General features: G+C 69.3%; 48 protein-coding genes and 1 pseudogene (2 of these 49 only partly in view). 17 read left to right on the top strand and 32 right to left on the bottom strand.

Annotated features, from left to right (window positions below):
• From BP68_RS03785 to BP68_RS03740, 10 genes are all read right to left on the bottom strand, one after another.
• Window positions 1-319: the beginning of a cellulose biosynthesis protein BcsC gene (locus BP68_RS03785; protein ID WP_496369278.1), read on the bottom strand. Its footprint begins 3,965 nt before the window's first position; 319 of the gene's 4,284 nt are visible here — the first part of the coding sequence; the start codon lies at window positions 317-319; its stop codon lies beyond the left edge, outside the window.
• Window positions 286-1,521 carry a cellulose synthase complex periplasmic endoglucanase BcsZ gene (gene bcsZ / locus BP68_RS03780; protein WP_496369276.1) on the bottom strand — a complete coding sequence of 412 codons (1,236 nt, stop codon included), beginning with the start codon at window positions 1,519-1,521 and terminating at the stop codon, window positions 286-288. Before bcsZ ends, BP68_RS03785 begins: the two co-directional genes overlap by 34 nt.
• Window positions 1,522-1,636: 115 nt before the next feature.
• A complete protein-coding gene (bcsB, locus tag BP68_RS03775) occupies window positions 1,637-3,931 on the bottom strand; it encodes a cellulose biosynthesis cyclic di-GMP-binding regulatory protein BcsB (protein ID WP_496369274.1) in 2,295 nt (764 codons plus the stop codon).
• 19 nt (window positions 3,932-3,950) lie between these two features.
• Complete coding sequence (gene bcsA, locus BP68_RS03770) at window positions 3,951-6,161, bottom strand: UDP-forming cellulose synthase catalytic subunit (protein WP_496369273.1); 2,211 nt, start codon at window positions 6,159-6,161, stop codon at window positions 3,951-3,953.
• A 2-nt stretch (window positions 6,162-6,163) separates the two neighbouring features.
• Window positions 6,164-6,955 carry a cellulose biosynthesis protein BcsQ gene (bcsQ, locus tag BP68_RS03765; RefSeq protein ID WP_496369272.1) on the bottom strand — a complete coding sequence of 264 codons (792 nt, stop codon included), beginning with the start codon at window positions 6,953-6,955 and terminating at the stop codon, window positions 6,164-6,166.
• Window positions 6,952-7,542 carry a cellulose biosynthesis protein BcsP gene (gene bcsP, locus BP68_RS03760; protein WP_496369270.1) on the bottom strand — a complete coding sequence of 197 codons (591 nt, stop codon included), beginning with the start codon at window positions 7,540-7,542 and terminating at the stop codon, window positions 6,952-6,954. Before bcsP ends, bcsQ begins: the two co-directional genes overlap by 4 nt.
• A 38-nt stretch (window positions 7,543-7,580) precedes the next feature.
• Window positions 7,581-8,069: a cellulose biosynthesis protein BcsD gene (gene bcsD, locus BP68_RS03755; RefSeq protein WP_496369269.1), complete on the bottom strand. Its 489-nt coding sequence runs from the start codon at window positions 8,067-8,069 to the stop codon at window positions 7,581-7,583.
• Between the two features lie 360 nt (window positions 8,070-8,429).
• Window positions 8,430-10,091 (bottom strand): L-lactate permease, encoded by a 1,662-nt coding sequence (locus tag BP68_RS03750; protein ID WP_496369268.1) that lies wholly within the window; start codon window positions 10,089-10,091, stop codon window positions 8,430-8,432.
• A 245-nt stretch (window positions 10,092-10,336) separates the two neighbouring features.
• Window positions 10,337-11,449, bottom strand: a complete 1,113-nt coding sequence (mnmA, locus tag BP68_RS03745) for a tRNA 2-thiouridine(34) synthase MnmA (RefSeq protein WP_496369267.1) — start codon at window positions 11,447-11,449, stop codon at window positions 10,337-10,339.
• 64 nt (window positions 11,450-11,513) lie between these two features.
• A complete protein-coding gene (locus tag BP68_RS03740) occupies window positions 11,514-11,999 on the bottom strand; it encodes an NUDIX hydrolase (protein ID WP_496369266.1) in 486 nt (161 codons plus the stop codon).
• 103 nt (window positions 12,000-12,102) lie between these two features.
• Between BP68_RS03740 and BP68_RS03735 the strand changes: the two genes are divergently transcribed.
• Complete coding sequence (locus BP68_RS03735) at window positions 12,103-12,498, top strand: hypothetical protein (protein ID WP_496369264.1); 396 nt, start codon at window positions 12,103-12,105, stop codon at window positions 12,496-12,498.
• 109 nt (window positions 12,499-12,607) lie between these two features.
• The gene (locus BP68_RS03730) at window positions 12,608-14,686 is read left to right on the top strand and encodes a TonB-dependent copper receptor (protein WP_496369263.1); all 2,079 of its coding nucleotides are present in this window, start codon (window positions 12,608-12,610) and stop codon (window positions 14,684-14,686) included.
• Window positions 14,687-14,790: 104 nt separating this feature from the next.
• Here BP68_RS03730 and BP68_RS03725 read toward each other — a convergent pair whose 3' ends face one another.
• From BP68_RS03725 to BP68_RS03705, 5 genes are read right to left on the bottom strand one after another with little or no spacing between them, the layout of a single operon-like run.
• On the bottom strand, window positions 14,791-15,291 hold the full coding sequence (locus BP68_RS03725; protein ID WP_496369262.1) for a GNAT family N-acetyltransferase: 501 nt from the start codon (window positions 15,289-15,291) through the stop codon (window positions 14,791-14,793).
• 11 nt (window positions 15,292-15,302) lie between these two features.
• Window positions 15,303-16,007 carry a riboflavin synthase subunit alpha gene (locus BP68_RS03720; RefSeq protein WP_496369260.1) on the bottom strand — a complete coding sequence of 235 codons (705 nt, stop codon included), beginning with the start codon at window positions 16,005-16,007 and terminating at the stop codon, window positions 15,303-15,305.
• A 47-nt stretch (window positions 16,008-16,054) separates the two neighbouring features.
• Window positions 16,055-17,452 carry an ATP-binding protein gene (locus tag BP68_RS03715; RefSeq protein ID WP_496369258.1) on the bottom strand — a complete coding sequence of 466 codons (1,398 nt, stop codon included), beginning with the start codon at window positions 17,450-17,452 and terminating at the stop codon, window positions 16,055-16,057.
• Window positions 17,449-18,120 (bottom strand): response regulator transcription factor, encoded by a 672-nt coding sequence (locus BP68_RS03710; protein WP_496369256.1) that lies wholly within the window; start codon window positions 18,118-18,120, stop codon window positions 17,449-17,451. Before BP68_RS03710 ends, BP68_RS03715 begins: the two co-directional genes overlap by 4 nt.
• Complete coding sequence (locus BP68_RS03705) at window positions 18,120-18,449, bottom strand: PepSY domain-containing protein (protein ID WP_496369254.1); 330 nt, start codon at window positions 18,447-18,449, stop codon at window positions 18,120-18,122. Before BP68_RS03705 ends, BP68_RS03710 begins: the two co-directional genes overlap by 1 nt.
• 147 nt (window positions 18,450-18,596) lie before the next feature.
• Between BP68_RS03705 and BP68_RS03700 the strand changes: the two genes are divergently transcribed.
• The 7 genes from BP68_RS03700 to BP68_RS03670 all read left to right on the top strand — a co-directional run bounded on the left by BP68_RS03700 (window position 18,597) and on the right by BP68_RS03670 (window position 27,653).
• Window positions 18,597-19,979 (top strand): ferredoxin reductase family protein, encoded by a 1,383-nt coding sequence (locus tag BP68_RS03700; RefSeq protein ID WP_496369252.1) that lies wholly within the window; start codon window positions 18,597-18,599, stop codon window positions 19,977-19,979.
• 20 nt (window positions 19,980-19,999) lie between these two features.
• Window positions 20,000-20,419 carry a PepSY domain-containing protein gene (locus BP68_RS03695; RefSeq protein ID WP_496369250.1) on the top strand — a complete coding sequence of 140 codons (420 nt, stop codon included), beginning with the start codon at window positions 20,000-20,002 and terminating at the stop codon, window positions 20,417-20,419.
• Window positions 20,420-20,458: 39 nt separating this feature from the next.
• Complete coding sequence (locus BP68_RS03690) at window positions 20,459-20,941, top strand: DUF2271 domain-containing protein (protein WP_496369248.1); 483 nt, start codon at window positions 20,459-20,461, stop codon at window positions 20,939-20,941.
• A gap of 15 nt (window positions 20,942-20,956) precedes the next feature.
• Window positions 20,957-23,143 carry a PepSY domain-containing protein gene (locus BP68_RS03685; RefSeq protein WP_496369246.1) on the top strand — a complete coding sequence of 729 codons (2,187 nt, stop codon included), beginning with the start codon at window positions 20,957-20,959 and terminating at the stop codon, window positions 23,141-23,143.
• Window positions 23,124-24,107, top strand: coding sequence for an FAD:protein FMN transferase (locus BP68_RS03680; protein ID WP_496369244.1), 984 nt, complete (start codon window positions 23,124-23,126; stop codon window positions 24,105-24,107). Before BP68_RS03685 ends, BP68_RS03680 begins: the two co-directional genes overlap by 20 nt.
• Window positions 24,108-24,209: 102 nt before the next feature.
• Window positions 24,210-24,530, top strand: a complete 321-nt coding sequence (locus BP68_RS03675; protein ID WP_496369242.1) for a hypothetical protein — start codon at window positions 24,210-24,212, stop codon at window positions 24,528-24,530.
• Window positions 24,531-25,028: 498 nt separating this feature from the next.
• Window positions 25,029-27,653: a cation-translocating P-type ATPase gene (locus BP68_RS03670; RefSeq protein ID WP_496369240.1), complete on the top strand. Its 2,625-nt coding sequence runs from the start codon at window positions 25,029-25,031 to the stop codon at window positions 27,651-27,653.
• 113 nt (window positions 27,654-27,766) lie between these two features.
• Here BP68_RS03670 and BP68_RS03665 read toward each other — a convergent pair whose 3' ends face one another.
• Window positions 27,767-28,732: a LysR family transcriptional regulator gene (locus BP68_RS03665; protein ID WP_496369238.1), complete on the bottom strand. Its 966-nt coding sequence runs from the start codon at window positions 28,730-28,732 to the stop codon at window positions 27,767-27,769.
• A gap of 103 nt (window positions 28,733-28,835) precedes the next feature.
• Between BP68_RS03665 and BP68_RS03660 the strand changes: the two genes are divergently transcribed.
• From BP68_RS03660 to BP68_RS03650, 3 genes and pseudogenes are all read left to right on the top strand, one after another.
• Window positions 28,836-29,822, top strand: coding sequence for a Bug family tripartite tricarboxylate transporter substrate binding protein (locus BP68_RS03660; protein WP_496369236.1), 987 nt, complete (start codon window positions 28,836-28,838; stop codon window positions 29,820-29,822).
• Window positions 29,823-29,892: 70 nt separating this feature from the next.
• The gene (gene ggt, locus BP68_RS03655; protein WP_496369234.1) at window positions 29,893-31,524 is read left to right on the top strand and encodes a gamma-glutamyltransferase; all 1,632 of its coding nucleotides are present in this window, start codon (window positions 29,893-29,895) and stop codon (window positions 31,522-31,524) included.
• Window positions 31,430-32,419, top strand: a pseudogene (locus BP68_RS03650) (alpha/beta hydrolase fold domain-containing protein); the annotation flags it as partial. The gene ggt and the pseudogene BP68_RS03650, both read left to right, overlap by 95 nt.
• Window positions 32,420-32,497: 78 nt before the next feature.
• Here the strand turns inward: BP68_RS03650 and BP68_RS03645 are convergent.
• From BP68_RS03645 to BP68_RS03620, 6 genes are all read right to left on the bottom strand, one after another.
• Window positions 32,498-34,204 (bottom strand): NAD(P)-binding protein, encoded by a 1,707-nt coding sequence (locus tag BP68_RS03645; protein ID WP_496369232.1) that lies wholly within the window; start codon window positions 34,202-34,204, stop codon window positions 32,498-32,500.
• Window positions 34,205-34,375: 171 nt separating this feature from the next.
• On the bottom strand, window positions 34,376-35,911 hold the full coding sequence (locus tag BP68_RS03640; protein ID WP_496369230.1) for a polyamine aminopropyltransferase: 1,536 nt from the start codon (window positions 35,909-35,911) through the stop codon (window positions 34,376-34,378).
• A gap of 93 nt (window positions 35,912-36,004) precedes the next feature.
• Window positions 36,005-36,277 carry a VF530 family protein gene (locus BP68_RS03635; protein WP_496369228.1) on the bottom strand — a complete coding sequence of 91 codons (273 nt, stop codon included), beginning with the start codon at window positions 36,275-36,277 and terminating at the stop codon, window positions 36,005-36,007.
• Between the two features lie 111 nt (window positions 36,278-36,388).
• The gene (locus BP68_RS03630) at window positions 36,389-36,610 is read right to left on the bottom strand and encodes a DUF350 domain-containing protein (RefSeq protein ID WP_496369226.1); all 222 of its coding nucleotides are present in this window, start codon (window positions 36,608-36,610) and stop codon (window positions 36,389-36,391) included.
• A 37-nt stretch (window positions 36,611-36,647) separates the two neighbouring features.
• Window positions 36,648-38,144 carry a DUF4178 domain-containing protein gene (locus BP68_RS03625; RefSeq protein WP_496369224.1) on the bottom strand — a complete coding sequence of 499 codons (1,497 nt, stop codon included), beginning with the start codon at window positions 38,142-38,144 and terminating at the stop codon, window positions 36,648-36,650.
• A 79-nt stretch (window positions 38,145-38,223) separates the two neighbouring features.
• Window positions 38,224-39,267 (bottom strand): SPFH domain-containing protein, encoded by a 1,044-nt coding sequence (locus BP68_RS03620; protein ID WP_496369222.1) that lies wholly within the window; start codon window positions 39,265-39,267, stop codon window positions 38,224-38,226.
• A 188-nt stretch (window positions 39,268-39,455) separates the two neighbouring features.
• On the opposite strand from BP68_RS03620, the gene BP68_RS03615 reads away from it, so the two are divergent.
• Window positions 39,456-39,716, top strand: a complete 261-nt coding sequence (locus tag BP68_RS03615) for a DUF2061 domain-containing protein (protein WP_496369220.1) — start codon at window positions 39,456-39,458, stop codon at window positions 39,714-39,716.
• Between the two features lie 90 nt (window positions 39,717-39,806).
• Here BP68_RS03615 and BP68_RS03610 read toward each other — a convergent pair whose 3' ends face one another.
• Window positions 39,807-40,112, bottom strand: coding sequence for a flagellar basal body protein (locus BP68_RS03610; protein ID WP_496369218.1), 306 nt, complete (start codon window positions 40,110-40,112; stop codon window positions 39,807-39,809).
• 110 nt (window positions 40,113-40,222) lie between these two features.
• Window positions 40,223-41,164, bottom strand: coding sequence for a LysR family transcriptional regulator (locus BP68_RS03605; protein ID WP_496369215.1), 942 nt, complete (start codon window positions 41,162-41,164; stop codon window positions 40,223-40,225).
• A 99-nt stretch (window positions 41,165-41,263) separates the two neighbouring features.
• On the opposite strand from BP68_RS03605, the gene aptA reads away from it, so the two are divergent.
• On the top strand, window positions 41,264-42,619 hold the full coding sequence (aptA, locus tag BP68_RS03600) for an omega-aminotransferase AptA (protein ID WP_496369213.1): 1,356 nt from the start codon (window positions 41,264-41,266) through the stop codon (window positions 42,617-42,619).
• A gap of 70 nt (window positions 42,620-42,689) precedes the next feature.
• Complete coding sequence (locus BP68_RS03595; RefSeq protein WP_496369211.1) at window positions 42,690-44,207, top strand: CoA-acylating methylmalonate-semialdehyde dehydrogenase; 1,518 nt, start codon at window positions 42,690-42,692, stop codon at window positions 44,205-44,207.
• 121 nt (window positions 44,208-44,328) lie between these two features.
• Here the strand turns inward: BP68_RS03595 and BP68_RS03590 are convergent, their stop codons facing one another.
• The 6 genes from BP68_RS03590 to BP68_RS03565 all read right to left on the bottom strand — a co-directional run bounded on the left by BP68_RS03590 (window position 44,329) and on the right by BP68_RS03565 (window position 50,897).
• Window positions 44,329-45,771, bottom strand: coding sequence for a M81 family metallopeptidase (locus BP68_RS03590; protein WP_496369209.1), 1,443 nt, complete (start codon window positions 45,769-45,771; stop codon window positions 44,329-44,331).
• 46 nt (window positions 45,772-45,817) lie between these two features.
• Window positions 45,818-46,186 carry a RidA family protein gene (locus BP68_RS03585; RefSeq protein ID WP_496369207.1) on the bottom strand — a complete coding sequence of 123 codons (369 nt, stop codon included), beginning with the start codon at window positions 46,184-46,186 and terminating at the stop codon, window positions 45,818-45,820.
• A 21-nt stretch (window positions 46,187-46,207) separates the two neighbouring features.
• On the bottom strand, window positions 46,208-47,476 hold the full coding sequence (locus BP68_RS03580) for a D-amino acid dehydrogenase (protein WP_496369205.1): 1,269 nt from the start codon (window positions 47,474-47,476) through the stop codon (window positions 46,208-46,210).
• A gap of 46 nt (window positions 47,477-47,522) precedes the next feature.
• Complete coding sequence (locus tag BP68_RS03575; protein ID WP_496369203.1) at window positions 47,523-48,491, bottom strand: Bug family tripartite tricarboxylate transporter substrate binding protein; 969 nt, start codon at window positions 48,489-48,491, stop codon at window positions 47,523-47,525.
• A gap of 144 nt (window positions 48,492-48,635) precedes the next feature.
• Window positions 48,636-49,574 carry a LysR family transcriptional regulator gene (locus BP68_RS03570; protein WP_496369201.1) on the bottom strand — a complete coding sequence of 313 codons (939 nt, stop codon included), beginning with the start codon at window positions 49,572-49,574 and terminating at the stop codon, window positions 48,636-48,638.
• Between the two features lie 318 nt (window positions 49,575-49,892).
• Entirely contained in the window at window positions 49,893-50,897 is a 1,005-nt protein-coding gene (locus BP68_RS03565; protein WP_496369199.1) for a Bug family tripartite tricarboxylate transporter substrate binding protein, read from the bottom strand.
• A 158-nt stretch (window positions 50,898-51,055) separates the two neighbouring features.
• On the opposite strand from BP68_RS03565, the gene BP68_RS03560 reads away from it, so the two are divergent.
• Complete coding sequence (locus BP68_RS03560; RefSeq protein ID WP_496369197.1) at window positions 51,056-52,183, top strand: sensor domain-containing diguanylate cyclase; 1,128 nt, start codon at window positions 51,056-51,058, stop codon at window positions 52,181-52,183.
• Between the two features lie 199 nt (window positions 52,184-52,382).
• Here the strand turns inward: BP68_RS03560 and BP68_RS03555 are convergent, their stop codons facing one another.
• Both BP68_RS03555 and BP68_RS03550 read right to left on the bottom strand, forming a co-directional pair.
• On the bottom strand, window positions 52,383-54,737 hold the full coding sequence (locus BP68_RS03555; protein ID WP_496369195.1) for a glycerophosphodiester phosphodiesterase family protein: 2,355 nt from the start codon (window positions 54,735-54,737) through the stop codon (window positions 52,383-52,385).
• A gap of 111 nt (window positions 54,738-54,848) precedes the next feature.
• Window positions 54,849-55,718: a FadR/GntR family transcriptional regulator gene (locus BP68_RS03550; protein WP_496369193.1), complete on the bottom strand. Its 870-nt coding sequence runs from the start codon at window positions 55,716-55,718 to the stop codon at window positions 54,849-54,851.
• 251 nt (window positions 55,719-55,969) lie between these two features.
• On the opposite strand from BP68_RS03550, the gene BP68_RS03545 reads away from it, so the two are divergent.
• Window positions 55,970-56,678: the 5' portion of an ABC transporter substrate-binding protein gene (locus BP68_RS03545; protein WP_496369191.1), read on the top strand. Its footprint extends 497 nt past the window's final position; the window shows 709 of its 1,206 coding nt (coding positions 1-709); it begins with the start codon at window positions 55,970-55,972; its stop codon lies beyond the right edge, outside the window.

The raw sequence follows: 56,678 nt of genomic DNA, 5'->3' as shown, positions 1-56,678 counted from the left end.
CCTGCTGCAGCCGCTCCACGAGGCGGTGGCCTGGATGGGCGCGGCGCAGCTGCTCCAGGTAGCGCTGGGCCTCGTCCGCGCGCTGCTCCTGCAGTTGCGCGCGGGCCATGCCGTACAGGGCGTCGGGCTGGTTCGGGTCCACGCGCAGCAGCTTTTGCCAGCTGTCCATGGCGCGCTGGGCGTCGCCGCGCGACTGCCAGTACTGGCCTTGCTCGATCAGCGTCTTGGTGCCCGCATCCTGCGCCTGGGCCATCGGGCCGCCCAGCGAGGCGATCAGCCCCAGGATCAGGGTGTGGTGGTGGCGCTTTTGTGCGGACATGCCTTTTCCCAGCGTAATTGCAGCCTGCCCGAGGGCAGGAATTGATAGCGTTGTTCCATCCAGCCCGTGCCGAAGAGGCCGAGGACCTGGTCGTAATAAGGGGGCTGGCCACCGGGTGGCGCCTCCAGCAGCTGCGTGCGCACGCGCTCTTGCTGTCCCTTCAGCGCGGCCTTGGCGCCCAGGGTCTGCAGGTAGGGCAGCAGCGCCGCCGAGAAGCCCACGGGCCCCTGGCCGTCGGCCTGGCCGCTGGCGGTCAGCACCTTTTCGGGGGGCACGGCGGCCGTGCGCAGCGCGTCGGCCATGCCGCCGAGCCGGCGGCGCAGCACCGGCGCCAGCGGGTCCGAGCGCGGCGTCATGCCGGCCCAGAGGTAGGTGCGGATGGCGTCGTAGCTGCCGGTGTCGCCCTTGTCCGGGTCGCGCACGAAGGCCCCGCGCGTGGCGCCCTCCGGCACCTGGTAGGCGACCCAGTCGGCGGCGAAGCCCTTGGGCGTGGTGCCCTCCAGCACGCGCTGGAAGCTGGCGCCGACGGCCTTCCAGGGGCCCTGGGGGTCGAGCCGCTCGAATGCGCGCAGCAGCGGCACGGGCAGGTAGCTGGAGTTGAGCCGCCACAGGCGGCCCTCGCTGCCGCGCACCGCGAAGCCCTTGGACGCGGGCAGCAGCGTGGGGCCGAGGCCCGGCAGGTCGGCCACCTCCTCCACCGCGACCTGGGCGAGCAGCGTGCGTGCCTGCGCCGTGTAGCGCGGCTCGCGCCAGACGCGGCCGGCCTCGGCCAGGGCGTAGGCGAACCAGAGGTTGGCGTCGGACGCGGGATTGGCGTCGATCACGCCCCAGGTGCCGTCGGCCTGCCGCCCCCATTGCCAGGCCGGCAGGCGCGCGCCGATGTCGCCGCCCGCGAGGTTGGCGATGCTCCACGCCCAGAGCTGGTCGAAGCGCGCGCGGTCGCGCGCCACCAGGGCGAAGAACATGGCGTAGGACTGCCCCTCGGACGTGGAGTGCTGCTGCGCGGTGGCGTAGTCGATGACCCGCCCGTCGGCCTGCACGAAGCGCTGCACGAACTGGTCCCACAGCGGCCAGGCGGCGGCCGGGCAGGACTCCTGGGCCATGGCCGCGGGCAGCAGCGCGCACCACAGGCCCAGCGCGCGCAGCGCATGGCGCGGCGCGCGGGGTCGTGTCGTGTCGGGGCTGCGGGCGGTGGATGGCATGGGCGGTTGCATCAAATTCAGGAGCTGTTTGCGCTTGTCATACCTGGATCTCAGCATCGAATCACCTTGAAATCCTTGAAGTACAAGCGTGAACAGCTCCTAAAGTTGCATTGTCTCAGCCCTTCGCCTGGAGCCGTGCGCGGGCGCGGGCGCGCAGCACGATGTACAGCATGAAGGCGATGAGGGCCGCCGCCGCCACGCCCAGCACGATCAGGGCCAGCGGGTGGCGCGACAGCCACCACCGCACGCGCGTGACCGGGTCCAGCTGCCCGACGTGGTAGGTCTGCTCGGCCACCAGGCTGCTCACCTGCTTGCCGCGCACGACCGCCGCGCTGCCCTGGATGTGCTTGAGCAGGTCGGGGTTGAGCAGCGCCGCGATGGCCTGCTGCAGGCCCGAGGCCTGGTTGCTGGCCAGCAGCACCACGCTGCGCCCGCTTTGCAGGGGCGACTCGAAGCCCGCGATCACCGCGTCGGTGCTGGCGCTGGTGAACACGATCTCGTTGCGGCCCGGCTTGACGCGGTCGCGCTGGTCCGGGTCCCACCAGTTGAGCAGGCGCGAGGCGTAGTCCGACAGGCGAAAGCCCTTGGTGTTCGCCTTCAGGCTGAACGGCAGGTGCTCGGCCCACTGTTCCAGCAGCGGCGCGTTGGCGCCGCTGGCGATGACCAGCAGGTCCTTGCCCGCCAGCGCCTCCATCTGCCCTTCGCCGAGCGCCACGGTGACGGCATGCGCGGGATAGCCGGTCACGTTGCCCATCAGGCCCATGAGCGACAGGTAGGCGCTGTAGTCGCCCTGCTCGGGCCGGGCCGGCAGCACCACGGCCGACTCCGACAGGTCCGCCAGGCGGCTGAACGGGAAGCCGCTGTTGCCGAAGGCCGCCAGGTCGGGCATGGCCAGGAAGTGCGAGAAGCCCGTGATGTCGATGGTGGAGTCGGGCTCCACGGTGCCGCGCACGTTGTCCAGCAGCACGTCCTTGCAGGCGCCTTCCTTCTTGATCTCGTGGAAGTAGTGGAACTGCAGCTGGCTGCGCGCGGGCAGCTTGAACAGCGGCACGCTGAAGAAGTCCTCCGCCGGCAGCAGGTCGCCCGTGGGCATGACCTTGTTCAGCCAGCGGTCCAACCGGCTGGGCGCTTCATGGTTGGCCGCACGCAGCGGCAGCGCGCGCAGGAACTGCGCGTTGGCGTTGATGTTCAGCGTGGACTTGGTGGTCTCGTTCGGCGCCGTGTACCGGTACTTGAGGTGCACGGGAATGTCCTGCTGGCGCCACGCGAACAGGTCGGGCGGCACCTGGAAGTTCACGCGGATGAGGTCCGGCGAGTAGCCGGACACGCTCAGCATGTCGGCCTGCGCCAGCTCGCCGAACTTGACCGGGCGGTCGCTCGCCAGCCAGTTGGGCGCATCGTAGGGCTTGCGCGCCGCGATCTGCTTGAACTCCGACACCACGGCCGTCGCGCCCGAGAGCGCCGGGGCGCCCACGGCCAGGGCCGTGGCGGCGCGCTTGAGCTCCTGCGCGTCGCGGCCGCTGATGACGAGCAGCTTGGCGGCGGGGTCGGTCGGATGGTTGGCCATGGTGACCGTGGGGCCGCCCGCGGCGGGCAGGCTCACGCCCGGCACGCCCTCCGCGCCCAGCGCCAGCACCACGGCATGGCCCTTGGGCGGAATCTGCCCCACGGAGGCGGGGAAGGACGCGCCGCGAAAGCCCGCCAGCGCACCGAACCACGACGAGATGGTGCCCGCGGCCTCCAGCTGCGCCGCATCGGGGGCGCGCGTGAACACGATGGGCAGGTGAAGCGGGCGCGCGTCGCGCCGGTCGAAGAAGGGTTCGGGCAGGAAGGCCAGGTCGTTGGCCAGCGTCAGCGGGCTGACCGACAGCTCCAGCATGCTGTCGTTGCCCACGTTGGCCCACAGGCTGGTATGCGCGGGGTCCTCGCACTCCATCGTGTAGTGGCCGATCAGCTCGACGTTCAGGCGGTTGAACTCGCCGATCAGGCGCGTGGGGATGTCGATCACCTTCTGCAGGCTCTGCCCGCCCTGCGCGTTGGGCACGGGAATGGTGGCGACGACCTGCTCGTTGACCAGCACGCGCAGGTGCGAGATGTCGGCCAGCAGCGCGGGCGAATACGCATAGTTCAGGTGCAGGCGCGCGCGCGTGACCACCTCGTCGCCGCGCACCCCGAACTGCACGCCGCTGGAGCCCTGCACGCCGCGCAGCTGCAGCGGGAACACGGCACCCAGCTGGCGGAACGTCACCTGGTGGTTGCGCCCCGCGGCGAGCGGCGTCTCGGGCTGCGCCGAGGCGGCGGGCGCGGGCTGGGCCAGCGCGCCGCCGGGACCCGACCAGGGTGCCGACAGCAGGGCGATGGCGGCGAGGACGGGCGCCATGCGCCTGGGGATACGGATGGTCTCGGTCATGGCTTGTCTTCGATGTGCATTACTTGGACACCACTTCGCGCCGGCCGCGCAGGATGTTCAGCGTGTTGGCGGCGACCTGGCCCAGGCCGCGCACGCCGATCACCATCACGCTCTTGAGCGAGGTGAGCGGCTTGTCGTGCTGGCGGTTGCCCCAGAAGTCGATCCAGGCGTCGGCGCGCGCGAAGGTCAGGCGCGCGATGTCGGCCTGCTGCTGCAGGCTCAGCCCGTCAAAGCGCAGGCCCAGACGGCCGCCGCCGCTGAAGGTGACCTCGGCGGGGAAGGTGCCCTCCTCGTCGGAGCGGAACAGCGAGACATGCACCTGGCTGCCCGCCTCCAGCCGGAGGTCGGGCGGCACGCGCAGGCCCACGCCGCTTTGCGAGAAGTCGTCGGTCTCGCACATCAGGGTCTTGCCGTCGGCAAAGCGCAGCGCGGCCGGCAGCACGGCCGTCACGCGCGGCGTGCTGCGCACCTGGCGCGTCTCGCTGGCCACGGCCAGGCTGGCGCTGGTGAGGATGATGTTGTAGGCCGTCCAGACCATGTTGATGACCAGCGTGGTGAACACCTCGGACGAGGGCCCCACGGCCACCATGCGCCAGATGCCCACGGCGAAGCCCAGCAGGTTGAGCACCAGCAGGATCAGGTAGGGCCGGGCGATGGACCAGTCGAAGTAGGCCTGCTCGATCACCCCGCCCTTGGCCGTGACGTTGAACTTGCCCAGCTTGGGATTCACGAAGGCCACGAGCACCGGGCGCATGATGTACCAGGCCAGCACCGACTCGTAGACCTCGTTCCAGAACGAGTAGCGAAAGCGCCCCTGGATGCGCGAGTTGGTGATGCTGGCGTGCATCAGGTGGGGCAGCGCGTAGGCCGTGATCATGGCCGCCGTGGCCTGGAACACATGGGCGCTGAAGAACAGGTAGGCCAGCGGCGCCGTGAGGAACACCAGCCGCGGCAGCCCGTAGAAGAAGTGCAGCATGGCGTTGAAGTAGCACAGGCGCTGGCCCAGCTGCAGGCCCGGCCCGAACAGCGGGTTGTCCACGCGGCAGATCTGCGCCATGCCGCGCGCCCAGCGGATGCGCTGGCCCACGTGGGCCGAGAGGCTTTCCGTCGCCAGTCCCGCGGCCTGGGGCAGTTCGAGGTAGGCCGTGTTGTAGCCCTTGCGGCTGAGCTTGAGCGCGGTGTGCGCGTCTTCGGTCACGGTTTCCACGGCCACGCCACCCACTTCGAGCAGCGGCGCGCGCTTGATGACGGCGCACGAGCCGCAGAAGAACGCGGCGTTCCACAGGTCGTTGCCGTCCTGCACGATGCCGTAGAACAGCTCGCCCTCGTTGGGCATGGAGTGGAAGGTGTTCAGGTTCTTCTCGAAGGGGTCGGGCGAGAAGAAGTGGTGGGGCGTCTGCAGCATCGCCAGCTTGGGGTCGCGGACGAACCAGCCCATGCAGACCTGCAGGAAGGAGCGCGTGGGAATGTGGTCGCAGTCGAAGATGGCCACATATTCCGAGTTCGTCACGGCCAGGGCCTGGTTGATGTTGCCGGCCTTGGCGTGGGCGTTGTTGTCGCGCGTGAGGTAGCCCACGCCCAGCTCGGCGCAGAAGTCGCGGAATTCGTCGCGGCGGCCGTCGTCGAGCACGTACACATGCAGCCGGTCGGCGGGCCAGTCCATCTGCATGGCGGAGAACACGGTCTGCTTCACCACCTCCAGCGGTTCGTTGTAGGTGGGCACGAACACGTCGACGGCGGGCCAGGTGGCCACGTCTTGCGGCATGGGCACGGGCCGCCGCTGCAGCGGCCAGGCCGTCTGGAAGTAGCCGATCAGCAGCACCAGGAAGGCGTACAGCTCGGCCAGCAGCAGGCCGAAGCCGAAGCAGGCATCCAGCAGGTTGGTGAAGCCGACGGTGTCGGTCATGCGCCAGTACATGTAGCGCGTGGACGCGGTGATCGACAGCACGATCATGGCCAGCGTGCTCAGGCGCCCCGGCGTGCGGTTGAGCAACAGCGCCACCATGAAGCTGCCGGCGGAGAAGAACAGCTGCCCCGTCAGGTCGAGCGGCACGCTCACCACGATGGCGAACAGCAGCGCCGCCAGCAGCGCGGCCGCCAGCCGGGCCAGGGGGTGATTCCACAGCGGCTGGTCGGCGATGCGGTGCACGCGCATGCGCCAGCGCGCCTCGAAGCTGCGCGGGTCGCGGTCGGCGATACCGTCGGCGACGGTCTTGTGGTCGGTCGCCATGGCTAGGCCTCCGCGCGCGCCACGGGCACGGGTCCGGCCTGCATGCGCGCGGCCACCGAGGCCGCGCAGGCCAGGATGTCGTGGCTGGCCTGGCTGTGCACGCCATAGTCGAGCACGCTCATGCCCAGGGCCAGGGCCTCGGGCACGGCCTCGTCGGCGTGGATGGCGCCCACGAAGCGCGGCCCCACGGCCTCGCGCAGCACGCGCAGGATGTCCTGGGAGAGCTGGCGCGCGGAGTTCACCTGGTTCAGCAGGTAAAGCTGGTCCACGAAGTCATCGCGCGGCGTGCAGTAGGCCTGCACCAGCCGCTGCATGAGCGGCAGCGTGGCGTAGGAGGCGGCGTCCGCCAGCATCACCACCATCACCCAGTGGGCGATGCTGAGCGCCTGGCGGCCATACGCCGAAGGGCCGGGCGGCGTGTCCAGCAGCACCAGGGAGTCCGGCGGCAGCTGCAGCCCCTGCAGGTGGTCGATCAGCCAGCGGGGCCGGCTGCTGATCTGCGCTTCCAGCGCCACGCGGTCTTCCTCGGTCACCGCGCCGAAGGGCAGCACGTACAGGCCCGGCTGGCGCTCGAAACAGGAGTCGCGCCAGTCCTGGCCGGCCAGGCTGGCGCGCGACAAGCCGCGCAGCTCCTGCGGGCCCAGCCCCAGGTGCAGGGCCAGGGCATTCTGGGGGTCCAGATCGACGGCGAGGACGGTGCAGCCCGTCTGCCGTGCCAGGGCCACGGCCAGGTTCTCGGTCACCGTGGTCTTGCCGACGCCGCCCTTGGCCGATGCAATGGTCAGGATCTTCATGCGCGGTTTCTCGAGCCCAGCAGCCGGGCAAAGACCTGCTGCAGACCCGCCGGCTGCGCGGCAGGCTCGGGTGGGGCGGGCGGCCGCGCGAGGCGCGACAACGGCGATGGGCTCTGCAGGGTGGCGCCCCCCTGGGTGGGCGCAGCGGCAGGGGGCGGCGCGGGAGCCGCCGCCACCGGGGCCGCAGGAGCAGGGGCCGCCACAGGCGCTGCGGCGGCGGGAGGCAACGCCGCACGGCCCCACAACAGGGAAGGAGACGCGGAAGCGCCGCTCACGGCAGGCTTCACCGCTGGCGCCGCATCGGGCAAAGGCCCGGTGGGCTCCACGGGCCCGCCCGGCAATTCGGTCCGTGCCGGCGGTGCGGGCGGCACCGCCCGCTGCGGCGCATGCCACGCATGGGGCGGCGCGCCCGATGCCTCGTCCTGGCGCACCGGCGGCACGCCGGCGGACAGCTCCTCCAGCGCCGAGATCAGCGGCCAGCGCTCGCGCGCCTGCTGGGCAGCGCGCGTGCGCGTGATTTCACGATAGGTCTCGGGCCGCCCGCCGAACTCTTGGTACAGATGCGCGATGTCTTCAGGTTGCTGCATGCGATGCCCTTTCTTCCCTTACACAAGGCCACGGGCCTTCAGGCCGCCACCAGCCGCAAGCGCGCCGACCCCAGGACATCCGCCGCTGCGGCAACCTCCACCCGCAGCCCGCCCCCGCCGGCGGCATCGAACCACTGCTGGTACGCCCCCTGCAGAAAGCCCGTGGCCCACGGCGCCTGCGGTTCGCCGAACGCAGCGGCCAAGGGCGAGAATCTGTGCGCGATCTCCATGCCCGACGGGCTTTGCCCCAGCTCCGCGGCGCCCCAGTCCAGCGCATCCCATACGCGGTTCATGGAGTCCTGCAGCCCCTGCACCGTGTCGCTGGCCGGCAGTGGATGCTCGGCGGCGAAGCGCATGCCGATGCGCGCCATGAGCATCGTCAACTCCTGTGGCGGCAAGGCGGAAACGAACTCCTCCCCCAGCGCGGCCAGAAAGCCGCGCCATTGGCGAGAGCACTGCAAACGATGGATATGGGCAGACTCCATGGAGCCGGGCTGTTCGCCCCCAAGGGTGGTTGAGGTGGTCATGACTGCATACGGGGCAACGACTTCCCAACGGATGGGGCGTGCCAATGGTTTCAAATGACTTTATCTGAAATATATGGAAACACGATAGTCAATTGCTATTAATCAACAGGATTGCAAGCATGATTGGAATCCGGTCATATGACAGACCCATGCCGCAGGCAAGGCGAAGCTCCATGGTCTGCGGGTCCTGCCCATGGTTCGCCAAGCGTTACAACGAGAGCACAACGCGCCACCAATCAATAAATAGCATTAATCTATTGAAGTACATGGATTGATGACAAAAATTAACATAGCTACTGCCACCAGAAATAACAACAGGCGCCCGAGGCGCCTGTTGTGGATCGAATCCGCTGGAATGGATCAGTGCACGACCATCAGCGTGAACGGCCAGACATAGGCCTGCATCGTCACATACAGGCCCACCAGGCAGGCCAGCGCGATGGAGTGGAAGAACACGTAACGCAGGATGTCGCCCTCATGGTCGAACCAGCGCGTGGCGGTGGAGGCCACGACGATGGACTGTGCGTCGATCATCTTGCCCATCACGCCGCCCGAGCTGTTGGCCGCGCCCATCAGGTTGGGCGACAGGCCCAGTTGCTCGGCCGCCACCTTCTGCATGCCGCCGAAGAGCACGTTGCTGGCCGTGTCCGAGCCCGTGAGCGCCACGCCGATCCAGCCCATGAGCGTGCCGAAGAACGGGTAGAGCACACCGGTGTTGGCAAAGGCCAGGCCCAGCGTGGTGTCGGTGCCCGAATAGCGGGTCAGCGTGCCCAGCGCCAGCATCAGCACGATGGTGAGCAGCGAGTAGCGCACCAGCCAGAAGGTGCGAAAGAACGTGGTGACGATGGCCACCGGGTTGTACTTCATGACCAGCGCGCTCACCACGGCCGAGAGCAAGATGCCCGTGCCGGTGGCCGACAGCAGGTTCAGCGTGTAGACGGCGGCCTCCTTGTGGGGCGTGGGCACCACGGGCGGCACCTTCTCGATCAGGTTGTGCAGCCCGGCCATGGGGAAGGCGGGCGCAAAGATGCCGTTGAGCCAGGCCTTGACCGAGGGCAGGCCCCAGATGAAGACGAACACCGACAGGATGATCCACGGCGTCCAGGCGGCCACCAGCGCCTGGGTGCTGTGGCGCTTGACCGGCTGCGGCGGCTTGGCCTCGGCGGCGCTGGGGTCGTGGCCGCGCAGCGAGGGCGAGGTCCACACCGTCTTGGGCTTCCACACGCGCAGGAAAGCCACCAGGCAGATCATGGAGACGATGGCGGCGATGATGTCCACCAGCTCCGGCCCGATGAAGTTGGACACCAGGTACTGCGGAATGGCGAACGACAGCCCCGTCACCAGGATGGCAGGCCAGATCTCCCACATGCCCTTGCGCCCGGCGAAGGCCCAGATGAGCCAGAACGGCACCAGCAGCGAGAAGAAGGGCAGCTGGCGGCCGATCATGGCCGTGACTTCCATCAGGTCGTAGCCGTGCACCTTGGCCAGCGTGATCACCGGCGTGCCCAGGGCGCCGAAGGCCACGGGCGCCGTATTGGCGATCAGCGACAGGCCCGAGGCCGCCAGCGGCGAGAAGCCCAGGCCGATCAGGATGGCCGCCGTCACCGCCACCGGCGTGCCGAAGCCCGCCGCGCCCTCGAAGAAGGCGCCGAAGCAGAAGGCGATCAAGAGCAGCTGGATGCGGCGGTCCTCCGTGATGCCCGAGAGCGAATCCTGCAGCACGGCGAAGCTGCCGTTCTGCTCGGTGAGCTGGTGCAGGAAGATGATGTTCAGCACGATCCAGCCGATGGGCAGCAGGCCGGTGAAGCCGCCGAACACCGCCGCTCGGCCGGCCATGTCGGCCGGCATGCCATAGGCGAAGACGGCCACGATGAGCGCCGCCACCAGGCCCATGCCTGCCGCGATATGCGCCTTGATGTGAAAGAACCCCAGGGCCGCGAGCATGACCACCACCGGTATCGCGGCGAGCGCGGTGGAGATGACCATGTTCCCGAACGGGTCGTAGATTTGCTGCCAGACCATAGGTCTTGTCTCCGTGTTGTTGTCCAGATATTGGAGGGGAACGCCAGGCACATCGTTCCCCGCACGGGGCCGACAGGTGCGGCGCGGGAGAGACTGTAGAAACTTCGGCAGCCGTGCAGCGTGAAAAATGCTGCGCCGCCGCATGAATCAATTTCACAAGCCCGCCAGGGCCGCAGGGTCGACCCAGCGGCGCAGCGGGCCGCGCGGGTGCCTGGACTGACGCGGAGAAGCGGGACGGGAAGGGGTCAGCCGGCGACGGCCGCGATCACGCCGCCGCCCAGGCACACCTCGCCGTCGTAGAGCACGGCGGACTGGCCCGGCGTCACGGCCCACTGGGCCTCGGGGAACTGCAGGCTGAACGCCTCGCCCTGCGCGGCCAGCACGGTGCAGGCGGCATCCTGCTGGCGGTAGCGCGTCTTGGCCGCGCACTCGCCCGTGGCCGGTGGATGGCCGGCGACCCAGCTGGCCTGCAGCGCATCGAGCCGGTGCGACAGCAGCCAGGGATGGTCATGGCCCTGCACCACGCGCAGGGTGTTGGTGTCGAGTTCCTTGCGTGCCACGAACCACGGCGCATGGTCGCCCGCCCCGCGGGCCGCGCCCTTGTCCTTCACGCCGCCGATGCCCAGCCCCTGGCGCTGGCCCAGCGTGTAGAACGACAGGCCCACATGGCGGCCCAGCTTGCGGCCCCGCTCGTCCAGGATGGGGCCGGGTGCATGGCTGATGTAGCGGTTAAGGAAGTCGCGGAACGGCCGCTCGCCGATGAAGCAGATGCCCGTCGAATCCTTCTTCTTGGCGTTGGGCAGGCCGATCTCGGTGGCGATGCGGCGCACCTCGGTCTTGTGCAGCTCGCCCACGGGGAACAGCGTCTTGGACAGCTGCGCCTGGTTCAGGCGGTGCAGGAAGTAGCTCTGGTCCTTGGACGGGTCCAGCCCCTTGAGCAGCTCGAACAGGCCCGTGGCCGGGTTCTGGCGCACGCGCGCGTAGTGGCCGGTGGCGATCTTCTCGGCGCCCAGGCGCATGGCGTGGTCCAGGAAGGCCTTGAACTTGATCTCGGCGTTGCACAGCACGTCCGGGTTGGGCGTGCGCCCGGCCTGGTATTCGCGCAGGAACTCGGCGAACACGCGGTCCTTGTATTCGGACGCGAAGTTCACATGCTCCATCTCGATGCCGAGCACGTCGGCCACGCTGGCCGCGTCCAGGAAGTCCTGGCGGCTGGAGCAGTATTCGCTGTCGTCGTCATCTTCCCAGTTCTTCATGAAGATGCCGACCACCTCGTGGCCCTGTTGCTTGAGAAGGTGCGCCGTGACGGCGGAGTCCACGCCCCCCGACAGGCCCACCACGACCCGGTGTTTCGTCATGGGCGGAATTATCCCCGCCCGCCCCTGCCGGGCGGTGCATGGGGTCAAGCGGCCGGGCGCGGCCTCAGCGCGGCGGCTGCAGCACGCTGGCGTCGGTGTGGATCAGCGCCAGGGGCGCGCGCCGCCCGGCCAGGTAGTCCTCGATGGACTGCAGCACCAGCGGGCTGCGGTGGCGCGCGCTGCTGCTGCGCAGCTCGTCGGGCGTGAGCCACACGGCGCGCAGGATGCCGTCGTCCAGCGTGCGCCAGGCGTGGTGGGCGCCCACGGTGCCGGCGAACGCGAAGCGCAGGTAGGTGATGTCGTCGCCCGTGCGCGTGCGCGTGAAGCGGTTCAGGTACACGCCCACCAGGGCCGTGGGCTCGAAGTCGTAGGCCGTCTCCTCCAGCACCTCGCGCACGCAGGCCTGGATGGGCGACTCGCCGGGGTCCAGGTGGCCCGCGGGGTTGTTCAGCCGCAGCCCGTCGGCCGTGTCTTCCTCGACGAACAGAAAGCGGCCCTCGCGCTCGACGATGGCGGCCACGGTGACGTTGGGTTTCCAGCGGTTTGGCATGGCGGCGATTATCACCAGCGCATGTGGACAGTTCCTGACGGCTTGCGCTGGGTCAAGCTCCACCGCGCCCCGGACGCCCCGCGCTCGGGATAATGCTCTCCCCATGCTGCAGCGCATTCGCCATTGCCGACGCCTGGGCACCGCGGTCCTCGCGGTGTTCGTGCTCGCGTGGCTGACGGCGCTGTGGGCCAACGTGCAGGTGCGGCAGGCGCTGCCCGTTCTGGACCTGGCGCACCTGGACGTGTGCTTTGCCGCGCCCTCCGGCGGCCCTCCGGCCCATGCTGCATCCGGCGCGTCCGGCGCACCCGGCAACCACCACGCCGACCCCGGCTGCCTGCTGTGCATTGCCCTGGGCACGCCGCCGGCGCAGGCGCTGGCCGCCGCGCGCCCGCCCGCCCCGCTGGGCCTCCAGGCGCGCCCCGGCCGCACGCCGGCCGTACCGGCCTGGCAGGCGCGGGCGCCGCTGCCCCCGCGCGGGCCGCCTCCCGTCCACGCCTGACTGCGACCGACCCCGCCGGCCCCTGAGCGGCCCGGAGCCTTCCGTTGTTTTTTGCCTGAACGCCGCCGCGCCGCCCCGCGGCCGGGCGGCGCTCGGGCGTGGATCACCCATGACTTTTCTTCGTTTCCCTGCACCCGCGCCGCATGGCGCGCGGCCGCACCCCACCCCCTGCGCCCTGGCCTGCGCGCTGCTGCTGGCCGGCCCGGCGCTGGCCTTTGACACGGCGGACACGCCGCCCGAGCGCACCCTGCGCGGCGTGGTCGTCACGGCCGTGCACGACCATTCGCCCGTGCAGGTGGTGGCCGACCCCCGGCAGCCGCGCCAGCCCGTGCCGGCCAGCGACGCGGCCGACTACCTCAAGACCATTCCGGGCTTCTCGGCCATCCGCAGCGGCGGCTCCAACAGCGACCCGGTGTTCCGCGGCCAGTTCGGCTCGCGCCTGCCGCTGCTGACCAACGGCACGCAGTTGCTGGGCGCCTGCCCCGGGCGCATGGACGCGCCCAGCTCCTACATCTCGCCCGAGACCTACGACGCGCTCACCGTGGTCAAGGGGCCGCAGACCGTCGTCTGGGGGCCGGGTGCGTCGGCCGGCGTGGTGCGCTTCGATCGCGAGCGCCCCGACTTCGCCGAGCCCGGCGTGCGCTTTCGCGCCAGCCTGCTGGGCGCCAGCGCCGGCCGCAACGACCAGACGGCCGACCTGGAGGCCGGCAACGCGCGCATGTACCTGCGCGTGACGGCCAACCATTCCCACGGCCAGGACTACGAGGACGGCGACGGCCGGCGCGTGCCCTCGGCCTGGGACAAGTGGAACACCGACGTGGCGCTGGGCCTCACGCCCGACGCCGACACCCTGCTGGAGCTGAGCGCCGGCGCCGGCGACGGCGAGGCGCGCTACGGCGGGCGCGGCATGGACGGCACGCAGTTCCGCCGCGACAGCTGGGGCCTGCGCTTCGAGAAGCGCCACCTCGCGCCCTGGCTGACGAAGCTGGAGGCGCAGCTCTACCGCAACCGCGCCGACCATGTGATGGACAACTTCACGCTGCGCCCCTTCCAACCGGGCGGCAGCATGTCCATGCCCATGGCCAGCAACGTGCGGCGCGACACCCAGGGCACGCGCCTGGCCGCCACGCTGCAGTGGCAGCCGGACTGGCAGCTGGTGGCCGGGCTGGACGCGCAGCGCAGCCCGCACGAGAAGCGCCGGGGCTCGCCCGCGCAGCCCTATTCCGCCCAGCCCTGGCAGCGCGACGCCAAGTTCGAGAACCTGGGCGCATTCGCTGAACTGTCGTGGCAGGCCCAGGCCGACACGCGCTGGGTGGGCGGCCTGCGCCTGGACCGCGCCCAGGCCTGGCGCTATGCCGCGCCCACCGGCATGGGCGGCATGGCCCCGGCGGCCGGCGCCGACCACCGCACGCGCCCGGCCCTGCCCAGCGGCTTCGTGCGCTGGGAGCGCACGCTGGCGCCGCAGGGCGCGCTGGTCTACGCCGGGCTGGGACATGTGCAGCGCTTTCCCGACTACTGGGAGCTGATCTCCCCCGGCAACAGCGCCGCCGCCAACGGCAACGCCTTCGCCACGCTGCGCCCCGAGAAAACCACCCAGCTGGACCTGGGCGCGCAGTGGAAGGGCGCGGACTGGCAGCTGTGGACCTCGGCCTACCTGGGCCTGGTGCGCGACTACATCCTGTTCGACTACAGCGGCATGAAATCGGCGGTGCGCAACGTGGACGCGCGCACGGCCGGGCTGGAGCTGGGCGCCAGCCGGCGCCTGGGCACGGCCTGGACGGCGCAGGGCACGCTGGCCTACGGCTGGGGCCGCAACAGCAGCGAAGGCCGCCCCCTGCCCCAGATGCCGCCGCTGGAGGCGCGCCTGGGCCTGGAGTACGCGCAGGGACCCTGGAGCGCCGGCGGCCTGTGGCGGCTGGTGGCCGCGCAGCACCGCCATGCCAAGGGTCAAGGCAACGTGGTGGGCCGCGACCTGGGCGCCAGCGCCGGCTTCGGCGTGCTGTCGCTGCACGCGGGCTACCGCGTCGACCAGCGCCTGAAGCTCGCCGCCGGGGTGGACAACCTGCTGGACAAGACCTACGCCGAGCACCTGAACCTGGCGGGCAACGCCGGCTTCGGCTTCCCCGGCGGCGTGCGCATCAACGAGCCGGGCCGCGCGCTGTGGCTGCGCGCGGACCTGCAGTTCTAGGGTTCACGCAGCAAAAAAGATAGCTTGTTGCGCTTGCCGCACAAGGAATTCATGCACAAACAATGCCGAAATCCTTTGCTGGCAAGCGCAAGCAGCTATGGTTTTTAAAGCGCCTGCGCCATGTACACCGCGCCGGCGCCATAGCCTTCCAGGTGGCGCTGCTGCGCGGCGTCGCGCAGGGCGTGCGCGGCGTAGCCCCGGCGCTCCCAGTAGGCCTGCGAGCCCTGCACCGACACCAGCGCCGTGTGGCGCAGCCCCGCGGCGCGGGCGGGCGCCAGCAGCCGCTGCAGCAGGGCCTGGGCCAGGCCCTGGCCGGCGCAGTCGGGCAGCACCGCCATGTCGTGCAGGTACAGGGTGTCGGGCGCGGGCGTGGCGTCGAAGTCGCCGTGCAGCGGCGTGACCTTGCCCAGGCGCGAGTGGTAGGCCGCCAGGTAGGCCACGACCGCGCCGTCGCGCACGGCCACCTGCGAGCAGTCGGCGGGGCTCGCCAGGCGCCGCGCGAAGACCGCCGCGGCCTCGACCAGGCCATCGCCATAGCAGGCGATCTGCACCGCCTGCAGGCCCGGCAGGTCGTCGGGGGTGAGGGCGCGCACCGTCCAGGGCATGGGCGCCGGCCTCAGTGCGGCAGCTTCGGCGGCTGCACGAAGTCCTCGAGCGCCAGCCCCTTGTCCCGCAGCAGGGCTTCCAGCACGGGCGCCAGGCGCCCCAGGCTTTCCTGCACCGCCTCGCGCACGGTGTCCACCACCACCTGGGTGCTGCGCTCGATCTCGATGTTCAGGCGGCCGCCCACCTGCACGTCCTCGAAGACGGTGGCGCGGCGCGTCTCGGGAATCAGCCAGACCTCGAACCAGCCCTCCTGGCGGTTCACCTCGGCCACGGTGAGGCTGGCGCCGTGGATGGCGATGTAGCCCTTGGCGAAAACGTAGCGGCGAAACGCCTCGGGCACGGCCACGCGCCACACCAGGTTGTTGTCCAGTTCGCGCCGCTCCACCAGTTGTCCGGTGAAGTCGATGTGGCCCGACAGCGGGTGGCCGCCGATCTCGGCGCCATCCTTGGCGGCGCGCTCCACGTTCACGCGGTCACCCACGGCGTAGCTGCCCAGCGTGGTGATGTTCAGGCTTTGCAGCATCACGTCGAACGTGGCGCGTGTGGGCGAGAGGATCTCGGTCACCGTGAGGCACACGCCGTCGGTCGCCACGCTGGCACCGATGGCGAGGTCCTGGCAAAAGCCAGCGGGGAATTCGAGGGTGAAGGTGCGCAGGCCGGCGCGGTCGTCGATGGCGGCGATGCGCGCGGTGGCCTGGACGATGCCTGTGAACATGGCGCGGATTCAGTGAGCGGGAAAGCCTGGGATTGTGCCAGTCGCGCTCACGCAGCGCCGCCGCCCTCCGCCGCCGGCAGGCACAGGCGCAGCCGCGCGCCGCCCAGCGGCGAGGCCAGCGCCTGCACGCTGCCGCCATAGGTCTGCACCAGCGCACGCACGATGTCCAGCCCCAGGCCTGAGCCGGGGCGCTGCTCGTCGAGCTGCACGCCGCGCTCGAACATGCGGTCGCGCAGCGCCGCGGGAATGCCGGGGCCGTCGTCATCGACGGTAAAGCACAGCTGGCCACCATCGCGCCGCACATCCACCACCACGCGCGTGCGCGCCCACTTGCCGGCGTTGTCGATCAGGTTGCCCAGCAGCTCGTACAAATCCTGCTCCTCGCCGCGGAAGGCGCCGTCCTGCGCCTGCGGCGCCAGCTCGAAGGCGAGCTGACGGTCGGCATGCAGGCGCTGCATGGTCCGCAGCAAAGCCTGCAGGGGCGCCAGCACCGGCGTGCGCAGCCCGGTGGCGCGCACGGCGGCGGCGGCGCGCGCGCGCGCCAGGTGGTAGTCCACCTGGCGGCGTGCGCTGGCCACCTGCTCGGTCACCAGGTGGGCGAGCGGCGAGCTTTCCTGCGCGGCGGCGTTGGCCAGGATGGACAGCGGCGTATGCACCGCGTGCGCCAGGTTGCCCGCCTGGGTGCGCGCGCGCTGCACCATGTCGGCGTTCTCGGCCAGCACATGGTTGAACTCGCTCACCAGCGGCTGCAGCTCGTGCGGGAAGCACCCCTCCAGCCGCGCGGCCTGACCGCCGCGCACGGTGGCCAGCTGATCGCGCAGCAGCTGCAGCGGGCGCAGGGCCAGCTGCAGCTGCACGGCCACAGCCACGGCCAGGCCCAGGGCCATCAGACCCAGGGCGGTCAGCAGCAGGCGGGTGAAGCGCTGCAGTGGCTCGGCCAGCAGCGCGGTATCGCCCGCCACGGCCAGCCGCAGCGGCGGGGCATCGTCCTCGGGCAATTGCAGGATGCGCGCCACGGTCAGCAGCGCGTGGCCCTGGGCGTCGTGCAGCTGCAGCACGCGGTAGCCGCGCGCGGGGTAGTGGCCCGGGACGGTCGGCAGCGTCAATACCTGGTCCCACAGCGAGCGCGAGCGCGCCACCGCCGCCTGCGGCGCGGAGCCGAGCTGGTCCACCTGCCAGTACAGGCCCGACAGCGGCTGCGCCAGACGTGCATCGGCGACCAGGGCAGCCACGGTGGTGCCGCCCTGGGGCGTCCATTCCACGGCAGCGCTGAGTTGGTCAAGCTGCGCCACCAGCTGCGCCTGCAACTGCTGGGTGATGTGGTCCTGGAACAAGGTGCGCAGCGCCCACCCGGCGAGAGCGATGCTAAGCAACATCCACGCCAGCGTGCCCGCCAGCAGGCGCAGCCGCAGGGAGCCCGCCAGCGCGCGCGCCACGGCGCTCATGGGGTGGCGCAGGCTTCGGCCAGCCGGTAACCCAGGCCGCGCACGGTCTCGATGCTGCCCGGGGGCAGCTTCTTGCGCAGGCGGCCCACGAAGACCTCGATGGTGTTGGAGTCGCGGTCGCTGTCGTGCGGGTACAAGTGCTCGGACAGCTCGGTGCGTGACAGTACCTGGCCCTTGCGCTGCATCAGCAGCGACAGCAGCTTGAACTCATGGCTGGTGAGCGTGAGAGGCTGGCCGTCCACCAGTACGCGCGCCTGGCGTGTGTCCAGCCAGATCGGGCCGCACTTCCACTGCGCGCTGGCGTGCTCGCCCAGGCGGCGCAGCAGGGCGCGCAAGCGCGCCAGCAACTCCTCCATGTGGAAAGGCTTGGCCAGATAGTCGTCCGCCCCCGCGTCCATGCCCGCCACCTTCTCGTGCCACGCGCCACGCGCGGTGAGGATCAGCACGGGCATGTTGCGCCCCGCCGCGCGCCAGCGGCGCAGCACCGACAGGCCGTCCAGCACGGGCAGGCCCAGGTCCAGCACCACGGCGTCGAAGTCCTCCACCTCACCCAGGTAGTGCGCCTGGGCCCCGTCGCCGGCAGACTCCACTGTATGGCCCGCGGCCGCGATGGCTTGCGCCAGTTGAGCACAAAGGGTGGGTTCGTCTTCCACGACGAGGATGCGCATCAATGTTCCTTGCGTTTGATCTTCAGCACACGGCCATCGACCGCATCAATCTTAAGCTTGGTCATGCGTCCGTCCTGCTGCAGCAAGCGGATCTCGTAGATGAAACGGCCGTCATCACGCTCAAACTCCACCTTGAGCACCTGGCCCTGGTATTCGCGCTCGACCTTGTCGAGCACGGTGCGCAGTGGCAGCACTTGACCGCGCTCCAGGGCCTGGCGAGCCAGGTCGTGGTCGCCATGGCCGCGCTCGTCGGCCTGCACGGCAATGCCCGCTGTGGCGGCGGCCACCGCGAGGGCCAGCAGGGCAAAGGGGCGGCGCAATCTGTTCATGGGCGTTTTTTATACGCGTACGGCGATGAATGTCGCATGAATGCGGCCTTCAGCGGAAGTTCATCGTGGCTTTTCCAGAATCGTTGCCAAGTCGCTCGACGCACATCCGTGGCGGGCCAACTGCTCTACGCACAAGAAGGAAACACCATGCGCATCAAGCTCATCCTGGGAGCCTGGCTGCTGGCCATCACCCTGGCCTGGCTAGCGGTACTGCCGCCCGAGCTGGGCGTCTCTCCCCTTGTGGATGCACAGGGGGCGGCCACTGGCTGGTGGCAGCTGCGCCAACAGGCGCTGTATCTCTCGGGCCTGTGGAGCATCGGCCTGATGGCATTGGCCATGGTGCTGGCGCTGCGCCTGCCCTGGCTGGAGCGCCCGCTGGGCGGCATGGACCAGGTCTACCGCCTACACAAGTGGGCCGGCATCAGTGCGGCGCTGACGGCCGTCCTGCACTGGGGCGCCGATGAATCCAGCGACTGGATCAAGGGCCTGTGGGGCCGCGCCGGCCGGCCGGCACGCGACGCCGTTCTGCCCTGGCTCACCGACGCCCGGGGCTTTGCCAAGGACCTGGGCGAGATGGCTTTTTACCTGCTGCTGGCCATGGTGGCCATCACGCTGCTGACCCGGCTGCTGGCCTACAAGCCGTGGCGCTTCCTGCACCGCGCCATGCCGCTGGTGTTTCTGGCGCTCACGCTGCATACCGTGGCGCTGATGCCGCTGACCTTCTGGACGCTCCCGCTGGGCCTGCTGATGGGCACGTTGCTGGCGCTGGGCAGCCTGGCCGCCGCGTGGTCGCTGGCCGGCTGGATCGGCCGCGCACGCAGCCACGCCGGCCACATCCATGCGGTGCGCACGCTGGGCGATGGCGGCGCGGCGGCGCCCATTGAGGTGATCTGCGCCCTGCCGGCAAGCTGGCCGGGCCACCGCGCGGGGCAGTTCGCCTTCGTGCGCTTTGATGCGTCGGAAGGCGCGCACCCCTTCACCATCGCCAGCGCACCGGGCAGCCTGGGCACCAGTGCGCAAGGCGAGCCATTGCTGCGTCTGGTCATCAAGCCACTGGGCGACTACACCCGCACCCTGGGCCGACGCCTGCAGGCCGGGCAGCGCGTGGACATCGAAGGCCCCTACGGCCGCTTCGACGGCCGGGGCCGCCACCGCCGCCAACAGGTGTGGGTGGCGGGTGGCGTGGGCATCACGCCTTTCCTAGCGCTGCTGGAAGCCCGGCAGCCGGGCGCCACGCCGGCGCCCTCCAAACTGCAGCCCGTGCAGATGCACTACTGCACCCGCGACGCCGCCACCGATCCGCTGCTGCCGCGCCTGCGCACGCTGTGCGTGCAGGCCCAACCACCGGTCACGCTCACGGTGCACGGCGACGCCCAGGGCCAGCGCCTCAGGCCCCAGGACCTGGAAGCCACCCCCGGCCCGCTGGACATCTGGTTCTGCGGCCCCCAGGGTCTGGGCGATGCGCTGCACGCGCACGCCAGCGGCCCCCGCCCGTGGCGCGTGCACCGCGAGTCCTTTGCCATGCGTTGATCCACCGAAAGGAGCTTTCCATGAAACACCCGACCCCGTTGCTGGCCCTGTGCCTGGCCCTGGCAGCAGCCCCTGCGCTGGCGGACGATGACTGCGAGGCCCCCGTGCAGCACTGGCAGTCACGCGACGCCGTGATGCGGCACGCGGCCGCTCAGGGCTGGCAGGTGCAGCGCCTCAAGATCGATGACGGCTGCTACGAAGTGCGCGGCCGGGACGCTCAGGGCCGCAGCTTCAAGGCCAAGCTGGACCCTCAGACGCTGCGCGTGGTGAAGATGAAACTGCGCGATGACAACCATGAACCTGAGCGCGAACGCCGGCGCGAGCGCGATCGCACCCCGGCCCGCGATGCGGCTCCCGCCCAGGACGTCGCGGCACCCGTCACAGCCCCCCAAAGCCCCGTACTGACGCCCGGCACCACGCCGCGCGGCCAGATCGAATGACCCTTTGAATCGTCCACACGCTCTTACCGGAGAACCTCCATGTCCAGCACCAAACCCCTGCTGACCACCGTGGCCGCCGCCTGCGCGCTGACCCTGCCCGCCTTGGCACACAGCCGCGAGGTCACGCTCTCGACCACCCTCAAGAACTACGGAGGCGACGGCGCCTACCTCGCCGTCTACCTCACCGACCCCAAGGGCGCCTACGCGGGCACGCTGTGGGTGGCCGGCGGCAAGGCCAAGTACTACAAGCACCTGGCAGACTGGAACCGCCTGTCCGCCGGCGACGGCAATCGCCTGCAGGGCGTGACCGGCGCCAGCGTGGGCGCAGGCCGCACGCTCAAGGTGACGGCCGATCTGGCCGACGCACTGCTGGATGCGGGCTACGAGATCCGCATTGACGCCGCCGCAGAGGACATGCGCGACAGTCCCGCGGAGATCCGCGTGCCCCTGTCCACCGCCCAGGCCGACAAGCCGCAGGCCGGCAAGCAGTACATCCAGTCGTTCAGCTACCAATTCAAGTAAGCGAAGGAAGCACCCATGGTTTGGCGGCAACTGCATCGCTGGCTGGGTTTGGTGGCGGGCGCGCTGGCGCTGGTGCTGGGCATCACGGGCACGCTGCTGGCGCTCGACCCGCTGCGCAACGCCTGGCAGGCAGCCCCCGCAGCGCAGGACTTGCCGGTGGCGACGCTGGTGCAGCGCGTGCAGGCCAGCGTGCCCGGCGCGGAGGAAATCCGCCGCCTGCCCTCGGGCGGCATCGTGGTCCATGCCTTTGACAACGGCCAGGCCCAGGCCCTGCGCGTGGACCCGGCAGACGGCCGCGTGCTGGGCGGCTACCAGCCCTCACTGCTGCCGCGCTGGTTGAAGAACCTGCACCGCGCCCTGCTGCTGGGCGACACCGGACGCATGGCCGCCGCCGTGGTGGCCCTGGCCATGCTGGGACTGTCGATCTCGGGCCTGGTGCTGCTGTTGCGCCGCATGGGCGGCTGGCGCCACCTCGCCGGACCGGTGCGCGGCACGCTGGCGCAGCGCCTGCACGTACTGGCCGGGCGGGTCGTGTTGCTGGTGCTGGCGGTATCGGCCGCCGCGGCGCTCGTCATGAGCGCTGCCACCTTCGGTCTGATGCCGCTGGACACAGCGCCCGAACCCGACGTCGCGTCCGTGCAAGGCGGCCAGCCGCCCCTGCCGGCCGGGCAACTGCCCCTGCTGCAGGACATGCGCGTGCAGGACCTGCGCAAGCTCAACCTGCCATCCGCCGACGACCCTCAGGACACCTGGCGCGTGACCACCGTCCAGGGCCAGGGCTGGGTGGACCGCTACAACGGCCAGACGCTGGCCTGGCAGGACGCCACAGCGGCACAACGCGTGCACGACTGGGCGCTGCTGCTGCACACCGGCGAAGGCGCCTGGGCCTGGGCGCTGGTGCTGGGCGCCATGGGGGCGAGCATCCCGCTGTTCTGGGGCACGGGCGCGCTGCTGTGGTGGCAGGCGCGCCGCAGCCGCCCGCGCATCGAAGGCAACAGCCCGCTGGCGCAGGCCGACAGCCTGATCTTCGTGGCCAGCGAAGGCGGCAGCACCTGGGGCTTTGCCCAGGCCCTGCATGCCGCGCTGGTCGCCGCGGGCCACCGCGTGCACACCACGGCACTGGAACACTGGCGCGTGCCACCCACGGCGCGCCACGTCTATGTGCTGGCCGCCACCTATGGCGACGGCCAGCCGCCCGCCCATGCGGCGCGCGCGCTGGAAGCCATCGCGCGCGCAGCTGCCCCGACGGGTCCGGCACGCGCACAGGTCGCCGTGCTGGGCTTTGGCGACCGGCAGTTCCCCGCCTTCTGCGCGTTCGCCGAGGCGCTGGAAGCAACGCTGCGCCGCCAGGGCTGGCCCGTGCTGCTGCCGCTGGAGCGCATCCACCAGCAGTCCGCCCAGGAATTCGCACGCTGGGGGCAGGCACTGGCACAGGCCCTGGGCCAGCCCTTGCCACTCGACTACCGGCCGCGCCTTCCGCGCACCGTGGCGCTCACGCTCGTGTCGCGGCAGGATTTCGCGGGCGGTGCGGGCGAGCCTGCAGCCATCCTGCGCTTTGCCCTGCCCGGCCATAGCCTGCCGCGCTTCGCGGCGGGCGACCTGATTGGCGTGGTGCCGCCGGGCCAGGCCGTGCCGCGCTACTACTCGCTGGCCTCGGGCAGCAGTGACGGCTTCGTGGAAATCTGCGTGCGCCGCATGCCGGGCGGCCTGTGCTCCAACCACCTGCATGCCCTGCAGCCGGGCGACAGCATGCAGGCGTTCATCCGCCCCAACCCGGGTTTCGTGCTGCCTGCCGGCCGCACGCCCGTGCTGCTCATCGGCGCGGGCACGGGCGTGGCGCCGCTGGCGGGCTTTATCCGCGGCAACACGCGCCATAGGCCCATGCACCTGTACTACGGCGCACGCGATCCGGCGCGGGATTACTACTTCGGCACCGAACTGAAGGACTGGCAGGCCGACGGCCGCCTGGCCGGACTGCACACCACGTTCTCGCGCATACCGGACGGGGGCGGTTACGTGCAGCAGACCCTGAAGCGCGACGCAGCGCAGGTGCGCGCGCTGCTGGCGCAGGGCGCCCTGGTGCGCGTGTGCGGCAGCCGCCCCATGGCCCAGGGCGTGGCGCAGGTGCTCGAATCGCTGCTGAGCCCGCCGGGCCTGGCACAACTGAAGGCGCAAGGACGCTATGCCGAAGACCTCTTTTGACCTGCAACGGCTGACCCTGCACGGCCCCACCATGGGCACGCGCTGGTCCGTCACCTGCGACGTGCCCCTGAGCACCAATACTCAGGCACTGGAGCAGGCCCTGGCCGCTGCCGTCCAGCAAGTGGACGCGCAAATGTCTCCCTGGCTGGCGGACAGCGACCTCAACCGCCTGAACCGTGCGCCGACAGACGCCTGGGTGGCGCTGCCTCCCGAGATTCTGGAGGTGCTGGCCTGCGCGCTGGACATCTGCCGCCTGAGCGGTGGCACGTTCGACCCCGCGGTGGGCGCGTTGGTCGATGCCTGGGGTTTCGGTGCGGCGCGCGATGCGCCCGATGCCGCGGCCATCCGCGCCGCCGCTGGCGCGGCCCCTTCAGCGCGCCGCCCCACGCATGAGACCCTGGAACTGGACCGCCTGGCGGGTCGCGCCCGCAAGCAGGTGCCGCTGCAACTGGACCTGTGCGGCATTGCCAAGGGCTACGGCGTGGACCGCCTGGCCGACGTACTGCGCCAGCACGGCGTGCGGCATGCGCTGGTGGCACTGGACGGGGAGCTGCGTGCCGTGGGGGGTCAGGCCAGCGGCCAGCCCTGGGCGGTGGCCGTGGAGAACCCCGAGGCCGGGCGCCGCGCGGTGCACGGCGTGGTCGAGCTGCAGGACCTGGCCGTGGCCACATCGGGCGACTACCGGCGCTATCTCCAGGTAGGCGACGCACGCCTGGCACACACCATGGACACGCGCCGGTGTGCGCCCGTGCGCAACGAGGTGGCCTCGGTCACGGTGCTGGCGCGCCAGTGCATGCATGCCGACGCCTGGGCCACGGCACTGCTGGTGGCCGGCCCCGGGGAGGGTCTGGCCCTGGCCCAGCGCATGGGACTGGAGACGCTGTGGATGCTGCGGCGCGGCAATGGGCTGGTCACTGTGGGGCTGGGCAGGTTCGGCACGGGCACGCCCGCCTCCGGCACATGAATGGCCGGTGAATCACGCATTCAGCGCCGGTTCACCGCCCTCCGCGCAGACTGCCTGCACAGTCACCGATGGCTGCAACCACCCGACAACCAGGAGTTCACCATGCGCACCCACCTCACTCTTACCGCGATCGGAATGCTCGGGGCCACCTTGAGCGCACCGGTCCTCGCTGGGGACCACGACCACCACCGTGACCGGCAAAGCCTCCGCGAACGCGTGACAAACACCCGCTGTGCCAACAACCCCGACGAGGGCATGCAAGCCGTGCCCAACACCGCAGGCCCCGGTGAACGCGCCCACGGATGGCGTTATTTTTCAGACTCCACAGCCTGCCGCGCCCTCGTCATCAGCCCGCAAGGGGACTACTACTACAGCCGTGGCGACGGGCTACGGTGGGTGGCTGCGGCGCAGCCGGAGACCTGATGGGGGCGACGAATGCGCGACGCCGTGGCTAGGCGGCTGCAGGGCCATCGCTTGCACCTTACGCTGGTACTCGCCGGCCAGCAGCGCAATGCGGTCACGCTCCTCCAAGTACACCCACGCGTCCCAGCGGGGGACGGCGCGTATGGAGCAGCAGTTGCGTGTTTGGGATCTCAATGTGCTGCACCGGATCGGCACGCCAGTGCTGCAGCGCGCGGCCAAAGTCCGCTCCAACCACATCCAGCAGATGGGTGTGCGCCAGGGGTTGTGCATTGGGGCTCGCAGGCTGCGGCCCCAATGCATCAGGGCCGCCTCGCACCTGCCCGTGGACCTGAGCGCCAACCCACTTGGCATGCCAGCTGCAGGCACCCCAGCAGGTCGCGTGGAAGCGGGTACATCCCCATCGGATGAGTTTCCGATCCTCTGCCGATGCATCACCTTAGCGCCCCGCAGAGCCAGCACCTACACTCCGGCCATCCTTTCCCCCTGGCCCGTTTCTTCATGGCAAACGAGTCCACCTCCCCTGGCGATGACCTGCAAGGCCTGAGCAGTGCAGAGGCCGCTGAGCGCCTGGCGCGCGACGGCCCGAATCTGTTGCCCGGAAACGCGCCTAAGCCCGCGCTTGCTATCGTGCGCGAGGTGCTCACCGAGCCCATGTTCCTCATGCTGCTGGCCGCAGGCGGCATCTATCTGGCACTCGGGAATAAGGGCGAGGCGCTGTTCCTGCTCAGTTTCGTCTTCGTGGTCATCGGCATCACGCTGGTGCAGGAGCGCCGCACCCAACGCGCGCTGGAGTCATTGCGCGACCTTTCCGCCCCCCGCGCCCTCGTGTTGCGCGAGGGCGTGCAGCAGCGCATTGCGGGGCGGGATGTGGTGTGCGGCGATCTGCTGGTGCTGCGCGAAGGCGACCGGATTGCCGCCGATGCCCATCTGCTCAGCGGCCAGTTGGAGGTGGACGAATCCCTGCTCACGGGCGAGTCCGTGCCCGTCGCCAAACTGCCCCGCATGAGCGAACGAACGACTGCCCCTGTCGCGCGCGACACACCGCCGGCCGACACCGACGGCGACCGCCTGTTCGCCAGCACCGTCGTCACCCGCGGCACCGGCCTGGCGCGGGTGCAGGCCACGGCGGAGCATACCGCCGTGGGGCGCATCGGCGCGGACCTGGCGACCACGCAGACGCCGCCCTCACCGCTGCAGCAGCGCTCGCGCCGGCTGGTGCGCAGCCTGGGACTGCTGGCCCTCGCGCTGGCCGGCGCCCAGGTGCTGCTGGGCTGGGGCTGGGCGGGCCACTCGCTGCTGGACAGCCTGCTGTCAGGCATTGCCCTGGCCATGGCGCTGTTGCCCGAGGAAATCCCGGTGATCCTCACCGTGTTCCTGGCGCTGGGGGCGTGGCGCATCGCCCAGCGCCAGGTGCTGACGCGGCGCATCACGGCCGTGGAGACCCTGGGCGCGGTCACCGTGCTGGCGGTGGACAAGACCGGCACCCTGACGCTAAACCGCATGGCCGTGGCCGAGCTGGCCACGCCCACGGTGCAGTGGCGCGCCGAGGGCGCACAGGCACTGCCCGAGGCGCTGCACCCGCTGGTCGAATGGGCCATGCTGGCCACGCCGGGCGACCCGTTCGACCCGATGGAGAAGGCCATCCAGCAGTTCGGCCACGACTGGCTGCAGGGCACCGAGCACATGCACGACGGGCGCGAGCCCGAGTTCGCCTACGACCTGTCGGGCGAGATCCTGGCCATGACCCGCGTGTACGCCACCGGCGCGCCCCACCGGCACCTGCTGGCCACCAAGGGCGCCCCCGAGGCGGTCGCCGACCTGTGCCACCTGGACGCAGGCCGGCGCGCGGCGCTGCGCCTGCAGGTGGAAGACATGGCCGAGCGCGGCCTACGCGTGCTCGGCGTGGCTCGCGGGCAGTGGGCGGGAAGCAGCACATCGCCGGGCCAGCCACCGGCATGGCCTGGCAGCCAGCACGACTTCGACTTCGAATTCCTCGGCCTCGTGGCGCTGGCCGACCCGCCCCGGCCCGAGGTTCCCGAGGCCATCGCCCAATGCCGCAGCGCGGGCGTGCGCGTGGTGATGATGACGGGCGACCACCCGGCCACCGCCCGCGCCATCGCGCGGCAGGTGGGTCTGTCCGAGCGGCCGCAGGTGCTCACCGGCGATGAGTTGCACAACTTAGACGACTCCGCGCTACGCGAGCGCCTGCGCCACACCGACCTGTGCGCGCGCCTCAAGCCCGCGCACAAGCTGCGCCTGGTGCAGGCACTGCGCGCCGATGGTGCCGTGGTGGCCATGACCGGCGACGGCGTGAACGACGCCCCCGCGCTCAAGGCCGCCGACGTGGGCATCGCCATGGGCGAGCGCGGCACCGATGTGGCGCGCGAGGCCGCGGCCCTGGTGCTGCTACAGGACAGCTTTGCGCACATCGTCGCCGCGATCCGCCAGGGGCGGCGCATCGACGACAACGTGCGCAAAGCCACGCGCTTCGTCTTCGCCGTGCATGTGCCCATCGTTGCGCTGGCGCTGGTGCCCACCCTGCTGCACTGGCCCGTGCTGCTGCTGCCGGTGCACATCGTGCTGCTGGAGCTGCTCATCGACCCCGCCTGCTCCCTGGTCTTCGAAGCCGAGCCCGCGCAGTCAGACACCATGCGGCGCCCCGCCCGCCCGGTGCAGGACTCACCCTTCGCCCTGGGCGCGCTGCTGATGCCCGTGGCCCAGGGCCTGGGCCTGGCCACGCTGCTGCTGGGGGCACAGGCGTGGCTGCATGCGCAGGGCTGGGACGCGGCCCAGGGCCGCGCCGTGGTACTGGGTACGCTGCTGGTGTGCGTGCTGCTGCTCATCCAGGCCCAGCGCGCCCCCGCGCGCCCGCTGCTGGCCCGCCAAGACCACGCCAACCCCTGGCTGGCGCCCATGGCGGCGGCCGTGGGCCTGCTGCTGGCGGCCGTGCAGGGCATTCCCGGCCTGCGCAATCTGATGGGGCTGGCCCCCGCAGGCCTTGCCGCCTGGGGCGCCGGCGCCGCGGCGCTGGCCCTGGGCGTGGCCTGGCTGGAGGGGCTGCGGCAAATCGCCTACGGCTGGGCCCGCACACGACCGGGTACGTCGCCCGGCACCGACTGCTGAACTCCCACCCACGCCCCGTAGCTACAGTCCACGGACAGGCGAAGCTCTCTTTTTGAGAGCTACTGACGCTTGATGGGAGGTCGCTAGAGGCATTTTCCACACATGCACGGCCGTCATGCCAGCGTGGGCATCGCAGCCCGCACCTCCACCCCACGCGCGTGGGCCAGCAGACAGCCGATGAAGTCCATCAGCGTCGTCGAGGCATGCTCGCGGTTCCACATCACGGTGATGGGGCCGAAGCGGATGCCGGAGTCGATGGCGATCTTGCGAAACAGCCCCAGCGCGGCCATGTGGTCGGCCATGGACTCGGAGCACACGCCCACGTAGTCGCCCTTGTGCAGCAGCGCCTGCATCATGGCCAGCGAGGCGGTCTCGGCCCGCGGGAGCAGCCAGGAGGCCTCCTGGGCGACCAGGAAGGCGTCCATCTGGATGCGCGTCAGCGTGCCGGTGGGCGGCATGACCCATTTCTCATGCAGCAGGTCCGCGAAGCCCAGCCCCTCGCAGCGTTCCCAGTACTTGCTGCCGCGCCCGATGACGATGGCCACCCGGTCGTCGAACAACACCCGGTGCTCCAGGCCCGGCCGGTGGGCCCGCGCGTCCAGCACGCCGATGACGGCGTCCATGGCGCGCGTCTCCAGCCCCTTGAGCAGGTTGTCGAAGGGCCCGTCGTGCACGGCCACGGCCACCTCGGCATGCTCCTGCTGGAAGGCGCTCACGGCCTCGGGCAGGCCGCCCGCGATGCCCGCCCAGACGCTGCCCACGTTCAGGCGCGGCACCTGGCCCGCGGCCACGGCATGCATCTCCCGGCCGGTGCGGGCGATGTCGCCCAGCACGTTGACCGCCATGCGTTTGAGCAGATGCCCCGCGGGCGTCAGCTGCACCTTGCGCCCGCGCACCACCAGCGGCGTGCCCACGACGCTTTCCAGCTCGGCCAGCCAGTGCGACATGGCCGACTGCGTCATGTGCAGCCGCGCCGCCGCGGCCGTGAGCGTTCCCGCCTCGTCCAGCACCAGGAACGACTCCAGGTGCCGCACCTTCAGGCGGCGCGCCCAATGGGCGCCCGGCGGGTGCTCAATCATGAATGAATCCTCATACCCCCATTGTGCCTTTTCACTAGGCAACAGGGTGGAATCGTCATGAAAATGACTTCATCCTTTCCACCCCGTCTTTGTAGGAATCGCCGTGTCGCAAGCCATCCACAACCTCTCCAAGCTCCTGGCGGGTGTCGCCGTCGCCGCCGTCACGGCCACCGCCGTGCATGCCCAGGGCGCCTATCCCCAGCGCCCCGTGCGCCTGGTGGTTTCGCAGGCGCCCGGCGGCAGCTCCGACACCATCGCCCGCCTGTGGGCCGAGCATGCCGGCAAGGCCATCGGCGGCACCATCGTGGTGGAGAACAAGCCCGGCGGCGGCGGCATCATCGCCGCGCAGAGCACGCTGAACGCCCCCGCCGATGGCTACACGCTGCTGTACGGCAGCGTGTCGCTGATGGTGCTCAACCAGTTCACCTACAAGCCCCTGCCCTACAACCCCGAGAAGGACTTCACCGGCGTGGCCATGCTGACCACGGTGCCGTTCGTGCTGTCGGCCAACCCGGCCACGGGCATCACCTCGCTCAAGGAGCTGACCGACAAGGCCAAGGCGGCCCCCGGCAAGCTGAACTTCGCCTCGGCCGGCCTGGGCAATTCCACGCACCTGGCCGTGGAGCTGCTGTCCCAGGCGCTGGGCATTTCCATGACCCACATCCCCTACAAGGGCGAAGCCGACGGCGTCATGGCCACCATCGGCGGGCAGACCGAGCTCATGGCGCCCGTCTACGGCACGGCGCTGCCGCACATCAAGAACAAGAAGCTCAACCCGCTGGCGGTGCTGTCGCCCCAGCGCGTGCCCGAGCTGCCCGACGTGCCCACGGCCAGCGAGCTGGGCGTGAAGGGCTTCGACAACATGGGCTGGAGCGGCATCGTGGCGCGCGCCGGCACGCCCGCCGATATCGTGGACAAGCTCAACAAGGCCACGGAGGCCTTCCACAAGAGCCCCGAAGTGCAAGCCAAGCTCAAGACCATGGGCGTGCTGCCCGTCGCCGGCCCCGCATCGCTGGTCATGGAGACCACGCTGCGCGACACCAAGGCCTGGGGCCCCGCCCTGGAAGCCCTGAACCTGAGCGCCAAGTAAGCCCCTTCCCGCCAACCACCCCGTGCCGCCCCCTCCCCGGGCGCCGCACGGGGCTTTTTCCTTATCAGCCATGACACAAGAAGCAATGGTGGTCTGCGCCCAGCCCGAGGCCGCCGAATCCGGGATCGAGATCCTGCGCGCCGGCGGCAACGCGGTGGACGCCGCCGTGGCCACCGCGCTGGCCCAGACCGTGGTCGACCCGCTGATGTGCGGCATCGCCGGCTTCGGCACCGCCGCGGTGTACCTGCCCGGCCGGCAGGTGCACGAGTATTTCGACTTCCACTCGCCCGCGCCGCTGGCCGCGCGCGAGGACATGTGGGAACACCTGCTGGAGGGCGAGACCAAGGACGGCTTCGGCTTCATCCTCAAGGGCCGCGTGAACGACATCGGCCCGCAGTCCATCGGCACGCCCGCCACGCTCAAGGGCCTGGAGGCCATGCACCAGGCGCACGGCCGCCTGCCCTGGAAGCAGGTGGTGGAGCCGGCCGTCCGCTGGGCGGCCGACGGCTTCTTCGTGCGCCCCGGCATGCACGCCTTCTGGATCGACGAGCCCACCATGGGCCGCGTGGGCAACCTGGAGCGCCTGCAGTACTGCGAGGACAGCCGCCAGCTCTACTGCCGCCCCGACGGCCGCCCCAAGGCCATCGGCACGCCGCTGCGCAACGAGGGCATGGCCCGCGTGCTGCGCCAGATCGCGGAGGAAGGCTCGCACCCGTTCTACCACGGCGACCTGGCGCAGCAGATGGTGGCCCACCTGCAGTCGCTGGGCGCGCTGATCACCCTGGACGACCTGGCCCGCTACCAGGTGCAGCGCAACGCGCCGCTGGTGGGCAGCTACCGCGACCGCACCGTCACCACCAACCAGCCACCGGGCGGCGGCGCCATGCTGCTGGAGATGCTCAACATCCTGGAGCATTTCGACCTGGGCGCCCTGGAGCACAACAGCCCCGAATACATCCGCCTGGTGTGCGAGGCCATGAAGAAGGCCACCACGGACAAGGACCGCCACATCGGCGACCCCAAGTTCTTCGACGTGCCTTTGGCTCAGCTGCTGTCCAAGGACATGGCGCGCGAGGTGGCCGCGCAGATCCGCGCGGGCCAGCGCTTCAGCGTGGAGCGCGTGAACCCCGGCGCCCCCGTGCCTCGCGACACCACGCACCTGAGCGTGGTCGATGCCGACGGCAACGCCGTGTCCATGACGCATTCGCTGGCCATGCCCTCGGGCATCATCACGCCAGGAATGGGCTTTCTCTACAACGGCTGCATGGGCGTGTTCGACCCGCGCCCGGGCCGCGCGGGCAGCATCCAGCCGGGCAAGAGCCGCTTCACCTCGTCCTGCCCCACCATGACCTTCAAGGACGGCGCGCTGGACGTGGTGCTGGGCGCGCCCGGCGGCACGCAGATCGCCATGGGCGTGCTGCAGGTGCTGCTGAACGTGATCGACCACGGCATGGAGATGCAGGCCGCCGTGTCGGCGCCGCGCTTTTCCTCCACCAGCAACGCCATCGACGTGTGCAACCGCATCCCGCGCCACACCACGCGCGCGCTGGAGGCGCAGGGCTACACCATCGGCCGCAACCCCTACAACTACACCATCGCCTGGGTGCATGGCGTGCAGGTGCAGCCCGATGGCCTGCATGGCGGCGCCGACCCGGGCCGCGATGGCGTGGCCTACAAGCTGCGGGCCGGCGCGGCGCAGTGAACGCGCCCCGGGCCCGGACAGCCCGGGCCTGGGTGAAAACACGGGACATCGCCCCGGGGCGGCCCTGCCACACTGGGGCATGAGCCTGCCTTATCGTTTGGTGGTGGCCTGGCTGCGACTGAGCCGCCGCCGCACCCTGTTTGCCTCCGAAGCCGCGGTGCGCGCGGGCGTTGCGGCCGCACGCCGCCAGGGCCCCCCACTGCCGGGATGGTGGTTGCGCCGCACGCTGCATGTGGAGGAATCGGCCTTCGAAGGGCACCGCGTGCTGCGGCTGCGCCCGCGCCGCGCCAGCCGCGCCAACGGCGGGGCCCTTCTGCTGTACCTGCATGGCGGGGGCTATGTCTACCCCATCACCTCCCACCACTGGCGCCTGGTGGCCGAACTGGTCACGCGGACCGGCTGCGAGGCCGTGGTGCCCCTGTACCCCCTGGCGCCCGAGCATGCCTGCGAGTACACGCTGCCCTGGGCGCAGCGGCTGTACGCGGCGCTGGCCCGCGAGGGCCGCCCCGTGGTCCTGGGCGGCGACTCCGCCGGCTCCGGCCTGGCGCTGGCGCTGGCCCAGTCGCTGCGCGGGGGCGAGGTCGCGGCGCCAACGCGCCTGCTGCTCATCACGCCCGCGGTGGACTGGACCCTGGCGGTGCCCGAGGTGGCCGCCATCGCGCCCCATGACCCCCTGCTCATGCCCGCCGGCGTCGAGGCGGCGGCGCGCATGTACGCGGGTGCGGCGCCCCTGTCCGACCCGCGGGTGAGCCCGCTGCGCGGGCCGCTGGCGGGACTGCCCCCCACCTTCGTGCTGACGGCGGGGCGGGACATTCTGGCGCCCGGGGGCCAGGCCCTGGCCGCGCGCCTGCGGGCCGCCGGCACCCCGGTGCAGGCCTGGCATGCGCCGCAGATGGTCCATGACTGGCCCCTGCTGCCCGTGCCCGAGGGGCGCGGCGCTGGCGGACTGGCTGCCCGCCGCGGGGGCGCCGGCTCAGCGGGCGGCAGCCAGCGTGCCGGCCGCGTGCCCGCGCGTGAAGGCCTCCTCGAACACCGAGTAGCCCGACCAGTCCGCGTGCGCGAACAGCAGGCGCGGGGTGCCCGGCGTGGGTGGCACGGCAACACGCTCCCCATTTGATAGCTGGTAGCGCTTACCAGAAAAGCCCGAGAGGCCAATTTGGCTTAAAAATGCCTGCAGCCCCGGCACGGGGATGGACATGGCGTGGCCGTAGCGCGTGATCTCCATGCGCGTGGCGCGCTGGGGCAGGTCGGGGTGGGGCACGGACAGGGCCGCCAGGATGGTGCCGCGCCAGTGCGTCCAGGGCTGCTCGGCCAGCTGGCGGCGCGCATCGGGCAGGTCGCCCAGGGCCTGGTAGTAGGTGAGCACCGTGGGGCCGGTGACGGCGGCGCGCGGGTCCAGGCGCTGGTGGCCGGCGTGCACGTAGCCCAGGCCGCCGGGCACCGGGTCGGCGTAGAGCACGCTGTCCCACGCGGGCGCGGCGCCCTCGCGGTCGGCCAGGGGCGCGGCTATGTGGATGTTGGCCACCAGCCAGGGCGCCCAGTGCAGGCGGCGCGCCGCCTGGGCCAGGAAGTCGGGCGCGGGCTGCACCACGCGCGCGGCCATGTACACGGGCAGCGCCACGATGCAGCGGCGCGCCTGCCAGCGCTCGATGCTGTCCGTGGCATGGTGGTACACGTCCACCTCCACGCCGCGGCGCGTCTCGGCAATGCGCAGCACGCTGGCGCCGGTGCGCAGCTGGCCGCCCTCGGCCAGGGGCGCGGCCAGGCGCTGGGTGATCCAGCCGTTGCCCTCGGCCCAGGTCAGCACGCCCTCGCGCTCGTCACCGCCAGCCTCGCCCTCGGCGCCCGGCGCGTGAAAGCCGTGGCGGCTGGCGAAGTAGTGGATGCCGGCCCAGGCCGACACGCGCGCCGTGCCGGCGCCGTAGTCGTCGCGGCAGCAGTAGTCCAGGTACCAGCGCAGGTGCGCGTCATCCAGCCCCTCCTGCACCAGCCATGCATCAAAAGTAATAGCATCCAGCGCTTGATGGACGGACGTCAGAGGCCTGTTTTGCATCCATCCCTTGAGCGCGGGCATGGCAAAGCGCGCGGCGCGCGCGAGTTCTGCCACGCGCCCGGCGAAGCGCCGGTACTGGGCCAGCGTGTCCTCGCCCACGCCCTGCACGGGCAGCAGGCCCTCCTGCCAGTGGCCCTGGAAGAACAGCCGCTCCTGCGGGCTGTGGGCCAGGTGGCGCCCGCCCTCGCCGCCGTAGCGCCAGCGCCCGGCCTCGCGCCGGCGCAGGCCCAGTTCCTCAAGCAGGTCCTGCACCTCGCGCGCGTCGTCGCCGGGCACGGGCAGGTAATGCGCGCCCAACGGGCAGGCAATGCCGTTCACGCGGCCCGCGCGGCTGTTGCCGCCCGCCTGGTCCTCCAGCTCCATGCACTGGAAGTCCTGCACGCCCGCCAGGCGCAGCGCGCGCGCCGCGGCCAGGCCCGCCACGCCGCCGCCGGCGATCACCACCTGCGTGCGGCGCACGATGTCCGGCGCGTAGGCGGCACCCCGGGCCAGCCGGTCGCGCAGCGCGTGGCCGCGCTCCAAGTCGATGCCGGCGTAGCCGCCCAGCAGGTCGGGCGCGGGCCTGTCGCAGCCCGCAAGGGCGCTGGCAGCGGCGGTAGCGGTGGCAAGGAATTGGCGGCGCTGCATGGCGTCAGTATCCGCCAGGCGAGGCACCGCCAGCAGCTGCCGATACTGGTGCGACCCAGGCCAGCGGCCACCGTGCAAGGGCCGCCCCGCCGCACCGGCGGCGTCCCCCTGCCCGCAGCGCGCAGCGCTGCGAGAGCGGGGGGAAGACGCGCAGCGGCTCAGGGGGGTGTCTCAATGTTTTCCCCACTCCTGCTCGTAGGTGTGCACCAGCACCTGGTTGGACAGGCGGTTCACCTCGGTTGGCAGGCGCGCCATGTCCGCAGGAAAGTCAAACAGCAGCGCCAGCGACGGCGCCGACAGAAAGCGCAGCCCCGCGGGCAGCTCGGCGGGCTGGCGCCAGGGCCGGCGGCTGGCGATGACGAAGCCCCATTCGCCGAAGCTGGGCACATGCGCGTGGTAGGGCCGCGCCTGCAGGCCCACGGACTCGATGGTGCCCACCACCGTCCAGAAGCTCTTGCGCGCCACCAGCGGCGAGGTGGTCTGCACCACGGCATAGCCGCTGGCGGCCAGGCGCTGGTCCAGCAGCGCGTAGAAGCTGTTGGTGTAGAGCTTGCCGATGGCGAAGTTGGTCGGGTCGGGGAAGTCCACGATGATGACGTCGAAGGTGTCGGCGCCCTGCTGCAGCCACTGGAAGGCATCGGTGTTGACGATGGTGAGCTTCGGGCTGGCCAGTGCCTCGCCGTTCAGGCGGCGCAGCGTGGGGTGCTCGCCGAAGAGCCGCGTCATCGCCGGGTCCAGCTCCACCAGCGTGACCGATTCGACCGACGGGTACTTGAGCACCTCGCGCACGGCCATGCCGTCGCCGCCGCCCAGCACGGCCACGCGCTTGGGCGCGCCGTGCGCGGCCATCACCGGGTGCACCAGGGCCTCGTGGTAGCGGTACTCGTCCTGCTGCGCGAACTGCAGGTTGCCGTTCAGGTACAGGCGGTGCCCCGCGCGCCCATGCGTCACCACGATGCGCTGGTAGGGCGAGGCGCTGCTGAGCACGATGCGGTCCTGGTAGAACTTGTCCTCGGCGAAGCGCGTGATGTGCTCCGCGCCCAGCAGCCCCGCCAGCAAAATGCCCAGCACCGCCGCGCAGGCCAGCGCATGCGCCCGAAACCGCCGCAGCTCATGCCGGAACAGCCACAGCGCCCACACGGCCACGGCCGCATTCATGAAGCCGAACAGCAGCCCCGTGCGCACCAGCCCCAGCTGCGGCACCAGCAGCAGCGGAAACGCCATGGACACGGCCAGCGCGCCCAGGTAGTCGAAGGTCAGCACCTGCGAGACCAGGTCCTTGAGCTGCACGTTGCGCTTCAGGATGCGCATGACCAGCGGAATCTCCAGCCCGACGAAGGTGCCCACCAGCATCACCATGCCGTACAGCAGCACGCGGAACGCGCTGGGCACATAGGCATTGGCCAGGAACAGCACGGCCGGCAGCGCGCCGCCCACCAGCGCCACCAGCAGCTCGATGCGCAGGAAATGCGCCGGCAGCTGCCGCTCGAAATAGCGCGACAGCCACGAGCCCACGCCCATGGCGAACAGGTAGGTGCCGATGATGGTGGAGAACTGCAGCACCGAGTCGCCCAGCACATAGGACGCCAGCGCCCCCGCCGCCAGCTCGTACAGCAGCCCGCAGGCGGCGATGACGAAGACGCTGGCGAGCAGGGCCACGTCGATGGGGCGAGGCGCCCGGTCCACCGGCTGGTCGGTATCCGTCACGCCACCCACTCCTGGGGCAGCGCGTGGGCGGTCTTCTTCATGATGTGCTGCGGCCCCTTCATGTCCACGTCTTCTGGATGCCTGCGGTAATGGCTATGCACCTGGCTGCTTTTGCCCGCGCCGCTGGTCCCGCAGCATGAACAGGTACAGCCCCTCCACCTTCTCGCGCGCCCACGGCGTCTTGCGCAGGAACTTCAGGCTGGACGACACGCTGGGATCGCTGGTGAAGCAACGCACCGGAATGCGCCGGCCCAGTTCCTCCCAGCCATAGTGCGCCGCCAGCGCCGTGACGATGGCCTCCAGGGTGAGGCCATGCAGGGGATTGCGGGGCTGGGCGGGTGGAGCGGGTGGAGTCGGTGAGGTCATGGCATGGCCACTGCAAAGGCGGCCGGAGATCCGGCGGGGGAGCTGGGTGTGGCGGAGGTCGGAAGGGGTTGGGTCCAGCAAGGGAGAGACAAAGTCTGGCGACCGCGCGCCTCAGTGGATCGCCGCCGCCACGATGAGGCTGATCCCTAAGCACATGGCGGCCACCACCATGGCCAGGGCCTTGTTTTGTTTTTCCACGATCTCGGCCCACAGGTCGGCGGGGGTGATCTTGTCGATCAGCCAGAAGCACAGCCAGAAGATGACCACGCCGATCAGCGCGTAGAGGATGGACCCGAGGAAGGCCGCGGGCCGGAGCCATTCGATTCCCATCATGGCGTTTGCTCCTTGGAAGGGTTGAAAGTTAGGTGTATCACTTGTGGCCGCCGCCCGTGGTGTAGCCGCCGAACGAGCCGCCCGAGCTGCGGTAATACCCGCCCGAGGAGCCCGAGCAGTTGCTCATGAGCACCAGCAGGATGATCAGCACGATGAGGATCAGGATCAGCATGCCGCAGCCGATGCCGGAGCCCACGGCGACGGGCCCCGCGTCCTGCCGGCGAAACAGCGCCGCCTTGTCGCCCAGCTTGAAGGCCTGGGCCACGGCGGCGCTTTCGATGCGGCTGCCGTGCGACCAGGTGACCTCGCTGCGCGACTGCTCGCGCGACAGCAGGCCCTTGCCGTCCACGGCGGCAAAGTCGCTGTTGCTGGTCTTCTGGCCACGCTCCACGGGCCAGTAGAACTCGCCGGCCACGTAGTTGGTCTCGGCCTGGTAGCTGGACGTGAGGCGGTAGGTCCGCCCCAGGTACTGCGCGGCCTGCGCGCCCGGCTTGTGCTGCGGCGCGCCGGTGGTGGGGCGCACCAGGCTCCAGCCGTCGCTGGCGTCCACCAGGAAGAGGAAGCCGCGCTTGCGGTGGTAGAGCAGGTATTCTTCCCAGCCGAAATGCTCGTCGTCGCCGGGCTCCACGCCGGTGCGGTGCTGAAAGCCCACGACCTGCCAGGACGCGCCCTCGAACTGCCCCACGCTGCCCAGCGGGATCAGCGGCTGCACGGGCTCGTGCTGCGCGGCGTGGCGCAACTCGCCACCCAGGCCGCTGCTCAGGTCGATCAGGCTGTTGCACGAGGGGCAGGTGCAGCTCTTGGTGCTGTCCAGTGCGACCGGCACGGGCGCGCCGCAGCGGGGGCAGTTGAACTGGCGGCCCTTTTCTTCCTTGGCGGACTCGTCCTTGAGCCCCTGCATCGCCAGCTCTTCCAGGCGCACGGCGCGGCCGCGCTGCACCTGGGGCGGCTGGTGGCCGTAGTCGATGGAGAGCACCTCGCCGTCGTCGGCGCGTAGCTCCACCACCTGGAAGGGCGTGCCCAGCGGGGGGAGCTGGGGCAGCTCGCCCTCGGCCGCCACCAGCTGCGCGCGCACGTTGGCCGCCACGCTGAAGGGCTTGCCGCCCACGGCCGTGGTCATGCCGACGCGAAAGCGCTCGGCCGCGGGCAGCTCGCGGCCCATGCTGGCCGCGCGCGTGAAGACGTAGGCGCCGTTGTCCTCGCTCAGCGTGGCGGTGCTGCCGTCCTGCAGGAAGGCGGTCCACTCGGCCCAGCCGCCGGCGTCGCCCTGGAACTGCAGGCGCCCGATCAGCGTGAACGGCAGCTCCTGGCCGTCCTCCGCGATGCGGCCGCTGGCCATGAGCCGCAGCGGGCTGTGGTCGTCGAAGACCTCGGCCATCTTGCCCACGCGCTGCAGCACCTCGCCGCTGCGCACCACCGCGCTCTGGCAGTAAGGGCAGATGGCGTGGGTGGACTGGGCGCTCTTGAATTCGACCGGCGCGCCGCAACCCGGGCAGGGCGCGCGGTAGGTACGCTGGGTGCCGCTGTCGGCCATGCGGTATGTTTGGAGTGTTTCTGGCCTCTAGCGCTTATGTATCAAGCGCTAGCAGCTATTATTTTTGATGTTTTCGGCGTCAAACGAGCTTCTTGAGCAGCTCGGTCTTCTTGGCGTCGAACTCTTCCTGGGTCAGGATGCCCTTGGCCTTGAGGTCGGCCAGCTTTTCCAGCGTGGCCATGACCTCCTCGGGCTTCACGCCCACAGGCGCAGCCGCAGCCGGGGCCGCCTGGGCAGCGCCGCCCTGCAGGCCCTGCTGCAGGTTCTGCGCCAGCACCTGACCCAAGGCCACGCCGGCGCCCAGGCCCATGGCGTCGCCCGCCACGCCGCCGCCGCCATTGCCTGCGCCTTCGGCGAACTTCGGAATGGCCTGCGCCGTCTGGTACTGCATGAAGCGGCCCATGTCGTTGCCGACCATGCCCATGCCGATCTTCTGGTCCAGCACCTTCTGCAGTTCCTCGGGCAGAGAGACGTTCTGCACCGTCATGGACTCAAGCTGCAGGCCGATCTTGGCGAAGGCGGGCTGCAGCTCCTTGGCCAGGGCGTCGGCAAACATCACCTGGTTGGCCGCCAGGTCCAGGAAGGGCAGGCCGCTGCCGGCGATGGCGTTGCTGATGTTTTGCAGCACCAGGCCACGCAGCTGGCCCTCCAGGTCGGCGGCGGGGTAGGACGCGCGCGTGCCCGAGATCTCGGTGTGGAACAGCTTGGGATCGGCCACGCGGTAGGCGTAGTTGCCGAACGCGCGCAGGCGCACGGCGCCAAAGTCCTGGTCGCGGATGGTGATGGGCTGGGGCGTGCCCCATTTCTGGTCCACCTGCTGGCGCGTGCTGAAGAAGTACACGTCGCTCTTGAACGGCGACTGGAACAGCTTGTCCCAGTTCTTCAGGTAGGTCAGCACCGGCAGGGTCTGCGTGGTCAGCTTGTAGGTGCCGGGGCCGAACACGTCGGCCACCTGGCCTTCGTTGACGAACACGGCCATCTGCGACTCGCGCACCACCAGCGTGCCGCCGTTCTGGATTTCCATGCCCTCCATGGGAAAGCGCCAGGCGAGCGTGCCGTCGCCCTCCTCGGTCCACTGGAGGATGTCGATGAACTGCTTCTTGATGAAGTCCATGAGGGCCATGCGTGCGCTCCCGTTCGCGTCTGAAGTGGATGAAGAAGGCGGAGAAAAGAGAGCGGCCATCATAGCGGCGACGCATGGCGGCACATGGCGGCGCCGCAATAGTTCCTATCTGCGGATTAGCGACGACCAATTGGCCCTTGCGAATGCGAACGACTAGCATTCATCACATGCCATCGAAGGAGAACGCCATGTCCCGCATCCGCGCCGCCGCCCGCCACAACCTGCCCACGCTGGCCAAGACCGGCAGCTACTACGTGATCCACGTCTGCGTGGCCGCCCTGGTGGCCTATGCCGTCACGGGCAACCTGGTCGCCTCGCTGACGCTGAGCCTGCTGGAGCCCACGGTGCAGGCCTTCGCCTTCTTCTTTCATGAGAAGGCCTGGGCGCGCGCGCTGCAGCGCCGCCAGGCCCCGGCCACCGCACAGGTCGCCCATGCGCACGCTGCCTGATCCCCCGCCCGGCTTCGCCCAGTGGCTGGCGCAGCGGCTGGCCGGCCTGGCCCGCGCGCACTGACGCGCGGCGCGGCGGCGGCAGGCCCGTCAGCCCCAGGCGTCCAGCAGCGTGCCGGCCATCTCGTCGGCGCGGCGCAGCACCAGCAGGTTGGCCCGGAAGGCGTAAGTGGCGGCCATCTGCTCCACGGCCTCGGCCTCCAGCGCCACGCCAGGCTCTGGGGCGGGCTCTGCCAGCCGCGCCTGCACGCCGCCCGGCGCCGGGGCGGTCTGCAGCTCCACCGTCTGGCGCCGAAAGCCCGGCGTGTTCAGGTTGGCCACGTTGTGGGCGCTGCTGTCCAGGCGCAGCTGCGCGGCCTGCAGGCCGGATCGGGCGATGGTGGCGAGTGCGCTCATGGTTCCCTGGTTATCGGCGCGGCGCGGCGTGGCTTGAATCGGTGCGCCCAAATACTATTATTTTGATAGCCATTAACGCTTGATATATAAGCGCTGCAGGCCATTTTGGCTCAAACACTGGCATGCGCCTGCTCCAGGCAGCGCTCGAACAGCTGCGCCGCGCGGCTGGGCTCGGGCGAGCGGCGCACCAGGCCCACGAAGCGGCAGTCGTAGCGGAACGCCTCGGGCCGCACGGCGCGCATGCGGCCCTGGCGCTCGAAGGCCTCGGCGTAATGGTCGGGCAGAAAGCCCAGGAACCGGCCCGACAGCACCAGCGTGGCGATGGATTCCTGGTCGAAGCCCGTGGCGCTGCGCGTCAGGCGCGCCTCGTGGCTCAGCGCCATGTTGGGCGAGTGGTAGCCCAGCCCCGCGAACGGGTAGGCGCGCACCGCGTCCCAGTCCAGCCCGTCATGGGGCGCGCCGAACAGCGGGTGGCCCGCGCCGCAGTACAGCAGCATGGTTTCGCCGAACAGGTCGGTGTAGACCAGGCTCTGCGAGCTGCGGTGCGCGGGAATGATGCCCACCTGGTAGCTGCCGTCGATCACGCCGCGCTCGATGGCGTTGATCGAGCCCACATGCAGCTGCAGCTGCACATGCGGCGCCTGCGCGGTGAAGGCGGCGATGGCGTCGCCGATGCGCGCGGCCGGGTTGCTGGCGGTCTTGTCGAACACCGCCACGGCCAGCTGCCCGCCCATGCGCGCGTGGATGTCGTCGATGCTGCCCAGAAAGCTGCGCACCGAGGCCAGCAGGCGCAGCGTCTCTTCATAGACGCGCTGGCCCTCGGGCGTGAGCGCAAAGCCCGCGCGCCCGCGCCGGCACAGCGTGAGGCCCAGGCGGGTTTCCAGGTCCTTCACATGGCGGCTGACGGTGCTGGTGCCGATGTTCAGCTCCAGCTCGGCCGCGGCCATGCCGCCGCACTCCACCACGGCCTTGAAGACCTGCAGCAGGCGCAGGTCCATGTCGGACAGCTGGCCCAGCAGGGCACGCGGGCGGGAGGGCAGAGGGGCGGGCATGGATACTTGCATAAACAGGCAAGTGAACGTGGATATTTGTTGCTTCAACGGATTATGGCGGCCGCCAACAATGCGTGCACCACTTTCCTGGAGACCTCCATGTCTTTTGCCGTGATCGACGACACCACCACCGCCCCGCGCATGGACGCCGCCTGGCTGGACGCGCACTGGATGCCGTTCACCGCTAACCGCAACTTCAAGGCCAAGCCGCGCATGATCGTCAGCGGCCAGGGCGCCTACTACACCGACGCGGAAGGCCGCAAGATCTTCGACGGCCTGTCGGGCCTGTGGTGCTCGGGCCTGGGCCATGGCCGCACCGAGGTGGCGCAGGCCATCGGCAAGGCGGCCGCCCAGCTGGACTACGCGCCGGCGTTCCAGTTTGGCCATCCGGCATCGTTCGCGCTGGCCAACCGCCTCAAGGACCTGACGCCCGACGGCCTGGACTATGTGTTCTTCACCGGCTCGGGCTCCGAGGCGGCCGACACCTCGCTGAAGATGGCGCGCGCCTACTGGCGCGCCAAGGGCCAGGCGGGCAAGACGCGCCTGATCGGCCGCGAGAAGGGCTACCACGGCGTGAACTACGGTGGCATCTCGGTGGGCGGCATCGGCGGCAACCGCAAGCTGTTCGGCCAGGGGATCGAGGCCGACCACATTCCGCACACGCAGCCGCCCATGGGCTCGTTCTACCAGGGCATGCCCGACATCGACGGCCGCGCGCTGGCCGACAAGCTGCTGGACGTGATCGCCCTGCATGACGCGAGCAACATCGCCGCCGTGATCGTGGAGCCGTTCAGCGGCTCGGCCGGCGTGGTGATTCCGCCCAAGGGTTACCTGGAACGCATCCGCGAGATCTGCACGCAGAACAACATCCTGCTGATTTTTGACGAGGTCATCACCGGCTTTGGCCGCTGCGGCACCTGGACCGGCGCCGAGGCCTTCGGCGTGACGCCCGACATCATGAACTTCGCCAAGCAGGTGACCAACGGCGCCCAGCCGCTGGGCGGCTGCATCGCCACCCAGGAGATCTACGACACCTTCATGGCCGCGGGCGGGCCCGATTACATGCTGGAGTTCGCGCACGGCTACACCTACTCGGCCCACCCGGTGGCCTGTGCGGCTGGCAACGCGGTGCTGGACCTCCTGCAAAACGAGGACATGCCCGGCCGCGTGAAGGCCCTGGCCCCCTACTTCGAAAAGGCCGTGCACGGCCTCAAGGGCGCCAAGCATGTGGCCGACATTCGCAACTACGGCCTGGCCGCGGGCTTCACCATCGCCGCGCTGCCGGGCGAGCCGGCGCGCCGCCCCTACGAGATCGCCATGAAGTGCTGGGACAAGGGCTTTTACGTGCGCTATGGTGGCGACACCATCCAGCTCGCGCCGCCCTTCATCAGCACCGAGGCCGAGATCGACCGCCTGGTCAGCGCCCTGGGCGACGCCCTGATGGAAACCGCCTGAAGCTCCTGTTTTGATAGCTGCCAGCGCTTGACAAATAAGCGCTGGTGGCACTTTTTATTTGAAATTTGCCATGCACCACGACAAGAACGTCACCTCAACCATCGGCCACCTGATCGACGGCAAGATCGTCGCCGACACCGAACGCACCCAGCCGGTGTTCAACCCCGCCACCGGCCAATCGACCACCAGCGTGGCCCTGGCCAGCCAGGCCACGGTGGAGGCCGCGATTGCCTCGGCCGAGGCCGCCTTCCCCGCCTGGCGCAACACCCCGCCGCTCAAGCGCGCCCGCGTGATGAGCAAACTGAAAGTGCTGCTCGAAGAAAACGCCGACAAGATCGCCGCCATGATCACCGCCGAGCACGGCAAGGTGCTGGCCGACGCGCACGGCGAGCTGCAGCGCGGCATCGAGAACGTGGAATACGCCAGCTACGCGCCCGAGCTGCTCAAGGGCGAGCACAGCCGCAACGTGGGCCCCAGCATCGATTCGTGGTCCGAGTTCCAGGCCCTGGGTGTCACCGCCGGCATCACGCCCTTCAACTTCCCGGCCATGGTGCCGCTGTGGATGTGGCCCATGGCCGTGGCCTGTGGCAACACCTTTGTGCTCAAGCCCTCCGAGCGCGATCCCTCGTCCACCCTGTTCATCGCCCAGCTCGCGCTGGAGGCGGGCCTGCCGCCCGGCGTGCTGAACGTGGTCAACGGCGACAAGCTGGCCGTGGACACCCTGCTGCAAGACCCGCGCGTGAAGGCCGTGAGCTTTGTCGGTTCCACCCCCATCGCCGAATACATCTACGCCGAAGGCTGCAAGCACGGCAAGCGCGTGCAGGCCCTGGGCGGCGCCAAGAACCACGCCGTGCTGATGCCCGACGCCGATGTGGACAACGCCGTGAGCGCGCTGATGGGCGCAGCCTACGGCAGCTGCGGCGAGCGCTGCATGGCCATCCCGCTGCTGGTCGCTGTGGGCGACGCGGTGGGTGACGCCGTGATCGCGGGCCTGAAGACCGAGATCGCCAAGATGAAGGTCGGTCCCGGCACCGACAACAGCAATGACATGGGCCCCCTCGTCACCAAGCCGCACTTCGAGAAGGTGAAGGCCTATGTGGACAGCGGCGTGGCCGAGGGCGCCACGCTGGTGGTCGATGGCCGCAGCGTGAAGGTGGCAGGCCATGAGGAAGGCTACTTCCTGGGCGCCTGCCTGTTCGACCACGTCAAGCCCGGCATGAAGATCTACCAGGAAGAAATCTTCGGCCCCGTGCTCGGCGTGGTGCGCGTGAAGACGCTGCAGGAAGCCATGCAGCTCATCAACGACCACGAATACGGCAACGGCACCTGCATCTTCACGCGCGACGGCGAAGCCGCGCGCTATTTCACCGACCACATCCAGGTCGGCATGGTGGGCGTGAACGTGCCCCTGCCCGTGCCCGTGGCCTACCACTCGTTCGGCGGCTGGAAGCGTTCGCTGTTCGGCGATCTGCACGCCTACGGCCCCGACGCGGTGCGCTTTTACACCAAGCGCAAGACCATCACCCAGCGCTGGCCGTCGGCCGGCGTGCGCGAGGGAGCCGTGTTCAGCTTCCCCAGCAGCCGCTGAACTCGTGAGGTGAGGCCAGCCACAAGCGGCCCGCCCCTCCGCCCTTGGACACTACAGCACCGCCTCCCGATAGGGAGGTGGTGCTGTGTCTATCAGGCGGGGCGACACTATCACGCCGTCATCACGCAATGGGCCACTTGGGGAACTGCGCCTTGTAGTAGGTCAGTTGGTCGTGCCGCGGCGTGGCGGAACCCGGTGCGCCCACATACAGCACACGCGACGCGACGGCGGAGAAGGAAGCGTAGAAATGCTGCGCCGATTTCACGACGATGATCTGCTTGCTCGCAAGGTCACAGCCCAGCCCGGTGAAGACGTCGACGTGGAAGGCCTGACTGCGCCGCGAAATCAGCACGCACTCGATGCCATCGATGTCGATCAGCGCGCTGTCACCCACCACCACCTGCTCCCCCGTCTGCCCGGTCATGGTGTGGTTGCGCCGCAGCGCATTGACGGTGACCACCGCATCCAACGGATCTCCCGACATGGCACTGATCTTTCCGCCCACGCGCAGCGGCAGGCGGGCGCCTACGCCGGCCGAGAACGCTAGCTGCACGGCCACCGGATCCCACAGCGGCCCCAGCGCCACGTTCTTCACCTGGCGCTCCACGAGCCGGCGGAGGATGAAGGTCGAGTCTCCCGCAGCGCCGCTGCCGGGGTTGTCCGATCGGTCAGCCAGCACCACCGGTGTGGCGCCTTCCGCCAGCGCGCCATCAATGGCCTCGTCCACCGCAAGATAGTTCACCCGCAACTGGTCACGCACGCCAATCAGCTCATCGGCCAATGTGCGCGCCAGCGACTGCGCCGCCCCCTCGTCGCCATCGGTGTATACCAGCACCTTGGTACCCATGGCCGGCACATCGCCTGTGGCAAAGCCCTGGATGGCGGAAATGGACAGTACGCCGCCCTGGCCCTCCAATGCCTGAAGCCGGTCCACAAACGCACGGCCGGGGTTGCGCGATGTATGGATGGGCACGATCATGTTCGTGTCCACCATGGCCGCGCATGGCCTGATCTCACCCTTGAACGCACGGGCGCACAAGTCGACCAACTCCACCGCACGCGCCTCGATGTCGGTATGCGGATACTCCTTGTAGGCCACCAGCACATCGGCTCCCGTCACCATGGCCTCGCTCAGGTGGGCATGCGGGTCCAGCTCGCACCCGATGATGACGCGCTCGCCGGCCACCCGGCGCACATGGGTGATGAGGTCACCCTCGCAGTCGTCATAACCGTCGGCCACCATGGCACCGTGCAGCCCCAGCAGCACCACGTCCACGGGCAGAACCTTCTGCAGGTCCGATAGCAGCTCGTCGCGCAACGACTCGTACGCCTCCCGCGTGACCAGCCCGGCGGGCTGGGCCTGCGCGTGCAGCCCTTCGAGCACGGTCCAGCCCTCCTGGGCGGCACGCTCGCGGGCCTTGAACATCGGCGCCGCATAGCGCGTCATGTGCTCTGGATGCTGGCCCGCTGGGAAGTAGCCGTCCTGCTGAAACTCGTCGAGCCCAGTGGGCAGCGGCGAGAAGGTATTGGTCTCCGTGCCGATGCCGGCGCTGAATACACGCATGTCTGATCCTATGGGTCTCGGGGAACTGAACGGGTCCAGGGGCGTATCAGCCGGCCCAGGCCTGGACCTCGATCTCGATCTTTGCACCGCGGTTCAGCACCGCCTGCACCGTCGATCGCGCCGGCAGATCCTGCTGGAAGAAATCCGCATACACGGCGTTGAAGTCCGCGAAATCGGCCAAGTCTGCCAGCCACACCGTGGCACGCACCACATCCTTGCGCGAAAGTCCGTGCGTGAGCAGAACGTCTTCAATGCTGCGCAGAACGGCAGCGGTTTCCGTACGGATGTCCGATTGCAGGGGGCGTCCTTGCGCATCCGCGGGCAGCACGCCCGAGAGAAAAAGGAAGCCACCGGCCTTGACGGCGGAAGACAGTGGCAAGGGTTTGGAGCTGGGGTAACGAACGATGGAAGTCATGTCATTCAACACAGGGAAGTCTCAAGCTTGATCCATCAACTCGGCGAGTTGACGGGCAGAACCAAAGGCCAGGGTGAGCCCCAAGGCTCCGTGGCCGATGTTCAGAAACACATTGCGCACCGGAGACCGCGCGATGATGGGCACCGAAGTGGGCGTCGCGGGGCGCAGGCCCACCCAGTCCGACACGGACTCCAGGTCGACCGCATGGCCAAAAGCCTCCCGGGTGTGCTGGCGCAACTCATTGATGCGCGTTGCGTCGATGTGGCGATCGTATCCACGGATCTCTGCCACACCCGCCACCCGCAGCCGCTGGCCGACGCGGGCGTACACCACTTTCTTGGATGCATCCGTGATACTGGCGCGCGGCACGGCCTCGGGGTCGCGGATCGACGCCGTGATGCTATAGCCCTTGAGCGGATACACCGGCACCGAGAAACCCAACTGCCGCGCCACCGCTGCGCTCTCTGCCCCCGTGGCCAGCGCAACCCCATCCACCTCGCGCTCGCCTGCGTCGGTTTGCAAATGCGTGACACGCCCATGCGACTGGCGAAATCCGAGTACACGCGTACCCAACGCGAACCGGACGCCCCGCGCACGCAACCGCGCCTCCAGGTTCTGGCACAGCGCGTGGCTGTCCACGGCGCATTCGCTGGGGGTGTAGATGGCGCCAGCCATGCGCTCGCGAAAGCGCTCAAGCGCGGGCTCGATACGCAGGCATTCGTCCGGCAACAGCGCCTGCTGCGGTGGGCCGTGCGGTGCTTGCAACGCCAGTTGGGCTTGCGCTTTCCGGAAAGCACCCGCATCGGGCAGCACCACCAATTTGCCGCTTTGCGTGAAGCTCAGTGCATCGGGCGCCGCCCCTTGCAGCCACAAGTCGGTCTCGGTGCGGCTGAGCGCACCCAAGGCCAACAGCTCCAGCGATCCCTTGCGGGCCTGCGACGCCGTACACGCGCGCAGGAAACGCAGCATCCATGCCCACTGCGCGGGCTGCAGGCGCGGCACGATCTTGAGGGGGGCGTGGCGGGCGAGCAGCAACTGCGGCAACTCGGCCAGCAGCCCCGGCTGAGCCAGCGGCGCCACATAGCCGTACGAGAGCTGACAGCCATTGGCGAGGCTGGTGCCCTGCCCCACGGCCCCGTGAGCATCCATGACGGTGACCGCGCGGCCCGACCGCACCAGGGCCGCGGCCGCTGTCAACCCGACGATGCCGGCACCTATGACCGTGACATGCTGGTACGGTGCCGAGACAGCTGGGGCGGCTGCACGCCAGTAGGCGTCCGAAAAGTCCATGAACTTGTCCTTGCTGGGGTCAGGCAGCGGTGATCGCACTCGCCGCTCAGTCCACCTTGGCACCGGTCTTGCGCACCAGCTCACCCCATTTCACGCGCTCGCTCTTGATCAAGTTGCGGAAGTCTTCCGGGCTCCCGCCGCCCACCGTCGAGCCCAGCTTCACGAGCTTGGCGTGGATCTCCTTGTCCTGCAGCACGGCATTCAGCTCTTTGTTGAGCCGCATGATGACTTCCTGCGGAGTTCCTTGAGGTGCCACGAAGCCACCCCAAGCCGTCACTTCATACCCTTTCACGCCGGCTTCGTCGAGCGTGGGCACATTGGGAAACAGGGGTGTGCGCTCCAGCGCCGTTACCGCCAGCGCGCGCACGCGGCCCGCCGTCACATGGGGGCCTGCGGAAGAGTAGTTGTCAATGAGAAAGTCGACCTGTCCGCCCATCAGGTCATTGAGGGCCTGCGGTGCTCCTTTATAGGGAACATGGGTGGCATCTATGCCCGTCATGAGCTTGAACAGCTCGGCACCGATATGGCCCGAGGTTCCCGTGCCGCCCGAAGCGAACATCATCTTGCCCGGGTTCTGCTTGGCGTATGCAATCAGTTCCTGCACCGAGCGGAAAGGCAGGTTGTTGTTCACCACCAGCAGGCTGGCCGTCTTGGAGACGTTGATGATGGGCTCGAGACGCTGCGGGTCATAGGGCAGCTTGGAAAACAGGAATTCGTTGGTGGTCAACGTGGCATTGTTGCCATAGCCAATGGTGTAGCCATCCGCGGGCGCCGTAGCCACGGCCTGCATGCCGATGTTGCCTGCGGCGCCAGGCCGGTTTTCGATCACGATGGATTGCCCCAGACGCTTGGCAAGCTCATTGCTTACCAAGCGTGTGAGGTTGTCCGGTGCACCGCCTGCGGCAGACGGCACAACGATCTTGATCGGCCGATCAGGCCACTGGGCGTGCGCTGCCGTGAAGGCCATTGTGATAACAGCACCCATCGCCACACGGCGGGTCAACGAGAACTTCATTGTCATTCCTCCATCGCTATCGCTTCGCGCGATATGTCCATACAAACCGCGTAGTATCGAAAAGAGCGATGGGGGGCGCCAGTGAAAAAAGACGCGCCAAGCAGTCGTTTTGGAATACTTGCTGCGCAGCGCGGGGGAACGCGGTCAAACGCGTTGAGCCTGATCGAATTGATCGCGCAAGGTCAGGAGGAATGTGTCAAAGGCTACGGAGCGTGTGGCTGCCACATCGTAGAAAGCCACCACCTCCAGGGTCATCGCAGGCTCCAGTGCCCGGATACGCAGATCGCTCGCGATCGCCTGAGCCGTGAACTCGTCCACCAGGGCAAAGCCGACGCCACAGCGTGCCAGGGCAGCCGCAATGTAGTACGTGCGAGTTTCCATCATGGGGCTGAGTTCGGGGAGATCCAGCTGATCGCAGGTATCACGGATCTTCTGCGCCAGCGGATCGCTGCCGCCAATGCCGATCCACGACCCAGGATCCAGTTCGGCAAGCTGCAGGGGACAGCCATCCTCCTGCCCGCTTCCCGATGGCGCCACATGCACGACGCGCGCCAAGCCCATGGGCAAGCGTCCCAGCCCCTTCCGCAAGGGCATCTCAAAGGAAACTGCCACGTCCAGATCATGCACCTGAAGCCGTTCCAGCAACTCGTCCCCATTGCCCGTAGATATCTCTAGCGAAACGCCCGTGCAACGCTGGCGAAAGGCCGCAATGGCCGCCGGCACCAACCCCAACCCCATGCTGGGGAGGCAGCCTATGCGCAAGTGATCATCGGGGTTGCGCTTGAGATTGCGCACCAGCCGTTGGACGTTGTCAGCCTGCGCAAACAACAGCGAGGTCTGCGCAAAGAGCTGCTCTGCTTCGCGTGTTCGCACCAGCCTGCCGCGCACGCGCTGGAACAGCGCGATGCCCAGCGCATGCTCAGCCTGCGCCAGAGCTTTGCTGGCAGCAGATTGCGACAAATTAAGCAGGTCAGCGGCTCCGCTGACCGAGCCGCTGCGCATGACGGCGTGGAAAATTTCAAGGTGACGCAGGCGCATCAGAACGCAGCTTCCAACCAAAAAGTCAATCTTGGGCAGGTCCAATCAGTGCGCAGAGAGCGACTGGGAGCATGCCGTTTCGCCGCTGACGGGTGCCGCAACCTTTGCCCCTCAGGATGATACGGCGCTTGACGGCGCCCGTTCATCCACTCCGGCAGCCGGAAGCACCGCCTGCTCGGCACCCTGCACGCCTACGGCCCCGACGCCGTGCGCTTCTCCACCAGGCGCAAGACCGTCACGCAGCGCTGGCCATCGGCCGGCGTGCGTGAGGGAGCCGTGTTCAGCCTCCCCGGCAGCCGCTGATCACCATGCATGAACACCCCAGGCCTCATCGCCTGGGGGCTTTGCGATGGGGCCGGTACGTCAGTCGAGCGTGATGCCGGCGGTCTTGATCACGCCGCGCCACTTGTCCACCTCGGTGCGCAGGAATTTCGCCGAGGCCTGCGGGTCGAGCCCCGAGGGCAGCACGCCCACGGAATCGAGCTTGGCCTTGACCTCGGGCGCGGGCAGGGCCTTGGCGATCTCGGCGTACAGGCGGTCTACGATGGGCTTGGGCGTGCCCGCGGGCACGGCCGCGAGGAACCAGGCATCGGCCGTGAAACCCTTGAGGCCGGCCTCCGTCATCGTCGGCACATCGGGCATGGAGGGCAGGCGCTCGGTGTGCGCCACGGCCAGCGCACGCACCTTGCCGGCGTTGAGTTGCGACGCGATGGTCACGGCCGTGAGGAAGCCGAAGTCCGTCTCGCCCGCCACGAGCGACACCACCGACGGCGCGCTGCCCTTGTAGGGGATGTGGCTGATCTTGACCTTGGCCTGCATGGCGTACAGCTCGGAGCCCAGGTGGTTGGGGCCGCCCGTACCGGACGAGGGGTAGTTGAGCTTGCCCGGCGCGGCCTGCGCGGCAGCGGTGAGGTCTGCCAGCGAGCGCAGCGGGCTGTTCTCGCCCACGGTGAGCACCAGCGGGCTGCGGCCCACGAGGCTCACGGGCGCGAAGTCGCGCAGCGGGTCGTAGGGCAGCTTGGTGTAGAGGCCGGGCGCCATGGACATGCAGCCCACGTCGCCCAGGACGACCGTATAGCCATCCGGCGGAGCCTTGGCCACCAGGTCGCAGCCGATGGTGCCGTTGGCGCCCGGCTTGTTCTCCACCACCACCGTGGCCTGCATGTTCTCGCCCATCTTCTGCGCCAGCAGGCGCCCCAGGATGTCGGTCGATCCACCGGGCGCGAACGGGACGATGAGGCGGATGGGTTTGGTGGGATACGCACCAGCGTTCTGGGCCTGTGCCAGAGGTGCGGACAGTGCCACGGCGGCGGCGGCACCGCCGATCAGTGCGCGCCAGAGCGCTGGGGATGTTGCTGCGGGATTCATGGTCTCCTTGGGGTTCGTTGCAGGGGGCGGCGCAGCATAGCAAAGGCCGGGGGCAAGCGCAGCCTGTTCGGCGACCTGCACGGCAAGGCCGGGACATCGGCGCTTCGGCGGGACGCAGCGCGGTCCTGCTACAGTCGCCCGCAGCTCCCCGTCTGCCGATGAAACTCACCCTCGAGTCCTCTCCCCAAGATGGCGTGCACTGGACGGTGCGCATGAACCGGCGCAACCGCAGCATGTTCTACGCCCTGCTGCTCCTGACACTGGGCTCGCACCTGCACTCCATCGGTGTCCCGGTGCTGGCCTGGGTGGCGCTGGTGCTGAACTACGTTGCCTACCCCCAGATCGCCTATCTGATCGCGCGCCGTTCGCGGGACCAGCGGCGCGCGGAGATGCGCAACATGGATGCCGACATCGTGATGGCCGGCATGTGGATGGGCTGGCTCGGGTTTCCGCTGTGGATCAGCTTCATCCTGTGCGCCTCCAGTTGCGTCAACATGGTCGTGTTCCACGGTGCGCGCGGAGGCATCCGCCTGCTGCTCAACCTGGGGGTGGGCGTCGCGATCGCAGCCATCGCGGCGCCTGTGTCTTGGCGCCCCGATACCGACCTGCGTACTGCCGCGTTCAGCATGTTTTCGCTGACGCTGTACCTCTTCGCCTTCGCGCGCGATGGCTATGACCGCGCCATGGCCCAGAGCAGGGTGCATGCGCAATTGCGCGAGCAGTTCGACGAAATCCGCTCCCTGCAGGCGCAGTTGCGCGAACAGGCGCTGCGCGACCCGCTCACCGGCCTGTTCAATCGGCGCCAGCTTGACTCCACCCTGCCGTCCGCGCTGGAGCGCTGCCAAGAGCATGGCGCCCCCCTGTCCGTACTGATCATCGACATCGACCACTTCAAGCGCATCAACGATGCCCATGGCCATGCCGCGGGCGACACGGTGCTGCAGGCACTGGCCCAGTTGCTGCTGCAGCATGTGCGCCCGCAGGACCTTGCCTGCCGTCTCGGCGGCGAGGAGTTCCTGCTGTTGCTGGACAACACGCCGGTCGCCGTGGCCATGGAGCGCGCGCAGGCGCTGCGCCAGGCTTTCGAGGCACTGCGGGTGCAGTCGGCCGTCGGCGAACTCACCGCCACGCTGTCGTGCGGCGTGGCGGCCTTCCCCCTGCATGCCCATCGGCCCGAGGCACTGCTCGCCTGCGCCGACCGGGCTCTCTACGAGGCCAAGGCGCAGGGTCGCAACCGTGTCCTGATGCATGCGGCGCGGGAGGAAGCGAGAGCCACAGCGCCATAGGCAGGACAGGCAGGCGCCGCGGGCGGGTTCAAGCAGGCCCTCGTGGCCTTGCGTGGGATCGCCGCATTTCCACAGGGGTGACCGGCCGCTCAGACCGGCTCTCGCCGACAACCGAAAGCCCCTGCGCCTCACGGCCACAGGGGCTTTTTTTGCAGCAACGCGGCCGGCAATCAGCGCCGTGCCGCGGCCCCTGCCTGGCTTACTTCACCGTCAGGGTCACGGGCGCGCCGATCAGGGTGTAGCTGTGCGCGCTCTCACCCATGCGGTGGGTGTAGCCCGGCAGCACCGTGGCCGTACCCGGCGTGGTGAAGTGGATCGAGCCATCGGGCTGCGCGCTGTACTGCGCCGTGCCTTCCAACACCACCAGCTGCGTGCTGAGCGCCTGTAGCTGTGCGCCGCCTTGGGTGGTGAGCTGCAGCGGCACGGCCGCAGGCTGCTGCAGGGCCACCGTGCCGCCGGGGGCTGCGGCCATCGCCACGGGGAAGTTCTGCGCCCAGTGGGCATCGTCCGTGGTGAGACCGTGCGTGCCGTAGCTGTAGAAGCGATAGAAGTCGTCTTCCTTGCGCAGCGTCCAGGGCCAGATGGTGATGCCGCGGTGCTTCGCGGCCTCCATCACGGCGGGGTTCAGGCCCTTGGAGTAGTCGGGGTTGAACGTGGAGGAGTAGCTCTGCGTCAGGTCCAGCATGCCCTTGACGCCGCCCGTCACCTTGTCGGCGCTCATCGCCAAGCTGTTGAGCATGCCCACGCTGACCTCGGGCATCACCTCGCGCATGCGCTCAAGCTGGTGCGTGTTGAACGAGATCACCGCCAGCTGGTCGCGCACGCCATGGCGGTCCACGGCCTGGCGCAGCAGGTCCACGATCTCGGGACGGGCGCTCTTGATCTCGACGAAGTGCACCTGGCGCTTGCCCTTGAACGCGGTGAAGTACTCGTCCAGCGTGGGCACGGGATGTCCCGACTTGGTCTTGAGCGCCCGGACGTCCGCCAGCGACATCGTCTCGATCTTGCCGGTGCCGGTGGTGGTGCGGTTGACGGTGCTGTCGTGCATGATCACCAAGTGCTGATCGGTGGTCATGTAGATGTCGTTCTCGATCACGTCGGCACCGGCCTCGGCCGCTGTCAGAGCGCTCTCCAGCGTGTTCTCGTCCACACGCGAGGGCATGCCCCGGTGGCCGATGACCAGCGGCTTGCGCAGCAGGGCATGGGCGGGCAGCTTGCGCAGCACCTGCGCATGCGCCGCTGCGTGCGGCGTGACCACGCCGTCCACGCCGGTGGTGAGCACCTGCGCCACGGCCGCAGGCGCGGCCGCGTCGGCGCTGGCCCAGACCGTGACGAGCAGTTGCTGCAGCCGTGCAACGTTGTCGCGCGTGGCCAGGCTCGACGGCAGTACGGCGATCTTGGCGCCGGCGCGGTTGGTGTCGCGCACGATGCTCAAGAGGTCCTCGGTGCTGCCGGTAAGTCCCGTCCGCGCGCTGAAGTCCACCGCAGCGCGCACGCCGGGCATGGCGCGGCGTGCAGTAGCCAGCAGGGTGACATCGGCCGACAGCAAGGTGATGTCGTTGTACCCGTTGCGCACCACGAAGGCGGCCAGCGCCTCCACGGTGGCCTGGTCATTGATGCGCAGCACGGGAATCGCGGGCACGGGTTGCCGCCCCAGGTACTGCTGCAGGCTGCCCAGGCTTTCGCCGCCGGCGCTGCGCAGCTGCAGTGCGCTGTCGACATGGAACAGCGCATTGCTGGCGCCCGACCCCGCAAGGGCCGTGCGCGCATCCATCACCTGCACCAGGGTCGGCGCCATGGAGGCCAGAGTGCCGCTGTCCTGGGGCGAGAAGATATGGATGGGAGGCAAGGCGTCGCGCTGCTCGGTCACGCGGACCTTGTCCACGCGCATCAGCGCGCCAGCGGTCTGCAGCGCAATGCCGCCCTGGGCCAGCGCGGAATCCAGCTCCACGTCATGCAGCAGCACGCCATCCAGGTACTGGCGGGCGCGCTGCCCATGCACCTCGATGGTGGCGCGGTAGGTCCGGGTGGGTTCGATGGCCTCGCGGAAGCTGCGGGCGCTGATCACGCTCCACTCCCCGCCCTGGCGCAGCGCAAACTCGGTGCCCACGGCATCCGCCGCATTCTGGCGCACGGCCATCTGGTGGTAGGGCTCCATGGTGGGCGTGGCCGCATTGCGGTACACGATGGCGGCCCAGCGCTTGTTGTTCACCGCGGCCTCAATCGTGAAGTCCACCTCGATGCGGTAGTTGGCCCGCCCTTGCAGCGACACAGGCAGGTTCACCGCTGTCATGCGGGTGCTGTGCGCACGCCCATCGATGTAGAGGCTGCCGCCCCGCACCGCCACGGTTCCCTCGTTGCCCGCCAGGGGCTGCCAGCCTTCGGGCAGCGCCGCGCCAGCGTTGAAATCCTCTTCGAGATAGACCTGAGGGGTCGTATCGGGCTCGGTCACGGGTGGAATTCCCGGCCCAGTGCCGTCCGTGTCGCCGCTACCTCCGCAGGCTGCCAGCTGCAGCACCATCAGGCCTGCGAGAACGATCTTCATCTTCTGCATATCGGGATGCTCTTGGTGAAAAAGCGGCCCACTGTAGAAAGACTGTGTGACGTTCTCGCGGCAGTCGCAATGTCCCTGCAACCACCCAGGCAATGGCGATAAATTCCGGCTTTATTCGGCGCCTGCTGCGCGCTGGCGCGGCCGCTTGGCGGCAGGGGAGGCCACACCATCGGAGATGCTTCTGGTCGTGCCTGCGCGTGGACGGCGCAGCGTTTCCGCGTCGAGGATCAGGCGCCCCTGGATGCGGCCCTTCATGCGCTTGACGCTGCTGGCCGCGTCCTGCATGTGCTCCTCCATGAGCGCGCGCACCTTGCCGGCATCGCGTGCGCGCGCGGCGCGCACGATCTCGCGGTGGAACTGCGCGTTGGCCTCGCCGAAGCGCCGATGCTCTGCCTGCGGCGTGCGGTTGCCGAACACGATGAGCTGGCGAATCATCTCGTTGATCAGCTCGCAGGTGAAGCGCAGGAACGGGTTGGGGTTGGCCGCCGCGAGGATGTCGTGGAAGTTCACGTCCTCGCGCCGCTGGCTCAGCAAGTCCTCGTGGCTTTGCGTGGGATCACAGCAGGCGATGCTGCGCTCCAGCGCCTCGAAGTCGGCCTCGGTCAGGTACGGAACAGCGCCCGCAGCCAGCTCGGGCTCGAGCATCTGGCGCACGGTGTAGATGTCGTCGATCGTGACCTCTTTGAAGAACAGGTAGTTCTGCATGAACTGCAGCGTGCGATCGAGTGGCACCTCGACGATGGTGCCGCCGCCCGATGGCCCCGTGGAGATGGTGATCAGGCCCTGCACCTCCAGTGACTTGAGTGCCTCGCGGATCGTGCCCTTGCTGACCTGGAACTGCGTCTGCAGCTCGCTTTCGCGCGGCAGGCGATCGCCGGGGCTGAGATTTTTCTCGGTGATCAGCCGCTTGATCTCCTGTGCCACGAGATCGGAACGCTTGAGCTGCTTGATCGCCAGCGACGGCGACTTGGGTGGTGCCATTGTGTTTCTTCTCCAAAGTGGCCTGGCGCAGGCCGCTCCCGGTGTACTTGCTGGTGCAGTATGCACCGCCATGGGGCGTGCGGGAATGCCTAGGGTTTGCCCCTCATCATATTTGTTCTATTTGTCACTATAAATATGAATCAAGGAGCCCGCACGCATATTTCGAGACTGGCATGCATCGTGCTCTGAGACAAGCGCCAGGCCATTCCGCCTCGGTTCCACGCGTCAGCTTCACCTCAACGGAGTCCCACATGCAACGTCGTCACTTTCTGCAATTCTCGGCACTCGGCGCACTGCCTGCATCGCTTGGCCTGTCGCACTCGGCCTGGGCGCAGGCGAAGGAGGCCATCCAGTTCGGCTGCCCGGTGCCCGTGTCGGGCGCATTCGCGGCCAATGGCAAGTTTGCCGACCTGGGCATGAAGCTGGCGCTGGAGCAGTACGGAAAGGCCCTGGACCGTCCCCTGGCCTACACGCTGCTGGACACCGAGGGCAAGCCCGCCACCGCCGTGCGCAAGGTGCAGGAGGCGGCACAGCAAAAGGGCACGCGCTTCTTCGCTGGCGGCATCCTGTCGTCGGAGTCGCTGGCGATGGGCAAAGAGGCGGAAAAGGCTGGCGGCATCCTCGTCACCACGGCCGGTGCCGACGAACTCACGGGCACGGACTGCAACAGCGCCACGTTTCGCTGGTCGGTGCCGACCTTCGGAGCCATCGAGCAGACGGTACGCCCGCTGATCGAAGCCCACCCGAAGGCCAAGCGCTGGTACACCATCACGCCGCAGTACGTGTTCGGCGACGGCCTGCTGTCGGCCGCCAAGAACATCTTCAAGGAAAAGGGCATCGAGCATGTGGGCAACAGTTACCACTCGCTGACCGAAAAGGAGTTCAGCGGCTACCTGACCAACGCGGTGGCCGCCAAGCCCGATGTGCTGCTGCTGCTGAACTTCGGCTCCCAGTCCTCCG

This window comes from Diaphorobacter oryzae DSM 22780 (assembly GCF_059568935.1).
The sequence above is the reverse complement of the archived record's forward strand: the minus strand, read 5'-3'. Positions and strand labels throughout refer to the sequence as shown.

Excerpts from the sequence above, each read along its gene's own strand:
- bcsD (WP_496369269.1), bottom strand. The coding sequence starts at position 8,069 with ATGACCACCTCAACCACCCTTGGGGGCGAACAGCCCGGCTCCATGGAG.
- bcsZ (WP_496369276.1), bottom strand. The coding sequence starts at position 1,521 with ATGCCATCCACCGCCCGCAGCCCCGACACGACACGACCCCGCGCGCCG.
- BP68_RS03555 (WP_496369195.1), bottom strand. The coding sequence starts at position 54,737 with ATGCAGAAGATGAAGATCGTTCTCGCAGGCCTGATGGTGCTGCAGCTG.
- BP68_RS03575 (WP_496369203.1), bottom strand. The coding sequence starts at position 48,491 with ATGAAGTTCTCGTTGACCCGCCGTGTGGCGATGGGTGCTGTTATCACA.
- BP68_RS03740 (WP_496369266.1), bottom strand. The coding sequence starts at position 11,999 with ATGCCAAACCGCTGGAAACCCAACGTCACCGTGGCCGCCATCGTCGAG.
- BP68_RS03635 (WP_496369228.1), bottom strand. The coding sequence starts at position 36,277 with ATGACCTCACCGACTCCACCCGCTCCACCCGCCCAGCCCCGCAATCCC.
- BP68_RS03670 (WP_496369240.1), top strand. The coding sequence starts at position 25,029 with ATGGCAAACGAGTCCACCTCCCCTGGCGATGACCTGCAAGGCCTGAGC.
- bcsQ (WP_496369272.1), bottom strand. The coding sequence starts at position 6,955 with ATGAAGATCCTGACCATTGCATCGGCCAAGGGCGGCGTCGGCAAGACC.
- BP68_RS03625 (WP_496369224.1), bottom strand. The coding sequence starts at position 38,144 with ATGGCCGACAGCGGCACCCAGCGTACCTACCGCGCGCCCTGCCCGGGT.
- BP68_RS03730 (WP_496369263.1), top strand. The coding sequence starts at position 12,608 with ATGACTTTTCTTCGTTTCCCTGCACCCGCGCCGCATGGCGCGCGGCCG.
- BP68_RS03615 (WP_496369220.1), top strand. The coding sequence starts at position 39,456 with ATGTCCCGCATCCGCGCCGCCGCCCGCCACAACCTGCCCACGCTGGCC.
- BP68_RS03590 (WP_496369209.1), bottom strand. The coding sequence starts at position 45,771 with ATGCGTGTATTCAGCGCCGGCATCGGCACGGAGACCAATACCTTCTCG.
- BP68_RS03610 (WP_496369218.1), bottom strand. The coding sequence starts at position 40,112 with ATGAGCGCACTCGCCACCATCGCCCGATCCGGCCTGCAGGCCGCGCAG.
- BP68_RS03725 (WP_496369262.1), bottom strand. The coding sequence starts at position 15,291 with ATGCCCTGGACGGTGCGCGCCCTCACCCCCGACGACCTGCCGGGCCTG.
- BP68_RS03645 (WP_496369232.1), bottom strand. The coding sequence starts at position 34,204 with ATGCAGCGCCGCCAATTCCTTGCCACCGCTACCGCCGCTGCCAGCGCC.
- BP68_RS03735 (WP_496369264.1), top strand. The coding sequence starts at position 12,103 with ATGCTGCAGCGCATTCGCCATTGCCGACGCCTGGGCACCGCGGTCCTC.
- bcsA (WP_496369273.1), bottom strand. The coding sequence starts at position 6,161 with ATGGCGACCGACCACAAGACCGTCGCCGACGGTATCGCCGACCGCGAC.
- BP68_RS03560 (WP_496369197.1), top strand. The coding sequence starts at position 51,056 with ATGAAACTCACCCTCGAGTCCTCTCCCCAAGATGGCGTGCACTGGACG.
- BP68_RS03690 (WP_496369248.1), top strand. The coding sequence starts at position 20,459 with ATGTCCAGCACCAAACCCCTGCTGACCACCGTGGCCGCCGCCTGCGCG.
- BP68_RS03695 (WP_496369250.1), top strand. The coding sequence starts at position 20,000 with ATGAAACACCCGACCCCGTTGCTGGCCCTGTGCCTGGCCCTGGCAGCA.
- BP68_RS03685 (WP_496369246.1), top strand. The coding sequence starts at position 20,957 with ATGGTTTGGCGGCAACTGCATCGCTGGCTGGGTTTGGTGGCGGGCGCG.
- aptA (WP_496369213.1), top strand. The coding sequence starts at position 41,264 with ATGTCTTTTGCCGTGATCGACGACACCACCACCGCCCCGCGCATGGAC.
- BP68_RS03675 (WP_496369242.1), top strand. The coding sequence starts at position 24,210 with ATGCGCACCCACCTCACTCTTACCGCGATCGGAATGCTCGGGGCCACC.
- bcsB (WP_496369274.1), bottom strand. The coding sequence starts at position 3,931 with ATGACCGAGACCATCCGTATCCCCAGGCGCATGGCGCCCGTCCTCGCC.
- BP68_RS03710 (WP_496369256.1), bottom strand. The coding sequence starts at position 18,120 with ATGCGCATCCTCGTCGTGGAAGACGAACCCACCCTTTGTGCTCAACTG.
- mnmA (WP_496369267.1), bottom strand. The coding sequence starts at position 11,449 with ATGACGAAACACCGGGTCGTGGTGGGCCTGTCGGGGGGCGTGGACTCC.
- BP68_RS03595 (WP_496369211.1), top strand. The coding sequence starts at position 42,690 with ATGCACCACGACAAGAACGTCACCTCAACCATCGGCCACCTGATCGAC.
- BP68_RS03605 (WP_496369215.1), bottom strand. The coding sequence starts at position 41,164 with ATGCCCGCCCCTCTGCCCTCCCGCCCGCGTGCCCTGCTGGGCCAGCTG.
- BP68_RS03705 (WP_496369254.1), bottom strand. The coding sequence starts at position 18,449 with ATGAACAGATTGCGCCGCCCCTTTGCCCTGCTGGCCCTCGCGGTGGCC.
- ggt (WP_496369234.1), top strand. The coding sequence starts at position 29,893 with ATGACACAAGAAGCAATGGTGGTCTGCGCCCAGCCCGAGGCCGCCGAA.
- BP68_RS03680 (WP_496369244.1), top strand. The coding sequence starts at position 23,124 with ATGCCGAAGACCTCTTTTGACCTGCAACGGCTGACCCTGCACGGCCCC.
- BP68_RS03585 (WP_496369207.1), bottom strand. The coding sequence starts at position 46,186 with ATGACTTCCATCGTTCGTTACCCCAGCTCCAAACCCTTGCCACTGTCT.
- bcsP (WP_496369270.1), bottom strand. The coding sequence starts at position 7,542 with ATGCAGCAACCTGAAGACATCGCGCATCTGTACCAAGAGTTCGGCGGG.
- BP68_RS03550 (WP_496369193.1), bottom strand. The coding sequence starts at position 55,718 with ATGGCACCACCCAAGTCGCCGTCGCTGGCGATCAAGCAGCTCAAGCGT.
- BP68_RS03750 (WP_496369268.1), bottom strand. The coding sequence starts at position 10,091 with ATGGTCTGGCAGCAAATCTACGACCCGTTCGGGAACATGGTCATCTCC.
- BP68_RS03665 (WP_496369238.1), bottom strand. The coding sequence starts at position 28,732 with ATGATTGAGCACCCGCCGGGCGCCCATTGGGCGCGCCGCCTGAAGGTG.
- BP68_RS03715 (WP_496369258.1), bottom strand. The coding sequence starts at position 17,452 with ATGAGCGCCGTGGCGCGCGCGCTGGCGGGCTCCCTGCGGCTGCGCCTG.
- BP68_RS03565 (WP_496369199.1), bottom strand. The coding sequence starts at position 50,897 with ATGAATCCCGCAGCAACATCCCCAGCGCTCTGGCGCGCACTGATCGGC.
- BP68_RS03580 (WP_496369205.1), bottom strand. The coding sequence starts at position 47,476 with ATGGACTTTTCGGACGCCTACTGGCGTGCAGCCGCCCCAGCTGTCTCG.
- BP68_RS03630 (WP_496369226.1), bottom strand. The coding sequence starts at position 36,610 with ATGATGGGAATCGAATGGCTCCGGCCCGCGGCCTTCCTCGGGTCCATC.
- BP68_RS03720 (WP_496369260.1), bottom strand. The coding sequence starts at position 16,007 with ATGTTCACAGGCATCGTCCAGGCCACCGCGCGCATCGCCGCCATCGAC.
- BP68_RS03700 (WP_496369252.1), top strand. The coding sequence starts at position 18,597 with ATGCGCATCAAGCTCATCCTGGGAGCCTGGCTGCTGGCCATCACCCTG.
- BP68_RS03620 (WP_496369222.1), bottom strand. The coding sequence starts at position 39,267 with ATGGCCCTCATGGACTTCATCAAGAAGCAGTTCATCGACATCCTCCAG.